The sequence below is a fragment of the Alteromonas sp. WD8-37 genome, assembly GCF_055326825.1.
Window position 1 is genome coordinate 173,014 of sequence record NZ_JBUZOV010000004.1, and the last position, 57,671, is coordinate 230,684.

The window sequence follows — 57,671 nt, forward strand, 5'->3', positions numbered from 1 at the left end:
GTCTTTGGCGCGGTGCGCCCACTGCGAAAACTGCTCGGCGCGCTGTTGCCAGGCTTGCAGATCCGACAAGGTTTGCTCATCGGCCATAGCCACTTCATTGGGTGCAACTGTTGCGCCTGGGCGTACCCGCTGTAGACCATTGACCACCACAGTATCACCGGCGCTCAGGCCCGATTTTACAATGCGCAATGGCCCAACCTTGTCACCCATGGTGATGGCACGATATTCCACTTTATTGTCCTGATTGAGGACCAGTACAAATTTATTGTTCAGGTCGGTACCGATGGCTTTTTCTGCCACCAGAATGCCGTCTTGCGGCTGGCCGCCGGCCAGTTTCAGGTGGGCAAACAGACCGGGCAATAGCTCGCCGTCTTTATTATCAAATACCGCTCGAACCCGCAGCGTACCCGTGTTGGCATTAACCTGATTATCCACAAAGTTCATTTTGCCCCAGTGCTGATAATCCTGCTCGTTGGCCAGGCGCATAGCCACCGGCTGCGTAGCCATCGATGCATTGCCCTGTAGCGCCTGCTGATAATCCAGCCAGGTGCTTTCATCAATATCAAAATAGGCATACAGACGGTCGGTGGCGACAATGGATGTCAGCTCGGTCTGACCGGCTGTGACATAGTTACCTTCAGTAATATTGGCCCGCGAAACTCGCCCGGCGATAGGCGCTTCGACCCGTGCAAATCCCCGGTTAAGACGAGCAACATCCAATGCCGCTTCGGTTTGCGCTACGGCGGCTTTGGCCTGATCCACCTCAGACGCCCGGCGATCCAGCACTTCCTGCGACACCGACTGGCTCTGGCGCAGGCGTTCGGCACGGCTCAAGTCCTGACGGGCCAGCTGTAAGCGGCTTTTGCCTTCATCCAGCTGCGCTTCTAAGCGCGACACTTCGGCCTTAAACATTCGGTTATCAATCAAAAACAGGGTATCGCCCTGCTCGACATATTCACCTTCTTCAAAGGCCACCATGTCAATATAGCCGGACACCCTTGGCCGCAGCGATACTGATTGTGGCGCTTCCAAACGTCCGGTAAAGCTGTCCCACTCGGTGATGCGCTGCGCCACAACATCGGCCACGTCTACCGGCACCCCGGCGGCGGCCTGTTTGGCAGGCGCTTGCGCGCTAATATCACTGCAGGCGCCTAACGCCAACAGGCCCATTAGGCTTAGTACAACAAGGCTGAAACGGGATATAACAGACATGTGCATCTCTCTTCTAAAATTTTGATGGCGGGATTATGCAGAAGGGCAAACAATAAATATAATTATCATTTTGTATGCAATGCATCACAGAATGTAATATATTAGGTGAGGCCAATACATACATCACCCGCGGGGGCAGCATGCGACCACAAGAACTGACGTTATTGATGATATTTGATGCGATTATGACCGAAGGGGCTATTACCCGGGCAGCCGATCGTCTGTCGATGACCCAGCCGGCGGTGTCCAACGCCCTGTCGCGCATGCGTACCGCCTGGAATGATGAGCTGTTTGTCAAAGATGGCCGGGGGATCCAGCCCACCGCGTTTGCGCGTAATCTGTGGAGTCAGATCCAAACACCGCTGAGCAGTTTGTCCGAAGCAGTGAACCCCAGTGAGTTTAATCCGGCCACCGCCCAGCGCACATTTCGGATCGCCGCCACCGATACCTTTGTGGATATGGTGTGGGGCCCATTACGGCAAATCATTGAGCGTGAAGCACCGGGTATCAATGTGTATGCGATCCCGAATCCGTCTATTGATACTGCGGATATTCTAAAAGATGCTGAGGCCGAACTGGCTATCAGTAAATATGTGCACCCTGACGGGGTAATCCATACTGAGCATCTACTGGACCCGCGCTATGTAGTGGTAATGCGCCCGGGTCACCCGCTGGCCCAGGAAAATCTGACGCTGGAACAGTTTGCCAATGCCGATCATTTGCTGGTCTCAGTCACCGGTGATGTGGCCGGGCCCACCGATCAGGCACTGCAAAGCATTGGCATGCAGCGCCGGGTGGCCATGTCGGTCAACAATTTTTATACCGTGCCGAGCCTACTTAAACAGTCCGACCTGATTTGTGTGGCGCCCTCGATGGTGCTGGAAAAAGCGATATTTTCCAAAGAGCTGGCGGTGTTTGAAACCCCGCTGGAAATTCCGCAGACACCGTTATCGCTGTTATGGCACAAGCGCCAGGATCAGGATGCCGGATTACGCTGGCTGCGCCGGCACATTGTGCGCATTATTCATGAACGGGTACAGCAACATGAAACCCTGCTGTCGCAATGCTGCCGGAAAGGCTATTGCGAAGATGCGCTCCGTCAGGCTCGTGCGCAACATCATGAAGCCTGCATCCAGGCGACCCAGCTGCCAGTCTCTGAGCGGGTCAGCGAACCCGCGCTAGCCCGGCCGCTGTCTAAATAGCTTTTTTACCCATCGTCAGACATAAAAAAAGCGAGGTCATGACCTCGCTTTTTTGTGCGTATAGTTAACGCTTACTTCTTTTTGGCTTTCGGGTTAGGCATATCGGTGATGCTGCCTTCCTGAATCTCTGCCGCCAGGCCGATAGACTCGTTCAGCGTGGGGTGAGCGTGGATAGTCAGCGCCACATCTTCAGCATCTGCACCCATCTCGATGGCCAGGCCAATTTCACCCAGCATTTCACCGGCGTTGGTACCCACCATGGCACCACCGATGATGCGACCGGAGTCTTTGTCGAAGATCAACTTGGTCATGCCGTCGGTGGCATCAGAAGCAATCGCTCGGCCAGAAGCTGACCACGGGAAGGTGGTGGTTTCGTAGCTTACGTTTTGCTCTTTGGCTTCTTTTTCAGTCAGGCCAACCCAGGCAACTTCTGGCTCAGTGTAGGCAACAGAAGGGATGCAGCGCGGGTCGAAGTAGTGCTTCTTACCGGCAATCACTTCGGCAGCTACGTGGCCTTCATGCACAGCTTTGTGCGCCAGCATAGGCTGGCCTACCAGGTCGCCAATGGCGAAGATATTGTCGACGTTGGTCTTCATCTGCTTATCAACATTGATAAAGCCACGATCATCAACTTTAACGCCAGCTTTGTCAGCGCCTACTTTTTTACCGTTTGGTGTACGACCTACAGAGACCAGTACCTTGTCGTAGCGAACTTTTTCAGATGGCGCATTTTTGCCTTCAAAAGTTACATACAGGCCATCATCTTTAGCTTCTACGTCTGTTACCTTGGTTTCCAGCATGACGTTGAAACGGTCTTTATAAGATTTCATGAATGACTTCATGATGTCTTTGTCGGCCGCCGGGATCAGCTGGTCTAAAAACTCGACCACGTCGATCTTAGAACCCAGTGCCTGATAGACCGTGCCCATTTCCAGACCGATAATACCACCGCCTAATACCAGCATTTTTTCTGGAATATCTTTTAATTCCAGGGCGCCGGTTGAATCGACTACGCGCTCATCTTCTGGAATGAACGGCAGCTTTACCGGCTCAGAACCGGCTGCAATGATGGCGTTGTCAAACGTAATGGTCGTTTTGCCGTCTTCACCTTCCACTTCCAGGGTATTTGCCCCGGTAAAGGTACCGGTGCCGCGCACATGCTTCACTTTGCGCATCTTAGACATGCCCGACAAGCCTTTGGTCAACTGGCCAACTACCGAATCTTTGTAGCTGCGCAGTTTATCCAGATCGATTTCCGGCTCACCAAAGCTCACACCGTGGCTGGCCATAGCTTTGGCTTCTTTCATTACTTTGGCCACGTGTAACAGGGCTTTTGAAGGAATACATCCAACATTCAGGCAAACCCCACCCAGAGTTTCCCTGGCATCAACAATAACGGTTTCTACGCCCATATCGGCAGCACGGAACGCGGCTGAATAACCGCCCGGCCCTGCGCCTAATACAACTAGCTGAGTTTTTATATCGCTCATCGTGACCTCAAAAATTTGTCAAATATCTGAAAAATATGCGTTAAGAATTTTAACTAGGCCGAGTCTGTCATGTAAAGCAAAGCCGCCTAATTGCTTCTTAAAAAGCGTAAAGGGGCAGATGGTGTCTGCCCCTTATCATGGTGTTACAGCAAAATCTCGCGCAGGTCTTCCAACACGGATTTTAAGTGGACAGCAAACCGGGCTGCCACAGCGCCGTCGATCACGCGGTGATCGTAAGATAGCGACAATGGCAGCATCAGACGTGGTTCGAACTCTTTGCCGTTCCACTTCGGCTTCATTTCGCTCTTCGACACCCCTAAGATGGCGACATCTGGCGAATTTACAATAGGTGTAAAGGCTGTTCCGCCGATTCCGCCTAAGCTTGAGATAGTAAATGAGCTGCCCTGCATATCGGCAGACTTCAGCTTACCATCGCGTGCCTTGGCGCTGATTTCCAGCAGCTCTTGCGACAGCTCGTGGACACCTTTTTGGTCCACGTCACGCACTACCGGAACCACCAGGCCGTTTGGCGTATCGACTGCAATACCGATGTGGTAATACTTTTTCTGGATCAGCGATTCACCATCCTGCGACAACGAAGTGTTGAAGATAGGATATTCTTTCAACGCATCGGCCACGGCTTTCATCATGAATACCAGTGGGGTGATCTTAAAGCCCAGTTTACGCTTCTCGGCTTTCTGGTTTTGTTCCTTACGGAATGCTTCCATACCGGTGATATCAGCTTCTTCAAACTGCGTCACGTGCGGAATGGTCACCCAGTTGCGGTGCAGGTTCGGTCCAGACAGTTTCTGGATCCGAGTCAACGGCACTTCTTCAACTTCACCAAACTTCGAAAAGTCTACCTTCGGCGGTGCAATCACCTGCAGGCCGCCACCGCCGCCCTGGCTAACTGCACCAGCACTGGCTTTAGGCCGTGACAGCTCGTATTTCACATACGACTGCACATCTTCTTTCAAAATGCGGTTTTTGCGGCCAGAACCTGATACCTGAGTCAGATCGACACCAAATTCGCGGGCTAAGCGACGTACCGATGGTGACGCATGTACTTTACCGGTTTTTTGCTTTTCACCGGCAGACGGATGATGCGGCACTGGTGGTGGCTTAGGCCGGCCACTGTCTTGCTGGTCGCTGCTTTGCTGTTTGGAAGTATCCTGCTTGGGTGCTTCCTTAGGCGCTTCTTGCTTGGCTGGCGCAGTACCGCTGTCACCACTGCCTTTGACTTTCAGCATCAGTACCGGCGAACCTTTGGATACCTTGTCACCCTGTTTCACCAACATCTTGGCCACAGTCCCTGCCTGCGGAGCCGGCACATCCATGGTAGCTTTGTCGGTTTCTAAGGTGATCAGGCCATCTTCGGCCTCTATGCTGTCGCCTTCGGCCACCAGCACGTCGATGATTTCCACATCTTCGGCATCACCGATATCCGGCACGGTGACTTCGATTTCTTCTTCCGCGCCTTCAGCGCTTTCTGTATCAGCACTGGCTTGTTCAGCCTGGCCGGCTGATTCTGACTGGGCAGACGCGCTGTCTTGCTGGCTATCGTCAGCACTTTCAGAGCCGCCAGCTTCACCGTCGCTGACTTCTAAGATCAGCACCAATGAGCCTTCAGAAACCTTGTCGCCTTCTTTCACTTTCAGGCTTTTGATTTTACCGGCCTGCGGTGAAGGTACATCCATGGTGGCTTTGTCGGTTTCCAGCGTGATCAGGCCATCTTCGGCTTCCACAGTGTCACCTTCGGCCACCAGGATTTCAATGATATCGACTTCTTCGGCATCACCGATATCCGGTACCTTCACTTCAATTTCTTTGCTGCCGCCCTGGCCTGAATTACCAGACTGCTTGGCCGGCTCTTCTGCTTTAGACTCTTGCTTAGGCGCCTCTTTGCTTTGTGCTTTGGCGTCATCCTGGCTGTTGTCGGCAGCCGGTGCATCCGCACCGCCTGCTTCTTCAATTTTGGCCAACAGGTCGCCCTGCGAAATTTTGTCGCCTACGCTTACGCACAGCTCTTTGACCTTACCGGCAAACGGGGCCGGTACGTCCATGCTGGCTTTATCACTTTCAACAGTGACCAGCGCACCCTCGGCTTCAACGTCGTCACCCTCTGCTACACACAGTTCAATGACTTCAACATCGTCTTCACCTAAATCTGGTACGAGTACGTCTTTAATATCTGCCATGTTGCTGTCTCTCCTGTGCTTACGCGTACAGTGGGTTTACTTTGTCGGCGTCGATGTTCAGATCGTCCATCGCTTTGGACAGTGTCTTGGCATCTACTTCGCCTGCTTTGTATAACTCATACAGCGCGCTGTATGCCACATGCGCAGCGTCCACTTCAAAGTGGCGGCGCAGGTTTGCGCGGCTGTCAGAGCGGCCAAAGCCGTCTGTGCCCAGTACACGGTAGCTGCCCGGTACAAAGTTACGTACCTGGTCGGCATAGTTTTTAATGTAATCGGTCGCGGCGATAGTCGGGCCGTTGTTGCCTTGCTCCAGCACCTCAGTGATAAACGGGGTCTTAGCGTCAGCATCCGGGTGCAGCATGTTGTGACGGTCACAATTAATGCCATCGCGGGTCAGCTCGTTAAACGAGGTCACACTGTACACTTCAGACTCAATACCGTAGTTATCGGCCAGCAGCTTGGCGGCTTCGCGCACCTGCTCTAAGATAGTGCCTGAGCCCATCAGCTTCACTTTCTTGTCGCTTTCGCCCACGGTATCCAGCAGATAAATACCTTTTACAATGCCTTCTTCCACGCCTTTTGGCATTTCCGGTTGCTTGTAGTTTTCGTTCATCACGGTCAGGTAATAGAACACATCTTCCTGCTCTTCGAACATGCGGCGCAGGCCGTCCTGCACGATGACAGCCACTTCGTAGCCGTAGGTCGGATCGTAGCTGATACAGTTAGGGATCAGCGCTGCCTGAGTATGGCTGTGGCCATCCTGGTGCTGCAAGCCTTCACCGTTAAGCGTGGTGCGTCCGGCGGTACCACCGACTAAGAAGCCGCGGGTACGTGAATCACCGGCCGCCCAGGCCAGATCGCCAACCCGTTGGAAACCAAACATAGAGTAGTAAATGTAGAACGGTACCATCGGCAGGTCGTTTAAGCTGTACGACGTACCGGCAGCCACCCAGGATGCCATGGCACCCAGCTCGTTAATACCTTCCTGCAGTACCTGGCCTTTTTGGTCTTCACGGTAGTAGGCGACCTGGTCAGAATCCTGCGGCTCATATTTTTGGCCCTGAGACGAGTAGATACCCACCTGACGGAATAAGCCTTCCATACCAAAGGTACGGGCTTCATCCGGAATAATCGGCACGATACGCTTACCGATTTGCTTGTCTTTAAGCAATGCAGTCAGTACCCGCACAAACGCCATGGTGGTGGAGATTTCACGATCCCCAGAACCTTTGGTAACTGCTTCGAAGGCTTTCATTGGCGGTGCCGGTAGATCTTCTGATGCTTTGGCACGACGCACTGGCATGTAGCCACCTAAGGCTTCACGACGCTCGCGCAGATACTTCATCTCATCGCTGTCATCGTCAAACTTGTAGTACGGCAGGTTTTCCAGGTCACTGTCTTTAACCGGAATATTGAAACGGTCGCGATAGGCTTTCACCGCTTCCATGTCCATCTTCTTAACCTGGTGGGCAATGTTCTTACCTTCACCGGCTGCGCCCATGCCATAACCTTTAACGGTTTTAGCCAAGATCACCTGAGGACGGCCTTTGGTTTTCACGGCACGGTCGTATGCAGCATACACTTTCACCGGATCGTGACCACCCCGGTTCAGACGCCAGATGTCTTCATCTGACATGTTGGCAACCATTTCTTTTAGCTCTGGATATTTGCCAAAGAATTTTTCACGCGTATACGCGCCGCCTTTGGCTTTAAAGTTCTGATACTCACCGTCAACGGTTTCGTTCATCAGATCCAGCAGCTTGCCAGAGGTGTCGCGGGCCAGCAGCGGATCCCAGTAACGACCCCAGATAACCTTGATCACTTCCCAGCCAGCGCCGCGGAAGTTACCTTCCAGCTCCTGGATGATTTTGGCGTTACCGCGGACCGGGCCATCCAGACGCTGCAGGTTACAGTTAATAACAAATGTCAGGTTATCCAGGCCTTCGCGCGAGGCCAGGCCAATGGCACCCAATGATTCTGGCTCGTCACACTCACCGTCACCTAAATAGCACCATACGCGCTGTTCAGAGCAGTCTTTAATTCCGCGGTCGGTCAGGTATTTTAAGAAGCGGGCCAGATAAATTGCCTGCATCGGGCCTAAGCCCATGGATACCGTCGGGAACTGCCAGAAGTCAGGCATCAGTTTAGGGTGCGGGTATGACGATAAGCCTTTACCGTCTACTTCCTGGCGGAAACCGTCCAGTTGTTCTTCGGTCAGGCGGCCTTCGATAAAGGCACGAGAGTAAATACCCGGTGATACGTGGCCCTGGAAGAATACATAGTCGCCACCGTCTTTTTCATTTGGCGCACGGTAAAAATGGTTGAAACCTACATCATACAACATGGCGGAGGAGGCAAAACTGGAAATATGGCCACCCAGTTCAAGATTTTTCTTAGAGGCCCGCAACACCATCATCAATGCATTCCAGCGTAGCGCATTGCGAATTTTGCCTTCCAGCGTCTGGTCGCCCGGCATGGTGGGTTCCTGACCTGGCGGAATCGTGTTGATATACGCCGTGGTTGCATCATAGGGCAAGTGGGCACCATTTCTGCGTGCTTTCTCGATCAATGATTCTAATAAGAAGTGGGCCCTTTCTGTACCTTCTTCTTCTAAAACTGACTCTAACGACTCCAGCCATTCTTGTGTTTCTTGGGGATCCACATCTTGGTGCATCATTTCAGTCATGGTGCCATCCTATTGTTGCTGATATAGAAAACCATCCTATTCAGCCACACCGGTTGAAGGATGGTATACCTAGATTACGTTGTACTTGCAGTGAACCCTAACGGCTCACCTTAAGAGTGCGCTGCGGCCAGGCCTGCCAGCGCGGCTTTAAAACGGGCATTACGCCACTAAATCTCCAGACGACGAAGCGCACGTTGTACACGACTATCGCGCTGATTGATCGTCAAAAGGGTTTTTTCAATAAAGGCCAGGTGGCTGTTACACGCCTGCCGGGCACTTTCTGGATCACGCTGGCCAATCGCGGCGACGATTTCGGCCCGCTGGCGCGATAAATCGCCACTGACATCGGCATGTTGTGCCAGCATTTCCAAATTTCGTTCAATATTGTCCACCAGCATGGCCTGCATGGTGCTCATCACATGGAGTAACACCATATTGTGTGAGGCGCGCGCCATGATGATGTAAAACTGCCCCAGCGCTTCGGCTAACGGGCGCTGGCTGTCTTGCCTGGCCGGATTGGGCAAGGCACAAAGCGCGGTATCCAGCGCAGTATAATCTTCAGGCTGGCCACGCAACGCCGCATAGTAAGCTGCCATACCTTCCAGCGCGTGCCGAAACTCCAGTAAATCAAACTGGGTTTCCGGGCGCCGGCTAATCAGTGCCATTAAGGGGTCACGCATGGTGGCATTTAAATCCTTGCTGACGTACGTACCGCCGCCCTGCTTACGCTCCACCAGGCCCCGAGCCTGCAGATTACCAATGGCTTCACGCAGCGACGGGCGCGACACATCAAATCGGGTCGCCAGCTCACGCTCGGGCGGTAATTTTTCACCTGCCAGCAACGAGCCATCCAAAATCATAGATTCCAGTTGCTCGGTGATCACGTCTGACAGTTTTTTACGCCCTGTGTGCATGGTGTCCCTTGTCCACTCGCCTGCGCTGCATTTGTAAACAAATTGCGTCGCTCAAACCAATTGGTAATACCAATTTACCTATATAGTGTATGAGAGTTTAAATGCAAGGTAAATGTAAATGCAAATGCTGGCCATTACAGTTTTGCAATGGTCAGCATTAAACTACTGAATTAAATGATTATTACTGAATTTAGGCACTGGTCTGATGTGCTCAAACTGTCACCAGTTTTGGGCTAATTATCCGCCATGGACGCATAACCATTAAGCGATCATGCCCATCAGGGTGAGTACCGCAGCCGCAGCCAGCAGACACCAACTGGTGCGCCGGGCCAAGCGAATAGCGCCCTGGGTACATAAGGTATTGCGCGCAGAGTCGAGCTCTTCAGCGCGCTGGCCCACCGCCTGAATATAATGCTGGGCTGACATGCGCCCTGCCCCCAGCCACTTGAGCCAGGCCGGCAGTGCCCGGGCAAAATCCCCGACCAGCAAATAACACAACGTGGTTACCCGTACGGGCAGCCAGTCTGCCCAGTGCAGACATTTCCCGGCGGGGGTGCTGCCACAGGCATCGTTGGGTGCAGCCCAGCGCAGGCTGGCATAGGCAAGCACGCCAGGCGCCCCCAATACCACAAAAATAATGATCACCGCGGCATAATAGCGGTAGTTCAGCCAGAGCTGGCATTTAGCCATCGCCGTGTCCAGCGTGTCCTGGTCGGCCCGCCGCTGAGTTAGCATCCCCAGATACAAACTCATGGCTTCGCTGTCGTCGCGCTGGCCGGCAGCCACAAACCGATGATATATCCGCGCCAGGTCGGCTTTGCCCAGCGCCAGGGTAAGCACGAGGGTTTGTACCACAAAGGTCAGCAGAGCACTGTCCAGCCAGCTCAACAGCAGAGCCAGCACCAGCGCCGTAATAAACAACCAACGGGTGGCCGGGCGTTCACCCAGCCAGCGGCTGAGCCAGGCATCGATATAACCGTGCCGGCTGCGGGTCATATAGCGATCCACGGCCAGCGCAATCAACAGGCTTATCAGAATCATGGTTTACTCGGTTTATGGTTAGAGGATGCGGGTGTAAACACCGCCTGGCGTAACCGGCCCCACTCAAAAGCCGGGCCGGGGTCGGTTTTGCGCCCCGGCGCAATATCATTATGCCCCACTATGCGGCCACAAGTGATCCGAGGATAGGCAGCAGTAAGATAACGGGTCAGGGCAATCAGACTGGTATATTGGGCGTCGGTAAAGGGCAAAGTGTCGGTGCCTTCCAACTCAATACCTATAGCAAAATCGTTACAGCGCGTATGGCCCTGAAACACCGACACCCCGGCATGCCAGGCCCGAGCATCAAAGGGCACAAACTGCACTACCTCGCCACTGCGGTATATCACACAGTGCGCGGAGACTTTCAGCCCGGCAATTTGAGCATAGAACGGATGTTCGGCAGCATTCAGGTGGCCGGTGAACAACTGCTCGATGCCCTTTGTGTTAAACTGCCCGGGAGGCAATGACATATTATGAATAACCAATAAGGAAATGTCGCTGCCTGCCGGGCGGGCATCGTAAAACGGTGATGGTAACTGGCGGGCTTGTGGGTAGATATGCACCGGCATCTCTCTGGTTGTTTGTCGTGAATACCAGTTATTGTGGCACGGGCATACCGCAGCAACAAGCTGGCTATCTGATGCAAAGAAGGTTTCATGAGCAGTGAAAAATCAACCGCAAAATGGATGTTTATCCTGGCCTGGATCTGCGGGCTGGGCTTACTGACGCTAATTTTTGGCGATGTGCTGGAAAAACAGCACAATCCCAACCAGGCGCCGCAATCACAACGCATCAACGGCCAGACTGAGGTGCGCCTGAAACAAAACCGCCAGGGCCATTATGTGACTAATGGCACCATCAATGGCCAACCGGTGACTTTTTTGATCGATACCGGCGCCACCAATGTGGCGGTCCCGGCCAGCATGCAGCAACACCTGGGCCTGACCGCCGGGCGCTCTGGCATGGCGCAAACCGCCAATGGCGTGGTGCGGGTGGCCCAGACCACCATCGACCAGCTGACTATCGGGGATATTGAGCTTAACAATGTGCAAGCGCACCTGAATCCCGGGCTGGGTGATGGCCAGATTTTGCTGGGCATGAGTGTTTTACGCCAGCTGGAGTTTACTCAGCGTCAGGATTGGTTAATATTGCGCACCCTTGATTAATAACAGCTGACCATGCCGATTATGTCTGACTTACATTTATTCCTGCCGCCCGCCGAGGCTATCCGCTATCAGGTACATGCTGCCCTAGCAGAAGATCTGGGTGGCGAGCTGGCCCCCGAGCGCGACATCACCGCGAATTTAATTGCGGCCGACACCCAGGCCAGGGCCACCATTGTTACCCGCGAGGCCGCCACCATTTGTGGTACTGCCTGGGTTGATGCTGCATTTGCCCTGGTAGACGACACCGTGGAGCTGACCTGGCACGTGCGCGATGGCGATGTGGTGCAGGCCAATACCGCGCTGGTTACTATCAGCGGCAGTGCCCGCAGTATCTTAACTGCCGAGCGCACCGCACTGAATTTTTTGCAGACCTTGTCTGGCACCGCAACAGTGACCGCTTATTACGCTGGCATTCTGGCTGGTTCACCCACCAAGGTCTTGGATACGCGCAAAACATTGCCGGGCCTGCGCATGGCGCAAAAATATGCAGTCAAATGTGGCGGCGGTGAGAATCATCGTATCGGCCTGTTTGATGCGTATCTAATTAAAGAAAACCATATCTTTGCCTGCGGCTCCATTGCCGCGGCAGTGGCCACCGCCAAAGACACCCATGCCGATAAACCGGTGGAAGTGGAAGTGGAATCCCTTGAGGAATTAGAACAGGCCTTAGCGGCTGGTGCCGACATCATCATGCTGGACAATTTTGACAACAAACAGATCCAGCGGGCAGTAGCCATGACCCAGGGGAAAAGTAAACTGGAAGTGTCTGGAAATATTACCGATGCGCGCCTGCAATCACTGGCTACAATCGGGGTTGACTTTATATCTTCCGGGGCGCTGACTAAACATGTTCAGGCTATCGACCTGTCGCTGCGCGTGACCATGGATAATGCGTAACCACCTGATTTAAAGCTACAAAAGATGCGTGCTTAACGATACCCCGCACGCATCCTCCCCACCCAGCCTAGCGGTTAAAAGCTACACATATGTATGGTTTCCAATACTTGTCACAGGGGGCTTCCCCCCTATACTGAGCCTCAAGTACCGGGGGCGTTGACAAGGACGACTCAGGTATAAAACGTAAACTTAAATCAACATTTTTGAACAAGCGTATTATACGCATCCCGGAGAAAGACCATGAAACAAGTTAACGCTTCTAACCAAAAAGGTTTCACCCTGATCGAACTGATGATCGTTGTTGCGATTATCGGTATTCTGGCTGCCGTGGCCCTGCCGGCTTATCAAGATTACACTAAGAAAGCCCGTTTTTCTGAGCTGATGAGCGCTTCAAGCGGTGCCAAATCAGCTGTAGAAGTTTGCTTCCAAACGGAAGGTGCAGTTACAGACTGTGATGCTGGCGTGAATGGAGTTCCAGCTGATATTACTGCTACCGATACAGTGGCTGGTGTAGCAACGGCTAATGGTGTAGTTACTGTGACTACGACAGCAGGTCACTCTTTAGCAAGTGCGACTATGCAAATGACCCCGACAGCCGCCGACGGCCGTTTAACTTGGGCTGTTGCCTGTAGCGACATGAACCTGTCTAATTCTTGTACTTCAACTTATACCGCTGCTCCTTAATAGACATTATTGAAGTGTGATATACGAAAGGCTTTACATTATGTAAAGCCTTTTTCGTAATCCCCATTCAGGAAAGTATTCATGACTAAAGCTGCTGTTGTTTTTGATTACCAGGGAAAAGATCGTCAGGGCAGCCATCGCAAAGGTGAAATTTCCGCCCACTCCCTCAATGAAGCCCGCAACTTACTGCGCCGACAAGGCATTTCCGCCCAGAGAGTAAAAAAACAACCCAAATCCCTATTTGGCGGCAATGGTAAAAAAATAGATGCGGCCGATATTTCGGTAGTATCCCGTCAAATCGCTACCATGCTGGGCGCCGGTGTGACTTTGCTTCAGTCACTCGAGATGATTGGCAAAGGCCATAGCAAACCGGCTATGCGCAAACTGCTGTCGGCGGTAGCCGATGATGTACGCGCCGGGACCCCGCTGTCCATTTCCCTACGTAAGCACCCGCTGCACTTTGATGATTTATATTGCGACTTGGTGGAAGTGGGCGAGCAGTCCGGCTCGCTGGAAACCATCTATGATCGTATCGCTACCTACAAAGAAAAAGCCGAAGCCTTAAAATCCAAAGTCAAAAAAGCCATGTTTTACCCCATCGCGGTATTGGTGGTGGCTTTTATTGTAACGACGGTGTTGCTGATTTTTGTGGTGCCGCAGTTTGAAGAAATCTTTAGTAGCTTTGGCGCTGAATTACCTGCGTTTACTCAATTGGTGTTGGGGATCTCACGCTTTGTGCAGGATTACGGCATTTTTATTGCGCTGGGCATCGCCGGTGGCATGTTTGCCTTTGCCCGGGCGCATCGTAACTCCAAAAAGTTGCGCGATAACGTCGACAAATACACCCTTAAAATACCTGCAGTGGGTGAAATTTTGCAAAAAGCCGCGGTGGCGCGCTTTACCCGCACGCTGTCCACCACCTTTTCTGCCGGGGTGCCCTTAATCGGCGCGCTGGACTCCTCGGCTGGCGCTTCCGGCAACGCCGTGTATCGCGATGCCATTTTATTTATGAAAAAAGAAGTGGCCGGCGGCCAGCAAATGAATACCGCCATGCGTGCCACCAATGTGTTTCCTGATATGGTGACCCAGATGGTCGCCATTGGTGAAGAATCCGGCGCGGTGGATGATATGCTAAGTAAAGTGGCCAGTATTTACGAAGCTGAAGTGGACGATATGGTCGATGGCCTCACCAGCCTGATAGAGCCCATGATCATGGCCGTGTTGGGCGTGGTCATCGGTGGCCTGATTGTGGCCATGTACCTGCCTATCTTCCAGATGGGTAATGTTGTCTAGCGAGCAGAGCTAATAGCCGGTTGAGCCCGGCCCTGCCCTCTGGCACACTCTTTTTATTTAATGATGTAGCAGCATGAATGCGATAATTGAACTTTGCCAGGCCAACCCCTTGTTTTACCTGGGCCTGATAGGCGTGGTCAGCCTGATGGTGGGCAGTTTTTTAAATGTGGTGATTTACCGCCTGCCCATAATGATGCAGCGCGACTTTGAAGCCGAGTATGCTGCTTATTCGCAATCCTCCTTAAGCTTATCGACAGATACCTTTAATCTGGTTAAACCCGACAGCACCTGCCCGTCTTGCCACAGCCCTATTCGTGCCTGGCAAAATATTCCTCTGCTCAGTTATCTGTTTTTACGCGGCAAATGCGCCAACTGTCAGGCCCGGATTTCGTTACGCTATCCCCTGGTGGAGTTAGCTACCGCGTTGGTCAGTGTCTATGCAGCCTGGCATTTTGGCGCCACCGCTCAGGGTCTGGCCGCCGTCGCGGTGGTATGGACCCTGGTGCCGCTGGTGATGATCGATTTAGATAAGATGTTACTGCCCGATCAGCTGACCCTGCCCCTGCTATGGTTTGGCTTGCTGCTGGGTGTGGGCGAGGTGTTTGTGGATGCCACCACCGCGATTATCGGCGCGGCAGCCGGCTATTTGAGTTTATGGTCGGTGTACTGGCTGTTTAAGTTAGTCACCGGCAAGGAAGGCATGGGCTATGGCGATTTTAAATTACTGGCGGCGCTGGGCGCGCTAACCGGCTGGCAGGGTTTACCGGTGATCATCATTTTATCTTCGGTAGTGGGCGCCGCGGTAGGCTTTGCCTTGATGCTGCGCCAGCCCCGCGAGCAGGATATGGCGATTCCGTTTGGGCCATATCTGGCGGTGGCCGGGTTACTGACCTTATTTTACAAACAGCCCATCATTGATGCCTACCTGAATTGGGTACTGTCATGAGCCGCGCGGTAGTAGTAGGCCTTACCGGTGGGATTGGCAGCGGTAAAAGCGCCGCCAGTGAAGCCTTTGCTGCGTTAGGCGTACCGGTCATCGATGCCGATGTGGTAGCCCGCGAGGTAGTGGCTCCCGGCACACCGGCACTGGCAGAGATCGAAGCTTATTTTGGCCCGGCGGTGATTTCGACTGATGGAAGCTTAAACCGCGCTGCTCTGCGTCAGCTGGTATTTAACGATGATGATAAAAAACAATGGCTGAACAAGCTGTTGCATCCGGCCATTCGGCAACAAATGCAGGCAAAAATTGCGCAGGTCCACTATGCTTACTGCATTCTGGCAGTACCCTTGCTGGTAGAAAATAATCTGATTGGCATGACCGACCGGGTGGTGGTGGTGGATTGCCCACCACAGATGCAGATCGACCGTGCCAGTGCCCGGGATAACAGCGATGCCGACACCATCAAAAAAATTATGGCGGCCCAGGCCGACCGGCAAACCCGCCTGGCCGCTGCGGATGATGTGATTGATAACAGTGGCAGTCTGGCCCAATTACAGCAACAGGTAGCCACCCTGCATGCGCAGTATCTGCGCATGCAGCCTGCTCCATAGTGCCTTTTACTTGAAATTTTCGTAATTTTACGTTTAAGTGCTCTGAATAAGCATAGGCGAGGAATTACATGGCTGACACCGTTTACGAATTTCCACTCAAAGAAAAAGTGCGAAATTATCTGCGCATAGAGCAACTGATGGCGCAGCTAAAAAGCGGCGCGGCGGTGTCTTCCCCGCAATTGCAGCTGTATTTTTTTGACCAGCTGTTTACCCTGCTGGATCTCTTTGAGCGCATTGATATTCGTACCGATATCATCAAAGATCTCGATGCCCACGAAAAAAATCTGCAGCACTGGGCCCAACATCCTAATATTGATGCCGGTGCATTGCAGCAAACCCTGGATAGCATTGTCTCGTTACGTGACCAGCTCAAACTGGGCAAAAAATTTGGTACTGATCTTAAAGAAGATAAATTCTTAGCTTCTATTCGTCAGCGCTTTGCTATCCCCGGTGGTGCCCTCAGTTTTGATTTGCCCAACTTGCATTTTTGGCTGCATCAGCCCGTGGAGGCACGCCAGGATATTATGAAACAATGGCTGTTGACCCTGGTAAACGTGGATGAAACCATCGCCTTGTGCCTGTCATTTTTACGTGAACGTGGCCAGTTTAAGCCCTATACCGCCACCAATGGTTTTTATCAGGGTGTGGCCGAAGATAAAAATGAATTGATTCGAGTGCGCTGCGCTATCGATGAAGGCTTTTACCCAACACTGAGCGGAAACAAGTACCGGTTTGCCCTACGTTTTATGTGGCTAAATCCGGAAGCCGGCCAGTCAGCTTCGGTGGATGAAGATATCCGTTTTGCTCTGGCATCGTGTTAAACTAGCCGCCCAATCCAACTTCTGCTTAAGTGTGTGCCATGAATGTGAAATGCCCCATTTGTGCAAAAGCGGTGCAATGGTCTGCCGACAGTCCATACCGGCCTTTTTGCAGCAAAAAATGCCAACTGATTGATTTGGGCGAATGGGCCAGCGAGGAACGCAGTATTCCTGCAGCCAAGCAAACGCCCGACGACCAGCCTTCGCCTGCCGATATCGAAGACATTGAAGCGATGTTGAGCGAACAGCCGGATGACTTTTTTAAACATTAAGGACGCGGCATGCTTAATTCCATTGCTTTGATCGCCGGTACCCACGGTAACGAAACCAGCGGCATTGCGTTACTGCGCCAGTGGCAGCAACATGGCGTACCAGACCGCTTTGCCTCGCTTAATCCCATTTTGCAGCTGGCTAATGTGCCGGCGATGCAGGCTAATGTGCGGTTTGTGGAAGAAGACCTGAACCGTTTATTTACCCCGGCAGCGTTGGCAGGTCCCCCACAAAGCAGTGAAGGGCATTTGGCAGCCTGGCTTAATCAGCAACTGGGGCCGAAGGGTGACAGTCAGACCGATCTGGTGATTGATATCCATAATACCACCAGTGCCATGGGCGCTACGCTCATCCTGTTAAGCGCAGATGAGTTCTCAGTGGGCCTGGCGCGTTATGTCAAACACCATATGCCAGAGGCAAATATTCTGTTGGAAGATGAAGTGGCGTATGCCGAGCACCCGTATCTGTGTACCACCGGCAAACGCGGCCTGATGATTGAGGTGGGCGGTCAGCCGCAGGGTGTGCTGCGTGAGGATGTTTATCAGCTAACTGTATTGTTGACTGAAACCGTGCTGGATTATTGTCTGGCAGTGAACTCCAGCAGCGTGCCTGAATTGCCGGCCTGCGATGTGTACCGCTTAGGCCACAATGTCAGCTTTCCGCTGGATGAGAATCTGCAGCGCCTGGCCATGATCCATCACAGCCTGCAGGATGCTGACTTTCAGCCGCTATTACCCGGTGCACCAGTGTTTAAATACTTTGATGGCAGCGAAACCGTGTGGCACGGCGATGAGGTGACCTACCCGCATTTTATTAATGAGGCGGCCTACGCACGTAGTCATGTGGCCTTTGCCACTGCCACGCTGATCAAACTCTGATCCAGGATAAGCTTTAAAAGCGAGCCATAAATAATAAAAGCCCCGCGCAGGTTAGCCTGGCGGGGCTTTTTTTAATTAAAACAATTATTGCTGTAAGCGCTCAATGATCACCGCATTGGCCGCCGGAAAATCCGCCGGATTGAGTGCGTTTATCGCTACCCAACGTCCGGATTGTTGTTCCCGGCCAAAAGGTTCACCGTCAAAGTCGTCTACCAGGTGTACATCCAGGTGTACCTGTTTGTCACCATAGTCATGGTGGATGTCTATCAGCGGCGTACTGCGCTGAACCTGAATACCGACTTCCTCGGCCAGTTCACGGCGCAGCGCTGCAGTCACGGTTTCACCGTCTTCTACCTTGCCACCCGGAAACTCCCACTTACCACCCTGATGCTGATCAGCATGGCGCAAGGTGACAAAGGTTTGCTGCTGACGGCGGATGACACCCACCGCCACATGCACTTTTTTCATCAGCTCAGTTTACCGTGGCACTGTTTGTATTTTTTGCCCGAGCCACAGGGGCACGGATCGTTACGACCCACTTTGGGGCCGTCCCGCAGGGCAGTTTGAACCCGACCATTTTGTGGCTGCGGTTTTTGCCCGGCATCTTCGTGCTGGAAGTTTTTCGGCACATCGTCGGCCTGGCGACGCTGTTCTTCGACCTTTTCCACATCGGACTCGGCTTTCACCTGCACCCGGCTTAGCACCGTGATCACTTCGTGTTTCAGGGTTTCCAGCATCTGAGCAAACAGCTCAAAGGACTCGCGCTTATATTCCTGCTTGGGGTTTTTCTGCGCATAACCGCGCAAGTGAATCCCCTGACGCAGATGGTCCATGGCTGCCAAATGTTCTTTCCAGTGGCTGTCCAGATTTTGCAGCATTACCGCTTTTTCAAACTGGCGCAGTACTTTTTCGCCAACGATTTCTTCTTTGGCTTTATAAGCAGCTTCAACTTCTTCTAAGATGCGCTCTCGCAGCTTTTCTTCGAACAGCTTGTCGTCGCTGTCCAGCCATTCCTGCAGCGGCAAATCTACAGCAAAGTCGGCTTTCAGGCGTTCTTGTAAGCCCGGGATATCCCACATCTCTTCCAGTGATTGCGGCGGGATGTACTGATTCATCACATCGTCCAGCACATCTTTGCGGATCGCCTGAATGGTTTCGCTGATATCGCCTTCATCCAGCAGCTCGTTGCGCTGCTCGTAGATTACCTTACGCTGGTCATTGGCCACATCATCGTATTCCAGCAACTGCTTACGAATATCGAAGTTACGCCCTTCGACCTTACGCTGAGCATTTTCAATCGCCCGGGTTACCCAGGGGTGTTCAATCGCTTCACCGCGCTCCATGCCCAGGCGTTTCATCATACCGGCCATTTTTTCAGAGGCGAAAATCCGCATCAGCGCATCATCCAGCGACAGATAGAAACGGCTTGAACCGGCATCGCCCTGACGGCCTGAACGGCCACGTAGCTGGTTATCGATACGGCGTGATTCATGACGCTCAGTACCAATGATATGCAGACCGCCAGACTCTAAGACAGCATCGTGGCGTTTTTTCCACTCAGCTTTAATCGCTTCAATCTGCTCGTCGGTGGGGTCGGTCAGCTTTTCCACTTCATTTTGCCATGCGCCACCCAGTACGATATCGGTACCCCGACCTGCCATGTTGGTGGCAATGGTCACTGCTGCCGGGCGGCCGGCTTCGGCAATGATGTCGGCTTCCTGGGCGTGGAACTTGGCATTTAGCACTTTATGCTTGATATTGGCTTTTTTCAAAACCCGTGACAGTAGCTCTGAGTTTTCGATGGAAATGGTTCCCACCAACACGGGCTGACCGCGCTTCACACAGCCTTGAATATCTTCCACTATGGCTTCGTATTTTTCTTCCGCCGTCATGTAAATCAAATCCGCCATATCTTTACGGATCATGGGCTTATTGGTGGGAATTACCACAGTTTCTAAGTTGTAGATAGTATTAAATTCGAATGCTTCGGTATCGGCTGTCCCGGTCATACCGGACAGCTTATTGAATAAGCGGAAATAATTCTGGAAGGTGATCGAGGCCAGGGTTTGGTTCTCGTTTTGAATTTTTACGCCTTCTTTGGCTTCTATCGCCTGGTGCAGGCCTTCTGACCAGCGACGGCCTTCCATGGTGCGGCCAGTGTGCTCGTCAACAATGACAATCTGGTCGTCTTTAACAATGTAATCCACATCTTTTTGGAATAAGCGGTGAGCGCGCAGCGCTGCGTTGATGTGATGCAGCAGCGAAATATTAGCCGCATCAAACAGCGATTCACCTTCGGGCAGGATGCCGGCTTTGTGCAGGATCTCTTCCACATGCAGCTGACCATTTTCAGTCAGGTGGATTTGCTTACCCTTTTCATCCACGGTGTAGTCGCCATCGCCCACTTCACCTTCAGCATCTTCTTTTTCCTGCTGCACCAGCTCAGGAATCACTTCGTTAATCCGGCGATACAGCTCTGAGCTGTCTTCGGCGGCGCCAGAGATAATCAGCGGCGTACGCGCTTCGTCAATCAGGATTGAATCCACTTCATCCACTACAGCAAAGTTCAGCTCGCGCTGTACCCGCTCCTGCGGACTGAAGGCCATATTATCGCGCAGATAATCAAAGCCAAATTCGTTGTTGGTGCCATAGGTGATATCGGCCTGATAGGCATCGCGTTTGGCTTCCGGCGGAATGCCCGGGATATTACAGCCTACTGTCATGCCCAGGTATTCAAATAATTCACGGCTCCAGTCGGCATCCCGTTTGGCCAGGTAATCGTTCACAGTAACGATGTGCACGCCTTTGCCGGATAAGGCATTAAGATAGGTTGGCAGGGTGGCGGTCAGGGTTTTACCTTCACCGGTACGCATTTCGGCAATTTTGCCCTGGTGCAAGACCTGACCACCGAGCAGCTGCACATCAAAGTGGCGCATGCCGTACACCCGCTTACTGGCTTCACGCACCGTGGCAAAGGCTTCGATCAACAAATCGTCCAGGCTGGTGCCATCGGCCAGGCGCTGTTTAAATTCAGCGGTTTTGGCTTTCAGCTCGTCATCGGAAAGCGCTTCAAATTCCTTTTCCAGACCGTTTATGGCATCGACAGATTTTTGTAATTTTTTTATGAGTCGGTCATTTCGGCTACCGAACACTTTTCTCAGGACGCTTGAAAACATTACCTTGCAAATTCCACTACTGAAGAGGCAGCCACCATAGCTGGTGTGGCCTCGTTGTTTTAGAAAAATGACACCTTACGCGAGTTACGTAAAGCTCGCCACCCTAACTTGTTATTGTCATGCTTTTTTAGCCTACCACACGAGGGTGCAGGCCATTATTGCCGGGTAAACGGGAGGGGATCCACAGGTTGGCCATTTCTTATTACTTCATAATGTACATGCGCGCCAGTTGAGCGGCCGGTATTGCCCATCAGGGCGATGGGCTGGCCTTTTGTGACCAGGTCGCCAACCGCCACCTGAACCACCTGATTATGACCATAGCGGGTCACCAGGCCATTTTTATGCTCAATCTCAACCAGATTGCCATACCCATAGCGCTCGCCCGCCCAGGTCACAATGCCCGCCGCGGTGGCCACTACAGCGTCGCCTTCGCTGCCGGCGTAGTCTAACCCTTTATGCATTGCAGGGTCACCGGTGAAGGGGTCGGCACGCATGCCGTAATAAGAAGATAACCAGCCAGACTCCACCGGTCTGCCCGATAATTGGTTCTGTTGTTGGATATGGTGCCCTTTGACCAGACTTTCAAGCATGGCTATTTGCCGGGCCTTTTCGTCCAGCGTTTGGCGGGCCACGCCAATCTGCGCCAACAACGGATGTTCTTTTAATTGGGGCGCGTGCTGACTGGAAGTAAATGCCGCCAAATCATCGCCCTGCATCCCCAATGATTCTGCCAATTGCTGATTGCGTGCATCCAGCTGTGCCAGTTGCCCGTTAAGCTCAGCCAGCCTGGTAACAAGCACCTGCAATTGCGCCTGGGTCTTTTGCTCCAGGTCATTTAATGTATTGTGATCTTGTTGATTAGCCTGCGCGGCCAGCGCGATGCGGGCCAGATCTTCGTTGACCGAGCTGGTCGAACGGCTCGACACCAACATAAACAGGGATGACAGCACGGTGACACTGACCAGTGTCCGTACGCTGACGCTATAGCGATAGCGGCGCTGTTTGCCGATTAGATTGATGGTTAATTTCATACACTGACTGCTGGCTATTGATCCTGGCTAGTTTACCTGCCTTCGCTGTGTTCAACAAATCAGCAATAAGGCTAATACCTGGTTTGCGCTTCACCTTCTGGCAAACATTTATAAATTTTAGCAAAATGCGCCGTCAAAGCGCTTATCAGAATTGATACCCTGATGCCCATCACAATGCGTGATTGAGCGCCTTTTTGGATATAAAAAAACCGCTGACAGGCAGCGGTTTTGTCTTGCTATACGCACTTAGGCCAATACTGGCTCGGCATAGCGGATCGGCATTTCTTCTGGCGATTCGTAGGTAATAAACTCCCACGCATCCTGAGTGGCCAGCAGCTGATTCAACAGCTTATTATTCAGACCATGGCCAGTTTTAAAGGCACGTAACTCACCGATGATGCTGTGACCGCCTAAATACAGGTCACCTACTGCATCGAGAATTTTATGTTTCAAAAATTCATCGGCGTAACGCAAACCTTCAGGGTTTAATACCCGGAACTCATCCAGCGCTACCGCATTTTCCATGCTCGCACCTAAAGCCAGGTTGTTGGCGTTCATGTATTCCACATCACGCATAAACCCAAAGGTACGGGCACGGCTGACTTCGCTCACATACGAGCAGCTGTCAAAATCCAGCACCATATGCTGACGGGTCTGACTGATCACCGGGTGATCAAAATCGATTTTAAAATCAACCCGGAAACCATCGTGGGGCACTAATTCCGCCCACTTGTCACCGTCTTCAACCCGGACCGGCTTTTTGATACGGATAAACCGCTTAGGTGCATTGAGTTCTTCAATGCCGGCAGACTGCAGCAGGAACACGAACGGGCTGGAGCTACCATCCATGATGGGTAGCTCATGGCTGTTCACCTCAACAATAATGTTGTCGATGCCCAAACCAGCCAGCGCGGATGCCAAATGCTCAACCGTGTGAATTGCCACACCGTCTTCATTGCTTACACACGTACACAACACGGTGTCACCCACAGCGTTTGCACGCGCAGGAATGTCCACAAACGGGTCCAGGTCGATGCGCCGGAACACAATTCCTGTGTTGGCAGGCGCAGGCCGGAGAGTCATGGTGACCTTTTCCCCTTTGTGCAAACCAATTCCGGTTTCCTGAACCGGATGCTTGATTGTACGTTGTCTAATCATCGTTTGCTTTTACCTATTCAAAAAGCGGTCGCGCATTGTACAGGCGCATCCGCCCCATGTCAAAAGTGTGCCACTTTGACAACAACAGGGCAATTTACCCTGATGGGCACTGGCCACAACGCTTAGCGCTGTGGGCGCACCGCTATAGATGTAAACCCAGACCGAGTACTAGTCAGCTTGCTTACGCAGGAATGCCGGAATATCCAGGTATTCCAGGTCATTGTTCGGCTGTGCTTCATCGTCAGCTTTCAATGCCTGATTGCCTTCGGTTCCGCCAACACTGGCGCGGCTTTCGCTATGGCTGCTACCGCCAAACTCACGGTGCGACGACGCCATGCGTGAATTTTCAGAGCTTACCAGAGAGATATCTGGTTTTTTCTCAGCGCCGATGCCTGTGGCAACTACGGTAACCCGCAGTTCGTCTGTCATTTCCATATCAATCACAGTACCCACAACCACAGTGGCGTTTTCAGACGCAAATGCCTTCACAGCATTACCTACGGTTTCAAACTCATCTATTGCAAAATCAGGGCCAGCTGTAATATTCACCAGAATTCCACGGGCACCGGACAGATCGATATCTTCCAGCAGCGGGCTGGCGATGGCCGCTTCTGCTGCTTCTTCGGCGCGATCCGGTCCAGAAGCTGCACCGGAACCCATCATGGCTTTACCCATCTCTGACATCACAGTACGCACGTCAGCAAAGTCCACGTTAATCAGACCAGGGCGTGTAATAAGTTCAGCAATACCCTGTACTGCGCCACGCAAAACATCGTTGGCTGCACTGAATGCCTGCAACAATGGTGTGCCCGGGCCCATCACTTTGAGCAGTTTTTCGTTCGGGATAGTGATCAGTGAGTCAACATTATTGGCCAGCTCCACAATCCCCTGCTCGGCAAAGGTGGTGCGTTTTTTACCTTCAAACGGGAACGGTTTGGTGACCACTGCCACCGTCAGGATCCCCATTTCACGGGCAATCTTGGCCACTTCTGGCGCGGCACCGGTACCAGTACCACCGCCCATACCAGCGGTGATAAAGACCATATCCGCGCCGTCCAGTGACTGGCGAATTGTTTCACGATCTTCTTGTGCAGCATCACGGCCTACATTAGGATCAGCACCGGCCCCTAAGCCTTTGGTGACACTTGATCCAATTTGCAGAGTGATATCAGCGCTAGAGCTACGCAGGACCTGGGCGTCGGTGTTAATAGCAATGAATTCAACACCTTCGATACTTTGTGCCACCATGTGCTCAACAGCGTTACCGCCGCCGCCACCGACACCGATGACTTTAATTACGGCTTCTTCGCCGTGACTATCCATTAATTCAAACATACTTACTCTCCGGTTGTACGTCTTTCAACACTGAGCTAAGGCACAAATGCCGGCCACCTGCTTCCCTGTTGGCCATATCCCTAAGCTCTAGCGCCCCCAAAATTAAAATTTAAAATTCACCTTTGAACCAGCTTTGCACCCGGTGCAACAAATTCTCCACCGGTTTGGGCTTGCTGGTTTTCTTATTCTCTGACTGCATCTTGCCATATTGCAGTAGCCCTACAACGGTGGCAAAGCTGGCATCGTCAGTGTATTCAGATAAGCCTTTTACTTCGATGGGCTTACCTACACGCACAGGCATCTGAAACAACTCTTCGGCAAACTCTACCGCACCTTCCATTTTGGCGGTGCCACCGGTAAGGACTAACCCTGCCGCAATTTGTTCTTCCAGGCCACTGGCCCGAATCTCATCGTGGACCAGTTCAAACAGTTCCTGATAACGAGGTTCGATTACCTCGGCCAGCGTATGCCGGGACATTGCCCGCGCCGGCCGGCCGCCCACACTGGGCACCTCAATGTTATCTTCCATGCTCACCATATCTTTGAGCGCACACGCATAATTGATTTTGATCTCTTCTGCATTGCTGATAGGTGTGCGAAAAATCTTGGCGATATCACTGGTAATCTGATTGCCTGCCACCGGGATCACCGCGGTGTGGCGAATCGCGCCATCAGTGTAAATTACAATATCCATGGTGCCGCCGCCAATGTCGACCACACACACGCCGAGTTCCTTTTCATCGTCGGTGAGTACCGCATAGCTGGAGGCCAGCGCAGAAAAAATCAGCTGGTCGGCATGCAGGTCACAACGTTCGATGCACTTGGTTAAATTTTTGGCCATGTCGTCGGCGCAGGTGATGATGTGCGCATCGGCTTCCATCCGTACCCCCGACATGCCGATAGGGTTTTTGATCCCTTCCTGGACATCGATGGTGAATTCCTGCGGCAACACATGCAGCAAGCGGCGTTCGGCCGCAATCGGCACTGACCGGGCGGCGTGGATTACGTTATCCACATCTTCCTGGGTCACTTCCTGATTGTTGATCGGGACCATGCCATTTTCGTTCTGGCACTTCACGTGACGCCCAGAGATGGACATAAATACCGACGACACCCGGCAATCAGCCATCAGTTCCATTTCACTGACCGCACTTTGCACCGACTTCACCACCAGGTTTAAGTCGTTCACCCCGCCTTTATCCATTCCTTTTGCTGCATGGGTGCCCACGCCAACAATGCTGATCGAGCCGTCGTTGAGCGCTTCACCCACTACCGCTTTGACCTGGCTGGTTCCAATATCCAGCCCGACGATCAGGTTGCGTTCAGCCGTTTTTGACATGGTGTCTTATACTCTCTTGCTAACTTTGTTTATTATCATTGTCATCGTGCCAGCCTACAGCCAGCCCGGTGTCATAGCGCAAATCAACATAACTGACCGCCCGCGGCTGCTTAAGTAACAGCGGAAACACATCAATAAACCGCTGCAGTCGGTCGATAAATTTTTGGCGCCCCAAATTCAAGGTGATGCCATTACTCAACTGCACCTGCCAGGCAAACCGTTCGCTGAGCGATAACTCGGCAATGCCCATGGAAGAAGTCGCTAATAACGACTTCATCGCGTTGTACCCTTCCAGCGCAGTTTTTTCGCTGCCGCCGGGGCCAAACAAGTGCGGCAAAGACACTGTCTTGCCGTTCAACTCAAAGGTGTCGCCATAAGGATTCAACAGCATGTCGTCATTCCAGCGCGCCACCGGCTGTTGTTCCACCAAATAAATCTTTAAGGTGTTGGGCCATTGTTTGCGCACCGAGGCGCGATAGACCCACGGCTGCGCTTCAACTAGCTCAAACACCTCGTTCACATCCAGCTCAAAAAAGCTGCCCGGCTGTGAACGGCGAATCTTGCGCTCCAGCGCGGCTAAATCAATCTGGGTAAAATCCCCGGAAAAATGCACCACCTGTACCGGCATGCGTTGCTCATCTTTGAGCCAGTCGCGCACCGCCAGCGCTGCGTACACCAGGCTGGCCACCACCATCAGCAAAAAGGCCACCCCGGCCCAAAACCGAACTTGTTCGCGGCTAAGGGTACGCACCAATACTTACTCCTGCTTTGCCAGGCTGGTGTTGAGGATTTCTCGGCACAGCTGGTCAAAATCCAGCCCGGCCGCGCGGGCCGCTTTTGGCACCAGGCTTTTTTGTGTCATACCCGGTACGGTATTGGATTCCAGCAAGAAAAATGCCCCGTTTGTATCCTGCATCACATCAACCCGGCCCCAACCCTGACCCGATAAGGCGACAAATGCCTCTTTGGCCAGCGCAGCCAAGGCAGCTTCATCGCTTGCGCTTAAGCCGCTGGGGCAAAAATACTGCGTTGTATCGTCTTGATACTTGGCGGCATAATCATAAAACGTATGGGGAGTAGACATGCGAATGGACGGCAACGCGCGGCCTGCAAGAAAGGCAACGGTATACTCAGCCCCGTCAATGAACTGTTCCAGCAGGACCTGGTTATCATAATTAAAGGCGTCCTGAATGGCAGTATCGAGTTGTTTAGCGCTTGTCACTTTGGCCATGCCGATGCTCGAGCCTTCGCGCGCCGGTTTGACCATGACTTTATTCCCCAATCGTTGCATTATAGCGCTGCACGATCCAGCTTCAAAGTCTGTTTTATCAGCAATTTGGTATTTCGCCGTAGGTAATCCGCGGCTTTCCCAAATTTGCTTACTGCGAATTTTGTCCATGGCCAGTGCCGAGCCTAATACACCGCTGCCGGTATAAGGGATCCCCAACCATTCCAGGGCGCCCTGTACAGTGCCATCTTCACCGCCGCGACCATGCAGCATTATCACCGCACGGTCAACATTTTCTTTTATTAAATCAGTAATTTGTCGTTCTGCAGGGTCAAAGCCAAAGGCATCAACTCCCTGCTGCTGCAAACTGTTGATCACCGCCTGCCCAGAGCGCAAAGAAACCTCGCGCTCGGCAGAGTGACCGCCCAGCAATACCGCTACCCGGCCATACTTATCAGATTGCCCTGCACTATGCATTATTTTTTCTCATCCAAAAAATTTTTGGGTTCCAGCTTGCACGCCGCCAGATGTTGGGCGATTTGGCCAATATTCCCCGCCCCCTGGGTCATGACAATGTCGTTTTCCTGCAACACATTGGCCAGAATGCCAGGTAAGTTTTCCTTATCACCCACATAAATTGGCTCACGCGGACCGCGCAACCGCATCGACCGGCATAACGCTTTACTGTCAGCGCCTTCAATGGGCTGTTCGCTTGCGGCATACACATCCAGCATCAGCAGCACATCTACCTCAGAGAGCACTTCCACAAAATCTTCATATAAATCGCGGGTGCGGGTGAATCGATGAGGCTGATAAATCATCACCAGACGCTGTTCTGGCCAGTTGGCCCGCGCCGCCGCGATGGTGGCCGCCACTTCTGTGGGATGATGGCCATAATCATCCACCAAAGTAACCGGGCCCACCGAGGTGGCAAATTCACCTAACAGTTCAAAACGCCGGCCAATACCGCCAAACTGAGCCAGCGCACGGCTGATAGCCGCATCCGGTACGCCTTCATCGCTGGCTACCGCGATAGCCGCCAACGCATTGAGCACATTATGATTGCCGCTTAAGTTTAAGGTCACATCCATGGGGGCCGCATCGCGGCGCAACACGGTAAAGCGCGCTTGATTGAAACCTAAAATGACATCCACCGCCTGCACATCATTGTGTTCGCCAAAACCATAGGTCAGGATACTGCGGCCAACGCGCGGCCGGATGGCCTGAATGTTGGCATCATCGCCACACATGATGGCCTGGCCGTAAAATGGCAGGTTATGTAAAAAGTCCACATAGGTGTCTTTCATGCGATTAAAATCGCCTTCGTACGTGTCCATGTGGTCCGGTTCGATATTGGTCACCACCGCGACCATGGGTTGTAAGTGCAAAAACGATGCATCGCTTTCATCGGCCTCGGCAATCAGATAGCGGCTTTTGCCCAGCCGCGCATTGGTGCCAGCACTGTTGAGCAGCCCGCCGATGACAAAGGTCGGGTCCAGATCGGCTTCGGCAAAAATGGTAGCAATTAAACTGGTGGTGGTGGTTTTACCGTGCGTGCCGGCAATGGCCACCCCATGGCGAAAGCGCATCAGCTCGGCCAGCATCTCGGCGCGCCGGATAATCGGAATGCGATGCTCGCGGGCATACTGCACTTCCGGGTTGGCTTCGTTGATGGCACTGGAGACCACCACCACATCGGCGCCGGCCACATTATCGGCAGCATGGCCGATATGTACCGTGGCACCCAGCCGGGTTAAGCGTTCGGTCATGCTGCCCGACTGAATGTCCGAGCCAACAATATGGTAGCCTTCGTTGGCCAGCACTTCGGCGATGCCGCCCATGCCGGCACCACCAATGCCAATAAAAAATATGGTGTTCACTTTCCGCATTTGCGGGCTTTGAAACGGCGTTTCTAAAACCATCAGGCCGTATCTCCTACCAGTGTACTGCACTGGGTTACTACATGTTGTGTTGCGTCTGTCATCGCCTGTTGGCGTGCGTGTTGGCCCTTTTCAAGCAGGCTGTGCGGCTGTGCCAGCCAGCCCTGAACGATGGCCGGTAATTGTCGTTCCAGCTGCGTCTGCGGCACCAGCCAGGCTGCATCGGCTGCTACCAGCGTCTGGGCATTTTTGGTTTGATGATCATCCACCGCATGAGGCAGCGGCACGAACACCGCGGCCAAGCCTGCCGCAGCCACTTCAGCCACGGTCAAGGCCCCGGCGCGGCAAATGATCACATCGGCCCAGGCATACGCCTCGGCCATATCCTCTATAAACTCGCTCACCTGCCAGCTGGCCTGGCTGTGCGCATAGGCCTGCTCAACCTGCGCCGCATTGTCACGGCCGGCCTGGTGCCATACGCTTAAGCCGGCATGGTCTCCCAGTAATGGTGGCAATCGGGCGTTAAGCGGCTGTGAGCCTAAGCTGCCGCCGACAATCAATACCCGAAGCGGATCATGCACATCGGTTTTAGCCGGCAGGGCCACAATGGGCGGGCGCACCGGATTGCCTACGGTAACACAGCGGCCCTGGGCGCGGCCAAATTGACTGGCGGCCTGGCCAAACCCCAGTAAGATCCGCTGAGCCAGGCGACCTAAAAATTTGTTGGTCAGGCCGATGGCTGCGTTTTGCTCGTGGATCACCAGTGGGATCCCTGCCAGCCGCGCCGCCAGCCCGCCCGGGCCACTGGCATAGCCACCAAAGCCGAGGACTAAATCCGGTTTAAAGGATTTCATCAACCGGCGCGCCAGCACCACACTGCGGGCCAGCCCGCTTAAGCTGCGCAGGCGGGCCGATAAGCCTTTGCCGCGTAACCCGGATACCGGTAAAAAATGCAACGGAAAATCATAGGCGGGCACCACCCGGGCTTCCATACGCTCGGCAGTGCCCAGCCATTCAATGTGCCAGCCCTGCTCGCGCAATGCACTGGCCACCGCCAGCGCCGGAAACACATGCCCGCCGGTGCCACCAGCCATAATCAGACACCGTTTACTCATGCCGGTGTCTCCTGGATCTCTGGTTCGCTGCTTTCTTCCGTCTTACCCGCCTGCTTTTGCGCCTTGGCAGCCGGTTTGTTCAGCCGCGGGCGCCGAGAGTTTTTGGTCAGCGCCTGCACCCCGGCTACCCGCAGTTCAAAATCAATGCGCAGCAGCAAGGCGATAGACACCATCATGACAATCAAGCTGGTGCCGCCGTAACTGACCAGCGGCAGCGTCAGGCCTTTGGTAGGCAATATGCCCACACTGGCGCCCACATTCACCGCGGTCTGAAAGCTTAGCCAAATGCCAATGCCGTAGGCCAGATAGCCTTCAAACGGTCGCGAGGCCTGCAAAGCCAGATTGCCGATTCGTAAGGCGCGCATTACCAGATAAAAAATCAGCCCCAGGATCACCAGCACACCGGCAAAGCCCAGCTCTTCGGCTAAAATGGCCATAATAAAATCGGAATGGGCCTGGGTTAAAAATTCCAGCTTTTGATAACTGTTGCCCAGGCCCTGCCCAAACCAGCTGCCGCGGCCATACGCCATCAATGACTGGGTCAGCTGATAGCCGCTGCCAAATGGGTCCGCCCAGGGATCTAAGAACGACGTCACCCGGCGCAGCCGGTATTCTTCAAACACAATCAGCGAGACCACCGCAGCCAGGCCCACAAAGACCACCGAAAAAAATTGCCACAAACGAGCACCGGCTAAAAACAGCAGGCCCATGGTGGTGGTAAGCATCACCACCACGGTGCCAAAGTCCGGTTGCATCAACAACAAGGTGGCCACAATAAACAACACCACCAGCGGCTTCACAAAGCCTTTAAGATTTTCGGTGACCTCTTCATAGCGGCGCACCAGGTAGCCGGCCAGATAGGCAAAAAAGAACAGTTTGGCGGGCTCGGCCGGTTGCAGGGTCATCGGCCCCAGCACAATCCAGCGGGTACTGCCGTTGATGTTCTTGCCAATCAGCAACACCGCCAGGAGTAGCCCGATGGCGATGAGCAACAAGTAGGGATTAAAGATCCGCCAGTAGCGCATGGGGATCTGCAGCACAATGCCGCCGGCGATGAGCGCCATCACCAGATAAATGCCATGGCGCATGGAGAAGAAAAACGGATTGCCGTATTCGCGTTCGGCCACCGGCATGGAGGCCGAGGTTACGATGATCAGGCCCAGCGTCATCAGCGCCAGGGTCACCAGAATCAGGGGTAAATCATACGGCAAGCGACTCTCCGCCGGCGCATCGTGGCGGGCTTTGAATAACTCACTGAGCGAGATCTGCATCTGTCTAATCATTGGCTGCCCTCGCCAATCGCTGTGATGAAAGCTTCTGCCCGCGCCACATAGCTGGTAAACATATCCAGGCTAGCACAAGCCGGGGCTAATAATACGGTGTCGCCAGGGCGAGCCAATTCGCGCGCCTGCGCGACCGCCTCGGCCATGCTGGCAGTTTGCATGGCAGCTGGCATCAGCGCTGCGATGGCCGGGCCATCTTTACCCAGGGTAATGAGCTCATCAATGTGTTGCTCGAGCACCGGTTGCAGCTGCGTCAGGTCAGCGCCTTTGGCATCGCCACCGGCAATCAGCAGCAAGCGGCCAGTTTTTTGCTGGCCAAAACTTTCGATGGCTGCCACTGCAGCGCCAATATTGGTGGCTTTAGAATCATCAATCCAGATGATGCCATCATTGCTGGGCACCCGCTCGCAGCGATGCGCCACCGGCGTAAAGCTATATACCGCCTCGGCAGCTACAGCCGGCTCCACCCCGGCGAGGATCGCCAGCGCCACTGCCGCCTGAATATTGAGCCAGTTATGCCGCCCCATCAGCGGTACCCGGGAAAGATCCACTAATGGCTCGCCCTGCCAGGTTAGCCAGTTGTCCTGCTCGCCGCAGTCCTCGTCACTGGGACCAAAGCCAAATTCGGTGGTGGTGACAGCCAGTGGCAACGGATAGGTCATTTGCTGGGCGCGCCAGCACACAGCATGTTCGGTGTGCTGATAGATGCGTTGTTTGGCTTCGCTGTACGCGGCCAGAGTACCGTGGCGATCTAGATGATCATCACTGATATTTAAAATGGTGGCAGCATGCAGCGCCAGACTGTGGGTGGTTTCCAGCTGAAAACTGGACAGCTCCAGTACCACCCAATCAGCCGCCTGCTCCAGGGTCGATACCGCCGGTATTCCCACATTGCCCGCAGCGATCGCGGTAAGCCCGGCCTGCTGCAAAATATGCGTGACCAGCATGGTCACAGTGGTTTTGCCATTTGAACCGGTAATGCCCAGCACCGGGGTGCGGTTAAACCACGCAAACAGCTCAATCTCGCCGATAATTTTGACGCCGGCGGCATAGGCTGCTTGAACCGCCGGATGGCTCAGCGCCATGCCCGGGGATAACACCAGATAGTCAGTGCCGGCCCAAAAATCCGGGCCAATTTCGCCACGGGTGACTGGCGCACTAACCCACTCTGGCACCACGGCAGTGGCCCGCGAGTCCCACACCCGAAGCTGGCAAGGTTGCTGCTGCAAAAAGCGGATACTGGCCTGGCCACTCAAGCCCAGGCCGCCCACCACAATTTGAAGATTTTCCACCGTTGCTGCCATGGGCCTACCTTAACTTCAGGGTGGCCAGGCCCACCAGGACCAGAATCAGCGAAATGATCCAAAAGCGCACAATGACCCGCGGTTCGGGCCAGCCTTTAAGCTCGTAATGGTGGTGAATGGGCGCCATACGAAAAATTCGCTGGCCGCGCAATTTGTACGAGCCCACCTGCAAGATCACCGATAGGGTCTCGGCCACAAATACCCCCCCCATGATGATCAGCACAATTTCCTGACGCACCAGTACCGCTAAAATCCCCAGGGTACCGCCTAATGCCAGCGAGCCCACATCGCCCATAAATACCTGTGCTGGATAGGTGTTAAACCATAAAAAGCCCAGGCCGGCCCCCACAATCGCGGTGCACACAATCACCAGTTCGCCGGTGAGCGGAATATACGGAATGTTCAGGTACTGGGCAAAATTGGTATTGCCGGTAACATAGGCGAAAATGGCCAGCGCGCCGGCCACTAAAATTGTGGGCACAATGGCCAGCCCGTCGAGACCGTCGGTCAGGTTCACCGCGTTGCTGGTGCCCACCAGAGCAAAATACACGATGGCAATAAAAAACAGCCCCAGTTGCGGGAAGACTTCTTTGAAAAAGGGCACCAGCAGGCCGGTTTCCGCTGGCGTCACCGCGGTGTTATACAGGTAAAACGCCACGCCCAGCGCAATTACCGACTGCCAGAAATATTTCCAGCGGGCAATCAGGCCTTTGGAGTCTTTGCGAATCACTTTACGGTAATCGTCCACAAAGCCTATCAGGCCATAGCCGACCACCACGGTCAGAGTGACCAGCACATAACGGTTGGTCAAATCAGCCCACAGCAACACACTGGTTACGATGGCCGCCAGGATCAGCAGGCCGCCCATGGTGGGCGTCCCGGCTTTGGACAGATGCGACTGGGGACCGTCATCGCGCACAGTCTGACCAATCTGCATTCTTTGCAGGCCACGAATCATCTTTGGCCCGATAAAAATCGCGATAAGCAGCGCCGTCAGGGTACTTAAAATTGCACGCATCGTCAGATACGAAAAAACATTGAATCCTGTTTCGAACTGGGTCAACCACTCAGCCAGCCAAATTAACATGCAATACGCTCCCGACGGCGATCAAGCTTTCCCAGCGGGGATGCCTCGATGGCCGCGACTACTTTTTCCATTTTGGAACTGCGCGATCCTTTGACCAGAATCGAAATATTGCGCTGCTCCGACAAACAATTGGCCTCAATGCCGGCCAGTAAATCATCGATGTTGTTGTAATGTGCGCCTAACGGCCCGTATACCCCACTGGCATGCTGGCTTAGCACACCCAGTGAAAACACATGATCAATGCCTTTATGCTGGGCATAATGGCCTACCTGCTCATGGTAATAACGGGCTTTTTCGCCCAGCTCGGCCATATCGCCCAGCACCAGCACTTTTAACCCACTAAAGGTAGCCAGGGTATCGATGGCGGCATTGACCGAGGCCACATTGGCGTTATAGGTATCATCCAGCAGGCGCACCTGCGACGATAAGGTTTTTACATTGAGGCGGCCTTTGACTTGTTGCATCAGACGCAGCCCTTCGCTGACATCTTCCAGCGAAGCGCCTACCTGCATCGATAGCGCCGCCGCCAGTAACGCATTGCCCACATTGTGCAGGCCCGGCACGGTAAGCTGAACCGCAGCCACGCCTTGCGGGGTCACCATTTGAAACTCGGCGCAGCCATCCAGACCTAAGCTAATATCTTCGGCGTAAAAATCGGCTTCGTTTTTCTGATCTGGCGCAAAAGTAAGCACTTGCTTATTTTTGATTTTGCCAAGCCAAAACTCCGCAAACTGGCTGTCCACATTAATAATCGCCACACCCTTATCACCCAGCCCCTTAAAAATTTCGCTTTTGGCCCGGGCCACGCCCAGCAGGCTGCCAAAGCCTTCCAAATGGGAGGCTGCGGCATTGACGATGGTCGCTACATCGGGCTTGGCCAGCGCGGTGGTGTAGGCAATCTCACCCAGGTGATTGGCGCCCAGCTCCAGCACGGCAAAATCATGCTCAGGGGTCAACCGCAGCAAAGTCAGGGGCACACCGATGTCGTTATTAAAATTACCGGCGGTGGCCAGCACATTGCCACGACGCGATAAAATGGCCGAGGTCATCTCTTTAACCGTGGTTTTGCCACTGCTGCCGGTGATGGCTACCGTTTTTAACGGCAAACTGGCGCGCACCGCGCCACCAAGCTGGCCTAGCGCCTGCTTGGTATTGTCAACATAGATAACCGGCACCGCGGCACTGACCGGCTCACTGGCAATCACCGCCCGGGCGCCCAGCTCGATGGCTTTGTCCACAAAACGGTGGCCGTTAAAATTCGGCCCGGTCAGAGCGATGAATAAATCGTTGGGTTGCAAGGTGCGGGTATCCGTGCTGACACCACTAATCTGGCAATCGTCACCGTCTAAGCGCCCGCTTACTTGTTGTGCAATCCAGGACAGCGTTGTTGTTATCATTGGCTGTACTCCTTTTGCAGCCGCGCAATTACGGCACGTTCGTTATAATCTGTTTTTTGATCACCGATTATCTGGTAATCCTCATGGCCCTTTCCGGCCACAATGATCAAATCCTGCGGCTGGGCCTTGGCCAGGCAATAGCGGATAGCCTGTTCGCGGTCCGGCTCACTGATGGCCGACGCGGGGTTGACCAACCCGGCCCGAATATCTTCCGCAATGGCTTCCGGCGCTTCTGAGCGGCTGTTATCCGTGGTGATCACCAGATGATCAGCATGCTGTTCAGCCGCCTCGCCCATCAGTGGGCGCTTACCCCGGTCGCGATCACCACCGCAGCCAAACACACACCACAGCTGGCCGTTGGTATGGGCACGGGCACTGGTCAGTACCTGGGATAGCGCATCCGGGGTGTGGGCATAATCCACCACCACATTGGCCTGCTGGCCAAATTCAAATACTTCCATGCGCCCGGCCACCGGTTGCACCATAGGCAACACATTAACCACATCATCAAACCGCTCGCCCTGCACCAGCAATACCGCAATAGCACTAAGCAGGTTACGCACATTAAACTCGCCTAACAGCGGCGCGCGCACCACCGTAGTGCCCCAGCTGGTCTGCAGCCGAAACTGAATACCCGACTGATGATATTGCACGTTTGTGGCCAAACAATGGCGATGTGCTGACAAATCGATGCCAGCACTGAGACCGGTCATGACCGGCTCGACAGGCTGCGGACAGGCTTTGAGCCAATTTTGACTTTCTTTATCATCGGCATTGAGCACCACTGCTTGCAGCCCGGGCTGACGCAATAACGCCCGCTTGGCGGCGGCGTAATTTGCCATGGTGTGATGATAATCAAGATGGTCGCGGGATAAGTTGGTAAATACCGCTATGTCTGTATTGACCTGGCTCAGACGCCCCTGCACGATGGCGTGGGACGAGGCTTCAAAGGCCACCTGACGCACCTTCTGAAGCACAAAGTCTGCCAATACGTTTTGCATATAGATCGCATCGGGCGTGGTGTTATCTGCCGGCGACGGCACCCACTGGGTGGAGGTACCATCATAAACGCCGCTGCCCAGTGTACCAATGGCTGCACTGCGGCTGCCCAGCAGCGACTTTAGCTGGCTAAGCAACTGAACTACCGATGTTTTTCCGTTGGTGCCTGTGACGGCCACGGTACTTAGCTTGGTCGCCGGGTAATCATAAAACGCCGCCGCCAGTGAGGAAACCATGGCCGGTAAATCAAACAGGTGCACGATCACAGTGCCGCCACGCATTTCCAGCGCGCCGTGGGCCTGACTGTCGTCAGTTTGCGTCAGGATCACCCGCGCGCCCAGGCTGATGGCCTGCGGAATAAAGTCCCGGCCATCCAGCTGATGGCCCTGCACTGCCACAAAGGCCACCCGCGGGGATACCATGCGGCTGTCCAGGGTCAGCCCTTCGATGCGGATATCCGGCGCTTCGATACCAAATTTCGCCAGCAACGGGCGAATACTCTGGGTAAATGCATTAACTGCCATGCTGGCCTCCTGGAAGTAACTGGGTGGAGGTGACCTGTTTGTCATCCGGGGGAATATTCAATAATTGCAGCGCACCGCCCATGATGGCCGAAAAGGTCGGCGCGGCGGTGTCGCCGGCATGATACAAATCACCGCCGGGCTCGTTAATCAGTACCACGGTGACCAGCTTAGGATCGCTCAGCGGCGCCATGCCGGCAAAGATGTTCACATATTCTTCGCCATAGCCACCCGCTACCGCTTTGCGGCTGGTACCGGTTTTGCCACCCACCCGGTAACCGGGTATGGCGGCTTTTATGGCGGTGCCGCCACGCTGCACCACGCTTTCAAGCATATTTTTGACCGCGTCGGCATTCTGCTCACTGACCACCCGCTCGGCCTGCGGCTTCCAGCTGCTGGACTCCGGGCTTTTCACGATAGACAGTGGACGCTTTACCCCGCCATTAGCAATGGTGGCGTACATGCGGGCCAGCTGAGCAGTGGTGACCGAAATGCCATAGCCGAATGACAAGGTAGCCAGTTCAAACTGCGACCAGCGATTGCGCTCATGAAAAATGCCATTACTTTCGCCGGGCATATTGGTGCCGGTATCGGTCATCAGGCCCATGTTGAAATAGGTATCCAACAAAAAGTTTTTCGGTACACCCAGGGCCAGGCGTGAGGTGCCCATGTTGCTCGAATGCTGGATGATTTCTTCTAAGGTCAGTTCGCCGTAGTTACGATGATCTTTGACCAGGCTGCCGCCTAAGCGCATCCAGCCTGGGTGGGTGTCTACCGAGTCGTCGATGTCCACCGAACCAAATTCCAGCGCGCTGAGCACCGCCAGTGGTTTCATCGACGAACCCGGCTCAAAGGCATCAGTGATCACCCGGTTACGCATACGCCGTGGGCTGACATCCGAGCGATCATTAGGATTAAACGACGGCGCATTGACCATGGCCAGAATATCGCCGCTGTCCACATCCACCACAATGGCCGAGGCCGAGGTGGCCTGGTAGTACAGCATGGCTTCTTTAATTTCACGGTAAGCCAGCGCCTGAATGCGCTGGTCAATGGTCAGCACCAGATTGCCAGCGGCTTCGCCATCTTTGGTTTTTAAAATCTCCACCTGGCGCCCTTTGGCATCGCGGCGGATCACCTTAGAGCCAGGCGTACCGGTCAGCCAGTCATTGTATAAGCGTTCCAGCCCTTCAATGCCGGTGTCATCCACATTGGTGATGCCGATCAGCTGTGCGGTAACCTCACCATTGGGGTAGTAACGGCGGCTTTCGCGACGCAGATAAATGCCCGGAATATCCAGCTGGCTGACATAGTCGGCCATGGCCGGCGACACCTGGCGCTGCAAATACACAAAGCGGCGGCTGGGGTTGCTAACTTTTTCTTTCAGATCATCCACATCGCGGCCCAGCACATCGGCCAGTGCTTCCCAGCGGCGCTGTTTGCTCAGGCCGTTTTGCTGATGCACAATTTTAGGGTCGGCGTAGATAGCACGCACCGGCACACTGACCGCCAGCTCCACGCCATTGCGGTCGCTGATCAGGCCCCGATAGGTGGGCATATTGCGGGTGCGCAGAGTCCGGCTGTCCCCCTGCTCAATTAGGTTGTCCGGTGAAATGACCTGGATGTAGGCTGCGCGCACCGCGATGGCCACAAACACCAGCGCCACAGCGGCAATGACCGTGACAAACCGCCAATGCACCAGGCTGGGTTTGACATTCTGGCGCGCTCCGCGGCTGGTTTTTTTGGCCGGGCTGGAAGACTGACTCATTTTATCCGTACCACAACTTCTTCTTTGGCGCTGGGCCGCTCCATATTCAACTGCTTTTGCACCATGGCTTCGATCCGATTGTGCTCGGTCAGCGCACGCTGCTCTAACACCAGGTTGCGCCATTGTACATCCAGCTCATCACGCTGCTGCATCAGGCTTTCTAAGCTCATAGTTTGCTGGCGGTTATAATGGCTGGACAGGATGACCGCAAAGGCCGAGGCGATAACCGCTAAATACAACAAAACCCGCAGTTTGTTGCGGGTCAGATCGGCGAGTAAAATAAGCGCTAAGTTGAAGTGGGTATCGGCGTCAGCCTGCCAGGACTTACTCATAATTTTTCAGCCACCCGGAGTACTGAACTGCGACTGCGGACATTCTGGCGAATTTCTTCATCGCCAGGCTTAATGGCTTTGCCGATGGGCCGCAACACTTTATCAGCATCAATCTCGGCCTGGGTCACCGGCAGATTATGGGGCACATTTTTGCCTTTACTCTGCTCCTTGATAAAGCGTTTGACCAGCCGGTCCTCCAGCGAGTGAAACGAAATCACGGCCAGCCGGCCAGCCGGTTTTAATACTGCTACTGCACATTTTAATCCAATGCGCAGCTGGTCCAGCTCAGCATTGATATAAATGCGAATCCCCTGAAACGCCCGGGTAGCCGGGTGTTTGTATTTGTCTTTGACCGGCACGGCTTCATCAATCAACGCCGCCAGTTCGGCGGTGCGTGACAGTGGCTGGGTCTGGCGACGATTGACGATGGCATGGGCGATACGCTTGCCAAATTTTTCTTCGCCAAATTCTTTGATCACCTGGGCGATGTCTTGCTCTTCAGCTTCATTAAGCCAGTCTGCGGCGCTTACCCCTCGGGTGGTGTCCATGCGCATGTCCAGTGGCCCGTCGCGTAAAAAGCTAAAGCCGCGACTGGCATCATCCAACTGCGGCGAGGACACACCCAAATCCATCAAAACACCGTTGACCTGGCCGGCCAGACCGCGGGCGGTCAGTTCATTTTCCAACTCAGAAAAGGGTTGATGGATAATGCTAAAACGCGGATCGTCGGCAAAACGCTCGGCTGCAGCGATGGCCTGCGGGTCGCGGTCAAATGCGATCAGGCGGCCGTGCTCAGACAACTGCTCTAAAATGCGCCCAGAGTGGCCGCCACGGCCAAAGGTGGCATCCACATACAAACCATCGGGATCGATGGCCAGTCCGTCCATGCATTCTTCCAGCAAAACGGAAATGTGGGCATCACGGGTGCTCATAGAGAAAAGTCCTGTAGTCGTTCTGTCAGTTCGAAGGTGCCTTCGCGTTCAGTCTGCATATCAGCGTCAATCTGGCCGGCCCAAATATCGGCATCCCAGATTTCAAATTTATTCAGCTGACCGACCAGCATCACCTCTTTATTAAGTTTAGCGTGCTGGCGTAAAGGTGAGGAAAGAAGAAAACGGCCGCTTTTGTCCATCTCCCCTTCCGTGGCGTATCCAAGCAGCAGGCGTTGCATTCGCCGCTCGGCTGGAACCATGCTGGAGAACTTACTCAGCTTAAGCTCAATTTCTTCCCATTCGGGAAGTGGGTAAAGCAGCAAACAACTTTGTTGTGTATCAATTGTGCAGACGAGCTGTCCGTTACAATCATCCTGTAAAGGTTGACGGTATTTTGTTGGTATAGCCAATCTTCCCTTTGCATCCAGATTGATTGCATTAGCGCCGCGGAACATTCCCCTAGCCTTTTTATATTTGTTGTATTTTTCTTGTTTTATTGAGTGCTAATCTGCAACAACGTGATGGGCGATCCACAATTTGCCACTTTTACCCACTGAGAGACAGTTTAGGTAGTCATTGTTCCCACTGTCAAGCAAAAAACCCGGCTGAATGCCGCGTGGGGACTGGGTTTGTGCCTGTTCATTTATACAGTGGCAAGGTGAAGCGATTGATAAGGCAACAGAAAAGCGGGTGCAATTTGACGCGGCCGGAAAAAAATAAGTGAAAAAGAATAAAAAAACGGGCCGAGCGGCCCGTTTTAACTATTGCATCATGCAGTAGGCTTATTGTGCAGTGGCTTCTGCCTGGCCTTCGGCCTGAGCCTGCGCCTGTGCATTGCTCAGTTGCATAGACTGGATTGGGTTGTCGGTATCTTTAGACAGCTCTACCAGACGGTTCAGCTGGCCTAATGACATCATCACCGCATACATGGCACCTAAGAAACCAGACTTGTGCAGCTCAACCACTTTTTCTTCTGGCAGCTCCAGCAGTTTTTTCTCGTTGATGCTCATCATGCCGGTGACATTGCGCTGTTTGCCGTCTTTATACGCCAGACGGATCTGGATATCTTCCAGCAGTTCCAGCTCAGTTACCTGCTTGATAAAACGCTGAGTCAGCATTTCGCTGTTGGCCAGGTCAGCCAAAAACTGCTGACGGTTTTTCAAAAACTCGGTTGGCTCGCCGGCGTCAGTAAACAGCGCCTGGCCGTCTTCGCTGATCATGTCGCTATTTTCGTCGATGTATACACCTAGTTTTTCACCATCAGGGCGTACGTCGAACGGGTAACGCATAATGTTCATTGGAACATGCGGCGCTTTCCAGCGATCTGAGGCCAGATACAGGTTTTGATTTTGTTCCATACCCAGCATCGCCACTACGTGATGACGTTCGGTATTAGGATCTTTGATAAACACAATCGGCATAGACGATGCCAGTTGCGCAAACTCACGGATAGAGGCTGCGGCCAGGTGAGTTTTCTTTGCATACGCAAAGCTGTTGTTCACCGCTACTTTTGTGTCTTTATGTTTTTCTTTATCGAGCGGGATATAATTAATCGCCATAATCTTTTCTCGTAACAGTTAAGAGTGGTAATTGTTATTGGAGGCGGCTTCCTGCGCCATTTTTCACATTCCCTGCTTGGCCTGCTGTGTATCACAGCCGGTGAGAATCGATGAGAAAAATTACCACATATATTTACTTCAACAATCGCTCTGCCGGGCCGTCGCCAGCATATTGGACAGAGACGGGCAGTATCCCGTATCTACGGGTGTAAGTCACGCCTGCCAGACCATAGCAAGTTTTAAGTTTTTATGACAAGCAATTAACAGCATTTTTTCGCAGCAAGCCCGCTTACTGGCTGGTTTGTGAACAATATTGAATGGGCCGCCCCACCGTGGCACTATCTGCTCACTGGCAATGCGGCAGCTTACAGCCGGCAAATAAAGCTGGCTGGCTAGTTCAGCGCCGCGCTACCCATCAACAATAACAAATAAGGATTCTACTGTATGACAGGACATCGCGGGCTTATCAGCAGCGCCGTGGCTGCGGCACTTTGCCTTTCCAGCAGCCTGGCCCAGGCCATTGAAGTAAGTGATAAAGCAAAGCAGCTGGCCACCCAGAATATTATCGTGGATGGCCACATTGATGTGCCTTACCGAATTTTTGACGAATGGGCCGATGTGACATCGGCCACCAGCGATGGCGATTTTGATTATCCGCGGGCCAAACACGGCGGCCTGAATGCGCCGTTTATGTCTATTTATGTGCCTGCCTCGCTGGATAACTCCAGCCAGTCTACCCAGTTGGCTAACCAGCTAATTGATTCTGTAGAAGCCATGGTCTACCGCGCGCCGGACAAATTTGCCATTGCCCGCAGCACCAACGACGTGCGTGAGCATTTTAAGCAAGGCCTGATTTCGCTGCCCATGGGAATGGAAAATGGCTCGCCAATCCAGGGCGAACTAGCTAATTTAGAGCATTTTTACGCGCGCGGAATTCGCTATATTACCCTGGCTCATAGCCAGTCTAACCATATCAGTGATTCGTCCTACGACCTGCGCCGCCAGTGGAAAGGCTTAAGTCCCTTTGGCAAAAAGCTGATCACCGCGATGAATGATATTGGCATGCTGGTGGATATTTCTCATGTTTCAGACGATGCCTTTTATCAGGTAATGGAGCTTTCAGCGGTGCCGGTAATCGCCTCGCATTCCTCGTTACGCAAATTTACCCCCGGGTTTGAGCGCAATATGAGTGACGATATGATCAAGGCGTTGGGGGAGAACAACGGCATTGTGATGATCAACTTTGGCTCTGGTTTTGTCAGCAAAGAAGCACGTAAATGGCGCGATGGCCTGGCCAAGGCCAGTAACGCCTACGCCAAAGAACACGGTAAAGATGCCGAAGGGCTGGCCGACTTTGAACAACAGTATCGCGAGCAAAATCCGTATCCCTATTCATCCCTTGATGATGTGCTCGACCATATCGACCATGTGGTGTCACTGATTGGTATCGAGCATGTGGGCATTGGCTCTGACTATGACGGTGTGGGCGACTCGCTGCCAACCGACCTCAAAGATGTAGCCGCCTACCCTAACCTGGTGCAGGGCCTGCTGGACCGCGGCTATAGCGATAAGGACATCCGTGGCTTGCTGGGTGAAAATTTCCTGCGGGTATGGCAAACCGTAGAAGAGTACGCGGCACAACAACAGGGCGCTTAATCGCCCTGCTCTACCTGCCTTACTAGATGCGCTATTGACCCGCGACCTTGGCGGCTTTCTGGTCGCGCATAAACTCTTCAAACGGCTTAGGCCGATTCCCATCAAATTGTTGCGGGCCAGCCTCGGTGTTGGCCTGCACAAATGCCCGTAACATAAACAGCATCTGTCGGTACAACGGGTTCGCCTTGGGCACCGCGCAGCGCTCACGCGGATTCACCAGCTGAGTTTTAAAATGCATGTCCGCCACCAGGCGGCTGTTTAGCGGCACATCGGCATGGCACAGGTCATAGGCTTCATCCACCTGAAAAAAGGTGTTGGTTTGAGTGCTGTGGCTGAGTAACTGCTCCACCCCGCGGATCGGGGTAGTCGCATCCGCCTGCGAATGCGCCACAAACAACGGCACATCGATGGATTTTCCCGCCTCCAGGTGGCCGCGAATAGACGCTATTATGTCCATCAGCTCCAGCCCGGCATAGCCGGCCACAGTGGGATACTTATACGGATTCGGGCCGTGGCTGTCATAGTCTCCATCAATGATCCGTGCCAGCCATTTTATGCCCCAGATTTTCCACATCAGCTCGGCATTTTCGGATAATGCCAGCGCGCCGGAAAACAGCATCAGTGCACTGATATCGCCCGGCTCGGTCAGATATTGTTCCACCGCCAATGCTGCGCCGGTGGAAAAGCCGCCGATAAATTGCTGCTGACCAAATTGCCCGGCCAGCTTCATCACAGCATCCACATGTTCTTGCCAGCGCTCGGCCAGCTGGCTGTCCTGCATATCCGCATCAGCATCGCGCAAACCATGCCCGGGCAGCAGGGGCACAATCACGGTAAAGCCCTGCTCATACAAGCTGCCGGCGATACCGCGCATAAAATAGGGAGAATCGCTTAAGCCATGAAACAGCACCGCCACTTTGTCAGTAGGTGCGTCGTGATGCATTATAAACGGTGCATTACCTTCGTTACGCAGCACATTGGCGCATACCGTATAGCGATTGGCCTGTGGTTCACGGCAGCGGGTGGTGCCGCCCAGTTCCTGCTCGTACAAGGCGGTAAACTCAGCCAGCGCCTGTGATACCGAGGCGGTAGCGGGTGTCGCGATAGCCGCCAGCATGATGCTGGTCAGGCCCAGAAATCCCCATCGCAAGATCCTGTCTCCTAAAATAAGCTGCATGTGTATGGCGCGCAGCATAGCACGCCCAGCCGGGCTTGTATTGAGGTAGGCTTAGCGGTATTACCTGGTCTGTGCGCGGGTCATGGGCCGGGGCGGGTATAGGTATATGATTTAATATGCGGCTATCACCGCTCATGCCTGCTAGCAAAAAAAACTTAGCTAGTATGGACTTATACCACACTATCAAGTGAGAGGTGGTATGGGGTGCCACCCAGTAGGGATGCCCTGGCGACGCTGAGAAAAAGGCAAAACGGTGCGAAAGCCCGTGACGCAAAGCCACCGGTCTTCACTGTATGATGCAGTATGACAGCGGGGTTGCCCAATCGTCGGTGCTGGCCTAACCGCCAGCCGGATCGCTTTTTTCAGTCAGTGCCAATGTAGTTAAACCATTGAGGACTGTCATTATGATTATTTTAGTGGGCGGCGAAAAAGGAGGCAGCGGAAAAAGCTGTCTTGCCCAAAATATTGCGGTGTATCTACGCTTAGAAAAAAAAGCCAATGTGCTGATTGTGGATTGCGACCCCCAACGCACCACATCTGACTGGATCCAGGAACGTGCCAGCAATCCGGATCTGGCAGCCATCAACTGTGTACAGCTGTATGGCAAAATTCGCAACGACCTGCTCAGCCTGCGTAATCATTACGATTATGTGGTGATTGACTGTGGCGGCCAGGATAATCTGGCATTACGCTCGTCTATGGCGGTTGCCGACCATATTCTGATTCCACTACGACCCAAGCGACGGGATTTAAAAACCGTGCCGCATATGGAAGATGTGCTCTCCACCTGCAAGATGGTCAATCCGCGCATGAACGCGGCGTTTGTTATCACCCAGTGCCCGTCCCTGCCCTCGCTGGCCAGCCGGATACTGGAAGCCAAAGATGTGTGCCGCTCGTTTGAAGTGCCAGTGCTTGACGCTGTGACCTTTAGCCGCAATCTCTACGACGACTCGGAAGAGTCTGGGCGGTCAGTGATGGAAAGCGAACCTGACGGCAAAGCTGCCGGCGAGGTACGGGCCATTTTAGATGAATTGTTAAGCCGGGCTACAGGAGCATCGCATGAGTTTGTGCAGTCTCAAAAAATCCACGCCATCGGCTAAACCGGCCGCTGTGTCGGTAGATGACTTTATTGCCGGGGCCGATCTGTATGCCCACGGCGGCCAGCTTGCAGCGGCCAACCAGTCAGAACCGCCTGGCCCGATGCGCCGGGCCACCTTCACGCTCACCGAAAGTACCATTGAGCGATTATCCGTACTGAGCGAGCAAAGTGGTATGGCCCGTTCACGCCTGGTTCGATTGTGGGTGGATCGTGCGTTTCAGTGCAAAGATTTTTGGTAGTATTGTCAGACTGTTGCGAAAAAACACCAGGCAATTGAAGAATCTTCGAACTGTTCAATTGATAAGCTGGTAGGCTCCTTATATAGTGGATTACGAATAGTTAACAATCAGTCAGAAGGTTAATGACTCAGGTCATGTATTCATCCGGTTTCCTAGTTGCTTTACTGTTGTGCATTTGCTTCAGCGCACAGGCGAGCCTGCTGGATGAATGCCAGGATGCCAGCTGCCAGGCGCTCGTCGACGTGGTGGATGAATTTGAGCAGCGCGACCCCATCCAGGCCACCAGCCAACTGGAGCAGCTGATCGCTAAACTAGACTCCACCTCGCCTTCCTATGTGCTGGCCAGTGCCTATTTTTACCAGGGTCGCTTTGCACGGTTGCAAAGTGCCTATGATGAGGCTGCCACCGCCTACCAGCAATCCCTCACTCTGTTTGGTCAGCTACAACAACCGGCGGCCGTGGCCCATGTGTTCAGCGAACTGGCCCGGCTGCACCAGGCCCGCTATGAATTTACCGAGGCGCTAGGCCTGGCCTACAAAGCCTTCAACAGTTTTTACCAGGTGCATCAACGCAGCGCCCAGGCTGAACAAAAAGTGGTGGTGGGCAGCATCTTATTAAACCAGGGCCGCATCGATGCGGCCCTGTCGTTATTGCAACATGTGCTGCAGGACGAGCCCGTGGCAGAAACCCCGCAAATCAGTGGTCGTGCTTTATTTTACATCGGCACCGCCTATTTGCAGATGAAACAGTACAATCTGGCCAGTCAATATCTCAACGATGCCCATTACACCTTGCAAACCGTGCCTGATAGGTTCTTTTTAGGCCGTACTCTGGTAGCTAAAGGCCATTTACGATTGCACCAGGAGCGCCACGATGAAGCCCGGCGCTGGTTTGGTGAGGCCCTGGCCTTGTTTAGCCAGATCAATGCTGCTTCTGAGCTGCATCTTACCCACGGCTTACTGGGCTTACTGGAAGTAGAAGCCGGCCAGGCCGAGAAAGGCTTTGCCGCCCTGGCCACCGCTATGGACTTTGCCAAAGAACGTAATCTGATGCCTCTGGAGCTGGCGCTGCATCGCTTGTATGCGCTGGGGTTGCAGGCCACCGCCCAGCCCGACGAAGCTCTGGCGCATTTGACCGCCGGGATTGAACAAGCCGAAACAGTGGGGCTGGTCAGTGTGCAGGCAGACCTGCTGGCGCAAAAAGCCGACTTACTGGTTAGCCTGGGGCGCTATCAGCAGGCTTATCATGCTCAGGAGCAAGGCCAGGCATTGGCGGTGTCAATGATTGACGAAGGCCGCCTGCAATTACTGATGCAACAAAGTGCGCAGCTACAACTGGAGCGCCAGGCGCAGTCCATCACTCTGCTTAAAAAAGACCAGGCCATGCAACTGGCCCAGGCCGAGCAGCGCAATTTACGCAATATGCTGATCTTAGGCTTGGTTATATCACTGATGATGTTTTTGTTTTTACTGTATGGGCGGCTCTCCCATCAGCGTCAAAATCGCTTACTCAAATCCCAGGTCAAACTGCGTACTCAGGAGCTGGAGCAAAAAAATCTGCAGCTGGAAAATGCCTACAAAATACTGGAAGAAGCCAGCCTGCGTGACCCGCTTACCGGCCTTTACAACCGCTATTATCTAAAAAGCCGCCTGCCCGGCGAAATCAAACGTGCTCAGCATGCCTACTCCACCGCCGAAGCCAATAGCCACCCAAGCCAGGCGGATCTGCTGTGTTTTTTGATTGATATTGACCACTTCAAAGGCATCAATGATGAATACGGGCATCTCAACGGTGACCGCTTTTTGGTTCAATTTGCCGATATCATCAATGAAGTCTTTCGTGATACTGACCTACGCATCCGATGGGGTGGCGAGGAGTTTTTAGTGATTTGCCGGCAATCCTGCCGCACCACGCTGACCACACTGGTTGAGCGGTTTCGCCAGGCGGTACGCCAGCACCGCTTTGTGTTAATTGATGATAGCACCATTCAGGCGACCTGCAGCATAGGCTTTTGCGCGCTGCCGGTGTCGACCCACGCACCACTGTGGCTCAAATGGGAGCAGGCGTTTGCCATGGTGGATGATTGCTTGTATGCGGCCAAGTTGTCCGGCCGTGATTGCTGGGTAGGGGTGATTAATGCGGCACCGCAGGAAGATGACAGCAGATCAGTGGCACCACTGCTGGCCAAAAAATACACCCTGAGCGGGATCCAGGTCGCCACGTCGTTAAATAACAGCGCGGCGATTATGTGGCCCACCGCCCACCCTGGCAGCTAGGCGCCAGGCTGGGTGGACAGGCGGCCGGCTCAGGCGCCGGTTTTGATATCTTCCAGGTGGTACTTATCAATCAGCGAGTACAGGGTTGGCCGTGTCACGCCCAACAGCTCCGCAGTTTTTGACATATTCTTGTCAGCAGTTTGATAAGCCCGGCGAATCGCCCGGCTTTCTGCCAGTTCACGCACTTCCCGTAAATTCAGGGTTTCCGGCTCAGCACTGCCGCTCGCCGCCATCAGGCCTAAATCTTCAGCATGGATAAGGCTGCCTTCAGCCATGATCACCGCCGATTTCAGCTTATTTTGCAGCTCCCGAATATTACCTGGCCAGCGGTGCGCCAGCATGGCGTTGATGGCACCATCCGAAAAGCTCTTGGCCTTGGCGTTAAATTCTTCGCGGTATTGATTTAAAAAGGTACGGGCTAGCAAAATGATATCCTGATCCCGTTCCCGCAGCGGTGGGATCATGATGGGGATTTCGCCAATCCGGTAATACAAATCTTCACGGAAGGTTTCTTCGGCCACCATGTGTTGCAAATCCCGGTGCGTTGCGCAAATAACCCGGATATCCACCGCAATCTCGATGCGCCCGCCAACCCGCTCTATCACGCGTTCTTGCAAAAAGCGCAGCATTTTGGCTTGCAGGCCCAGCGGCATATCGCCGATTTCATCTAAAAACAGGGTGCCGCCCTGCGCGCTTTCAATCTTGCCCGGGGTGGTTTTGTTAGCGCCGGTAAAGGCGCCTTTTTCATAACCGAACAGCTCACTTTCCAGCAGATTTTCCGGGATTGAAGCACAGTTGATGGCCACAAACGCATTGTCTTTGCGTGGGCTATGGTCGTGGATACTGCGGGCAAACACTTCTTTACCGGTACCACTTTCCCCTAGCAGCAAGGTGCTGATATCAGTATTGGCAATTTTTTCAGCGCGACGAACCACCGCCTGAATGGCTTCGCTGTTACCGATGATCCGCCCCATGCCCGGCCGGGTTTTGGCCAGAATACGGTTTTCATCTTCCAGTTTGGCCAGATTTTGCGCGCGATTGACCAGCAGTTTTATGGTGTCGGAATCAATCGGTTTTTGATAAAAATCGTAAGCGCCCAATTCGATGGCTTTTAAGGCATTTTCTTTATCGTTATTGCCGGTGACCACGATAACCTTAGTGCGCGGAGCCAGTGCGATAATTTCCTCTAGGGTTTTTAAGCCCTCCGACGCATTGGCCGGATCAGGAGGCAGGCCTAAATCCAGGGTCACCACCTTGGGTTCATGGCGGCGCAGTTGCGCAATCGCTGAAGCCCGGTCATCGGCAAACACCACGGTGTAGTCGGTAAAACTCCACTTCAGCTGTTTTTGGATGCCCATATCGTCATCCACAACAAGTATTGTATCCGTCATGTACCTATCTTCCTGTTCTTAAAGTTGGGGGTCAGTGCAGCGGAAACTCTAGCCTGAAGCAGCTTCCCTCACCCTCCGTGCTGGTCACAAGCAAACGCCCGCCCAGCGATTCCATATAATTTTTTGCATCATACGCGCCAATTCCCATGCCGGCATTACCCTTAGTGGTGTCAAATGGCTTGAATAGGCGTTGTTCAATAAACTCGGCGCTCATGCCGCTACCGGTATCGGTAATGCTAACCCACTGTACCTGTTCGTCGTGATCAATGCCCAGCCGGACATCGACCTGCCCATCATCTTCGGTGGCTTGTTGCGCGTTACTTACTAGATGATAGATAACATTGGCAAATTTATCGGCATCCACCACCACACTTTGTTCTTCTTCTACCGTTAATTGTGGCAGAGGCAGTATGGACTGGCAGCGGTTATCGATCACCTGGGCAACAATACCGGATAGGGTTTCGGCCGAATCGATGCCTTTTTCCACCACCTTTTTTTCGGTCAGCTGGCGCAGCATTTTATCCATGCGAGCCTTGGTATAATGCAGGGTTTCAAAGGTGTCGTCGATAAATTCCGGGTTATCTTTGTGTTGCTCAGCGTTGCACAATATCAGGTCAATCTGGGCCAGCACATTTTTCAGATCGTGCAGTACAAAAGCCGACATCCGGCTAAACGCGGCAAACTGGGCATTTTCGGCCACTGCCTTGGCTGCCTCACTGTGTAGGATATAGGTGGTGACCTGCTCACTGACCGCATGCAGATAATCGCGCACCTCCCAGTTGAGCGAGACTTTTTCATCGGCGGTTTGCAGCAGTGCAAAGCCCCAGATGGCTTCCTGGTTGAACAGCGGTACCACCAGATGAAAATCACTGGCCGCGGCAATATCGCGGTCCAGGGTCAGGCCTTCGTAATTAAACGGGTTGACCTGATACTCCTGCAAATCAATTAGCCAGCTGGTGCTGGCACAAAACGGAATGAGATGGCGCAGTACCGTGCGATCATCCTCGCTTAAATCGGCATGGCCGAGCCGGCCGACCTGTTCCACATTGTTGCCGGCAACCACTTTGACCAGCACCCCGCTTTCATAATTAATTGCCCCGCAGGTGCCTACCAGGGCGTTGGCGTAGACCTCATGAATGCCGCTGGTTTGTGAGGTAAGCGACTTGGTCAGCTTGACCCACTCCACCCGATAGTCAAACTGGTTGGCAAAAAAGTGCTTGGCAATAAACACCTTGGCCCGGTTACGCAGACTGTTGGACATGATCACGGCGCCCAGCAGCGTTAATGACAGCGCAAAAAACAAAATCTGAATGGTGGTGCCCCAGTTGCCGCCAAAATAGTTCACCGCATAGCCGGCCAGCGCCACAATAAACAAAAACGCCCCGGCTACCATCAACAGCGAGCTGTGCAGCACTACCTGGCGGGAGATAAAGATATCCACCCCCCAGTGGCGGATGCGCCGGATGGCCATGATAAGCAGCGGCAGCAGCAGTAAATAGACATAGCCGCGTGCGGCGATATAGCCTAAGCCAATCTGGTTGACCATGGTGGCATTCATGTAGGTGAAAAACTCAAACAGATGGGTGGCGCCCAGGTATATCACCAACGGTTTATACGCCCACCGGTCTTTGCCGGCCTGGCGGTAGATGACCTCCAACAGGATCAATACTTCCAGCGCCAGCACGGTCATCAGCAAAAAGTGGGTCGATGGAGCGATGGGCAGCAATGCCGGCCCTACCAGGGTGAGGATGGGCGGCGTGAGAATGACCGCGGTGGCCGGGCGCTGCAGTACCGCCCACAGATTGGGAAAGTCATCGCGCAAGCAGCTGGCCAAAAACAACAGCCACACCAGCATCTTAAACGCATCGGCATTGAGCAAAAACGGCATGCTGATAGGGCCAAAGAGTATGGTGACCAGCCCCAGTGACCAGCTCAAGGTCACTAACGTGGCCAACACCAGTAAATCTTTGGCCAACCCGGCTTTGCGCACGGTGAATAACAACAGCAACAGCCCCAGATAACCCAGGGCATTAATGCCATATCCAATATCTGCAATCATAACTGTCCCTGCGCGTCGCTGGTTTTATTTTTTGCGTAGCACCAGGCTGCCGATGGAATAACCTGCCCCGAAAGAGCACAACACGCCCACATCGCCTTTTTGCAGGTCGGTGTGGTGCAAGCCAAACGCAATGATCGAGCCAGCCGAGGCTGTGTTGGCATATTCATCCAACACAATCGGCGCTTCGTCAGCGCTGGCTTCACGGCCTAGCAGACGTTTGCAAATCAGGGTGTTCATATTGATATTCGCCTGGTGCAGCCACCAGCGTTTTACATCAGCCGGGCCCATCTCGTAGCGGGCCAGATGCTCTTCTAAGTGCGCCGCCGCCAGCGGGCAGACCTCTTTAAACACTTTGCGCCCCGCCTGGTGGAATAGCTTATCCGCGCCGTACGGGTCTACATCGTTAGCCCGCGACATATAGCTAAAGTTAGAACGGATATTGCTGGAATACTGAGTCAGCGCCTGGGTGCCCAAAATTTCATACACATGCTCGGCCTGGGCGGTCTCGGCGGATTCCAGTACGGTGGCAGTGGCCACGTCGCCAAAGATAAAGTGGCTGTCGCGGTCAGTGTAATTAATTTGCGGGGAGACCAGCTCAGGATTGATGACCAACACGCATTTGGCATTACCGGCCGCAATCATCTCATAGGCGCGATGCATACCGAAGGTGGCGGCCGAGCAGGCCACCAGCATGTCAAAACCAAAACCTTTGATACCCAGTTCGTGCTGAACTTCGATGGCAATCGCCGGATAAGCGCGCTGGGTGTAAGCGCACGAGACAATCACCGCATCCACCTCACTGGCAGATTTATTGGCTGCCGCCAGCGCTTTTTTGGCTGCTTCTAATGCGATCTGAGCCTGATCAGACAATTCATCTTCAGCCCGCTCAGGGATGCTGGGGCGCATCCGGTTAATATCCAGCGCGCCGTCTTTTTGATAAATATAACGCTGTTTGATGCCTGAGGCTTTTTCAATAAACTCGGCACTGGAGTGCGGTTTGGCGCTTAAACTGCCGGCGTCGATTTCGGCGCTGTGCTGGGCATTGTATTGATCTGCCCAGGCATTATAACTGGCGACTAACTCGTCATTGGTGATGGTATGCTCAGGGTTCCACACCCCGACGCCGCTTACTACAATTTGTGCTGCCATATGTTTCTCTTTATGCTGCGGTCACGTTAAGGCCGGCACCCGGCCAGCCTGGCGCTCTGCCAGGAACGCCAAAGGGCAGTGCCCACGGGGGCTGGCGCAACAAATGCCCAGCGGTCAGCGAACCTGGTATCAATAGCCGCTAGCTTAGCGCGTTGCAGCATAAATGTCATGAATCATTCGTATTAGCCCGCCCCGGGTTACCCATACCAGCACCGCGTCGCACATCAAGTAATCTCTCTGCCCGGCCGCCTCATATAAAGAGCAATCACAGACACCACTGTGCGCCTGCAAAATACTGGTCTCCGAACCGCGATACCAGTACACTGCAAGCAACAGGAATACTTTTTAAGCCTATAAAATGTAAGGAATAATTTATGACTGGATGGTTCAAATCCTGCGTGGTGGCCGGCCTGACCTGCCTGACCATGAGCTGCGCCACCTCGCCTACTGGCCGTAATCAGGTGCTGCTGTTTTCATCAGATCAGCTGGCGCAGATGGGCCAGCAAGCGTTTACTGACATGAAGCAAAAACAGGATGTGTCGCGCCAGCCTGTGCAAAACCAGTATGTTGAATGTATTTCTCAGGCCCTGACTCCGCATGTACCGCAAAGTGTCTACAGCGGCCAGTGGGAAGTGGTGGTGTTTGATGAAGACCAGGTCAATGCCTTTGCCTTGCCCGGCGGCAAAATCGGCGTATACACCGGCCTGATGAAAGTGGCCGAAAACCAGCACCAGTTGGCAGCGGTCATTGGCCACGAGATTGGCCACGTAATCGCTGAACACGGCAATGAGCGGATGTCGCAGGGCGCGCTGATTAACATGGGGACCCAGGCTGTGGGTCAGATCCTGGCAGCAAACGAAGTGGCCCAGACCGGTCCCATCATGGCCGCCATTGGCCTGGGTGTGCAGGTAGGTGTGCAACTGCCCTATAGCCGCGCCCATGAATCAGAAGCCGATTTGATTGGCCTGCAACTGATGGCCCAGGCTGGGTTTAACCCACGTCAGGCGGTCGATTTGTGGAAAAACATGGAAGCAGCCAGCGGCGGCCAACGCCCACCAGAGCTGATGTCGACTCACCCTGCCCCTTCGACCCGTATCGATGATCTTCAGGCCAATATGTCACAAGCTTTAGCCGTTTACGAAAACACACAAAATCGGCCAACCTGCCAGCGCTAACCAGCCTGCAGTTAATTATCCCCGGACATAAAAAAACCGATGCCTGTGCATCGGTTTTTTTGTTCAGCGATTCAATTAGCTATGGGCCGGGCCGCTGTTGATTTTAGCGTTGGCTGACTGTTCTGGTTTAGCCTGCACATTGTCGGCTTCTTTGTAAAAATGCACATCCATTTGAGGATACGGGATGGTTATGCCTTCTTCGTCAAAGCGCAGTTTTACATTTTCGGTAAATTCCCAACGGAATTTCAGTAAATCTGACGCCTTTACCCAGGGACGCACAGTGAAGTTCACACTGCTGTCGCCCAGCTCCATCACACCCACTGCTGGGGCCGGGTCTTCCAGTACCCGTTCATCGGCTTCCAGCATTTCTTCTAAGATGCGCTTGGCTTTGCGGAGGTCGTCGTCATAACCGATACCAAACACCATGTCGGCGCGACGGGTGTCTTTGGCTGAATAGTTAGTGATGTTGTTGTCATAAATCTTGGAATTGGGCACCGTGATCTCTTTGTTATCCAGCGAGGTCATGGTGGTGTGAAAAATCCCGATTTTTTGCACAACCCCGGTTACCCCGGCCGCTTCAACAAAATTACCGGCTTTAAATGGTTTGAATACCAGCAACATCACGCCGGCGGCAAAGTTTTTCAGCGAGTCCTGCAGCGATAAACCGATGGCTAAACCGGCGGCACCCACAATGGCTACCAGAGATGTGGTGTCGACCCCCAACTCATTAAGCGAGGCAACAATCACAAACAGCATCAGGATGGCGCCTAAGATCGACTCAATAAAGTTGATCAGCATTTCATCGTATTTGGATTTAGCCATCAACCGGCGGAACATGGACATTAGTAAGCTCACGGCGATGCGACCAATGATGAAAATCAGGATCGCCATGGCAATATTGATACCCCATGGAATGGCATATTCGTTGACGTACATCTCGATGTCGTCAGCGGTAAATAACTGCAAATTCTCATCCATACATGTGAGTCCTCTGGTAACTGGAAGAATATAGTGCCTAACCTAGCAGGCTTGTTGGCTGTTGCGCAATTGCACAGGTGCCTGATTGTACGGTTTTTATACCTGAGTATTGACCAATCAATCGACACCTTACGAATTTTTCATTTTAATGTGCACCGTCGTTTGGTGCAGTACGTATTCATGGTACGCCTTTATTAAGAATAAATCTGCAACGTACTGTTTTTCAATCAGATACAAAATTTGTCTGTATTTGTCATGCGGTAGCGCTGGATTCTTAGGGTGTGAGTTACTAATATGGGGCCGTTGTGGTGCTTAAGCCAAGGGATGCGCTGTTATAGCACGGCAATATCTTCAGGCAGACTGTCGAAGGTGGATTCGATCCGTTCTGGTCTGGGTAAAGCTTCGTTTTACAACGAAAAACAAAGGATTACGATAATGTTATTTCTTACAGTGCTTTTTGTCATTGTATCCCTACTGCTGGCATATGCATTGTCAGCTGACAAAGGCAAAAACTCCATCCACGCAAGACGTCATGCTACTCATACTTCTTCTGCCACTATCACCGCTTTGCCAAAAAAAGCGGGCTCTAAACCGGTTTCGGTTAACTAGCAGCCAACTTTGAGTAGACTTCCCTAAGGCCCCGAAAACATTGCGTAATCGGGGCCTTAGTCGTTATGATTGCGCCTCTTTATTCAAATGACCAAGTATTATGCGCATACCCCGCTTTTATTACCCTGATAGCATTCCGCTGGATACCGAATTTGCTCTGGACAAAGAGGCTGCTCACCATGCTGCCACTGTGTTGCGCGTAAAAGCCAATCAGCCTATCGTGCTGTTTAATGGCGATGGCAATGAGTACAGCGGTCAGGTGATCAGTGTGGCACGGCGCGAAGTGACGGTAGAAATGGATGCCTGTTTGTCATTGTCAGTGGAATCTCCGTTGCCACTGCACTTAGGCCAGGGGATCTCCAAAGGCGACCGCATGGATACCGTACTGCAAAAAAGCGTTGAGCTGGGCGTGACCGAAATCACGCCGCTGATAACCGAACGCTGCACGGTCAAACTGGATGATAAGCGCTGGGAGAAAAAAGTTGCTCAGTGGCAGAAAATTTTGATTGGCGCCTGTGAGCAAAGTGGCCGTAACACCCTGACCACCCTACATCCTGTACAAACCTTAAGCCAGTTTTTGGCCCAGCCCACTCGCCAGCAACGCCTGGTACTGGCACCCGGCGCCACCCACAGCTTAAGCAAAACCCTCTACCACACCAACGGCTACCGGCTGTTAATTGGTCCGGAGGGCGGTTTGAGCGACAGTGAAGTTCACCAGGCTCAGGAATGTGGCTTTGGGTCGGTCTCAATGGGCCCGCGTATTTTGCGCACCGAAACCGCTGCCATCGCCAGTTTAAGTGTACTGCAAAGCCTGCATGGCGATCTCTGAGCGGCCCGCAGGCAGACTTGAAAAGCGGTCAGTGTAGTGCCATATCCACAGCAAGCAAAACAACGAGAACTTATTATGAGCTATTCGGTTGGCGTGGTCATGGACCCCATCGCCCATATTACTCCGCACAAAGACACCAGCTTCGCCATGATGCTGGAAGCCCAGCGTCGCGGCGCCACTGTGCTGTATTTTGAGCTGGGCAGTCTGTATTTAGACAACGGCCAACCGATGGCCACCGCCCGCACCGTGACGGTAACCGACCGTGCTGACGATTTTTACGCACTGGGTGAGCCGTACACTGTTCACTTAGGTGAGGTGGATGTGCTGCTGATGCGCAAAGATCCACCGTTTGACAGTGAATTTTTATACGCCACACAGATTTTGTCGCTGGCCGAGCGTGCCGGCGCATTGGTGGTCAATAATCCGCAGGCCCTGCGCGATTACAATGAAAAACTCTACACCGCCTGGTTTGGAGATGATATTCCGCCCACCCTGGTCAGCAGTGACGCCAGCCGTATCAAGGCCTTTCATGCCGAGCATGGCGATATTATCTGCAAGCCGCTGGATGGCATGGGTGGCACATCCATTTTTCGCATCAAAGATGATGGCAATAACCTGGGCGTGGTGATTGAAACCCTGACCGCCAAGGGTAAACGTTACATGATGGCGCAACGTTACTTGCCGCAAATCAAAGATGGCGATAAACGCATCTTGCTGGTAGATGGCGAGGTGGTGCCTTATGCACTGGCGCGCTTGCCAGGTAAGGGCGAAACCCGCGGCAACCTGGCCGCCGGCGGCACCGGCCGGCCGCAGCCATTAAGTGAGTCAGATTTGGCGCTGGCGCAAAAGATTGCGCCGGTGGTGCGTGACCAGGGCTTGTTGTTTGTGGGCCTGGACGTGATTGGCGATAAGGTCACAGAAATAAACGTAACCAGCCCCACTTGCGTAAGAGAGATAGAAGCCAGTTTTGACGTTAATATCATGGCCATGCTCTTTGATGCTATTGAGCGTCGCCTGCCACGCACAAAGTGAGGACTTGCATGACCGAGTTGAAAAGCCTTCAAAATCATCTGCTAATTGCCATGCCCTCGCTGGATGATCCCTACTTTGAGCGCTCGCTGACCTATATCTGTGAGCATAATCAGGATGGCGCGATGGGCATTGTGATCAACCAGCCTTCCACCATGAACCTGGCCGATTTGCTGGAGCAAACCGACAAAGATCTTACCGTGGCGGAGGATAAACGCGAACAGATTGTGCTGGCCGGTGGCCCGGTCAGCCAGGAACGCG

50 protein-coding genes and 1 riboswitch (2 of these 51 only partly in view) are annotated in these 57,671 nt (G+C 53.4%); of the genes, 18 read left to right on the forward strand and 32 right to left on the reverse strand.

Annotation, left to right across the window (positions count from 1 at the left end; genetic code table 11):
- Nucleotides 1-1,212, reverse strand: partial view of an efflux RND transporter periplasmic adaptor subunit gene (locus ACTUJZ_RS11450; RefSeq protein ID WP_463636447.1) — the 5' portion only. 45 nt of this gene lie to the left of the window's left edge; only the first 1,212 of its 1,257 coding nucleotides appear in the window; the start codon lies at nucleotides 1,210-1,212; its stop codon lies off the left edge, out of view.
- Nucleotides 1,213-1,352: 140 nt separating this feature from the next.
- Between ACTUJZ_RS11450 and ACTUJZ_RS11455 the strand changes: the two genes are divergently transcribed.
- Nucleotides 1,353-2,414, forward strand: a complete 1,062-nt coding sequence (locus ACTUJZ_RS11455; protein WP_463636448.1) for a LysR family transcriptional regulator — start codon at nucleotides 1,353-1,355, stop codon at nucleotides 2,412-2,414.
- 71 nt (nucleotides 2,415-2,485) lie between these two features.
- Here the strand turns inward: ACTUJZ_RS11455 and lpdA are convergent, their stop codons facing one another.
- The 6 genes from lpdA to ampD all read right to left on the reverse strand — a co-directional run bounded on the left by lpdA (nucleotide 2,486) and on the right by ampD (nucleotide 11,306).
- On the reverse strand, nucleotides 2,486-3,904 hold the full coding sequence (gene lpdA / locus ACTUJZ_RS11460; RefSeq protein WP_463636449.1) for a dihydrolipoyl dehydrogenase: 1,419 nt from the start codon (nucleotides 3,902-3,904) through the stop codon (nucleotides 2,486-2,488).
- Nucleotides 3,905-4,047: 143 nt separating this feature from the next.
- Complete coding sequence (aceF, locus tag ACTUJZ_RS11465) at nucleotides 4,048-6,102, reverse strand: dihydrolipoyllysine-residue acetyltransferase (protein WP_463636450.1); 2,055 nt, start codon at nucleotides 6,100-6,102, stop codon at nucleotides 4,048-4,050.
- Nucleotides 6,103-6,121: 19 nt separating this feature from the next.
- On the reverse strand, nucleotides 6,122-8,788 hold the full coding sequence (gene aceE / locus ACTUJZ_RS11470; RefSeq protein ID WP_463636451.1) for a pyruvate dehydrogenase (acetyl-transferring), homodimeric type: 2,667 nt from the start codon (nucleotides 8,786-8,788) through the stop codon (nucleotides 6,122-6,124).
- 167 nt (nucleotides 8,789-8,955) lie between these two features.
- Nucleotides 8,956-9,702, reverse strand: coding sequence for a GntR family transcriptional regulator (locus ACTUJZ_RS11475; protein WP_463636452.1), 747 nt, complete (start codon nucleotides 9,700-9,702; stop codon nucleotides 8,956-8,958).
- Nucleotides 9,703-9,963: 261 nt separating this feature from the next.
- The gene (ampE, locus tag ACTUJZ_RS11480) at nucleotides 9,964-10,743 is read right to left on the reverse strand and encodes a regulatory signaling modulator protein AmpE (protein WP_463636453.1); all 780 of its coding nucleotides are present in this window, start codon (nucleotides 10,741-10,743) and stop codon (nucleotides 9,964-9,966) included.
- Nucleotides 10,740-11,306 carry a 1,6-anhydro-N-acetylmuramyl-L-alanine amidase AmpD gene (ampD, locus tag ACTUJZ_RS11485; RefSeq protein WP_463636454.1) on the reverse strand — a complete coding sequence of 189 codons (567 nt, stop codon included), beginning with the start codon at nucleotides 11,304-11,306 and terminating at the stop codon, nucleotides 10,740-10,742. Before ampD ends, ampE begins: the two co-directional genes overlap by 4 nt.
- 93 nt (nucleotides 11,307-11,399) lie before the next feature.
- Here ampD and ACTUJZ_RS11490 point away from each other — a divergent pair, with 93 nt between their 5' ends.
- From ACTUJZ_RS11490 to ACTUJZ_RS11530, 9 genes are all read left to right on the forward strand, one after another.
- Complete coding sequence (locus ACTUJZ_RS11490; protein WP_463636455.1) at nucleotides 11,400-11,909, forward strand: retropepsin-like aspartic protease family protein; 510 nt, start codon at nucleotides 11,400-11,402, stop codon at nucleotides 11,907-11,909.
- A gap of 21 nt (nucleotides 11,910-11,930) precedes the next feature.
- Entirely contained in the window at nucleotides 11,931-12,806 is an 876-nt protein-coding gene (gene nadC, locus ACTUJZ_RS11495; protein ID WP_463636456.1) for a carboxylating nicotinate-nucleotide diphosphorylase, read from the forward strand.
- A 240-nt stretch (nucleotides 12,807-13,046) separates the two neighbouring features.
- On the forward strand, nucleotides 13,047-13,490 hold the full coding sequence (locus ACTUJZ_RS11500; protein ID WP_463636457.1) for a pilin: 444 nt from the start codon (nucleotides 13,047-13,049) through the stop codon (nucleotides 13,488-13,490).
- An 81-nt stretch (nucleotides 13,491-13,571) separates the two neighbouring features.
- Nucleotides 13,572-14,783, forward strand: coding sequence for a type II secretion system F family protein (locus ACTUJZ_RS11505; protein WP_463636458.1), 1,212 nt, complete (start codon nucleotides 13,572-13,574; stop codon nucleotides 14,781-14,783).
- Between the two features lie 73 nt (nucleotides 14,784-14,856).
- Nucleotides 14,857-15,729, forward strand: a complete 873-nt coding sequence (locus ACTUJZ_RS11510; protein ID WP_463636459.1) for a prepilin peptidase — start codon at nucleotides 14,857-14,859, stop codon at nucleotides 15,727-15,729.
- On the forward strand, nucleotides 15,726-16,334 hold the full coding sequence (gene coaE / locus ACTUJZ_RS11515; RefSeq protein WP_463636460.1) for a dephospho-CoA kinase: 609 nt from the start codon (nucleotides 15,726-15,728) through the stop codon (nucleotides 16,332-16,334). The genes ACTUJZ_RS11510 and coaE overlap by 4 nt, the downstream gene beginning before the upstream one ends.
- A 68-nt stretch (nucleotides 16,335-16,402) precedes the next feature.
- A complete protein-coding gene (gene zapD, locus ACTUJZ_RS11520; RefSeq protein ID WP_463636461.1) occupies nucleotides 16,403-17,155 on the forward strand; it encodes a cell division protein ZapD in 753 nt (250 codons plus the stop codon).
- 38 nt (nucleotides 17,156-17,193) lie between these two features.
- Nucleotides 17,194-17,424 carry a DNA gyrase inhibitor YacG gene (gene yacG, locus ACTUJZ_RS11525; protein ID WP_463636462.1) on the forward strand — a complete coding sequence of 77 codons (231 nt, stop codon included), beginning with the start codon at nucleotides 17,194-17,196 and terminating at the stop codon, nucleotides 17,422-17,424.
- Between the two features lie 9 nt (nucleotides 17,425-17,433).
- A complete protein-coding gene (locus ACTUJZ_RS11530; RefSeq protein WP_463636463.1) occupies nucleotides 17,434-18,300 on the forward strand; it encodes an aspartoacylase in 867 nt (288 codons plus the stop codon).
- An 84-nt stretch (nucleotides 18,301-18,384) separates the two neighbouring features.
- On the opposite strand, the gene mutT is transcribed toward ACTUJZ_RS11530, so the two are convergent.
- The 20 genes from mutT to ACTUJZ_RS11630 all read right to left on the reverse strand — a co-directional run bounded on the left by mutT (nucleotide 18,385) and on the right by ACTUJZ_RS11630 (nucleotide 41,744).
- Complete coding sequence (gene mutT, locus ACTUJZ_RS11535) at nucleotides 18,385-18,768, reverse strand: 8-oxo-dGTP diphosphatase MutT (RefSeq protein ID WP_463636464.1); 384 nt, start codon at nucleotides 18,766-18,768, stop codon at nucleotides 18,385-18,387.
- Nucleotides 18,768-21,476 carry a preprotein translocase subunit SecA gene (gene secA / locus ACTUJZ_RS11540; RefSeq protein WP_463636465.1) on the reverse strand — a complete coding sequence of 903 codons (2,709 nt, stop codon included), beginning with the start codon at nucleotides 21,474-21,476 and terminating at the stop codon, nucleotides 18,768-18,770. The genes mutT and secA overlap by 1 nt, the downstream gene beginning before the upstream one ends.
- A 155-nt stretch (nucleotides 21,477-21,631) precedes the next feature.
- A complete protein-coding gene (locus ACTUJZ_RS11545) occupies nucleotides 21,632-22,507 on the reverse strand; it encodes a peptidoglycan DD-metalloendopeptidase family protein (RefSeq protein ID WP_463636466.1) in 876 nt (291 codons plus the stop codon).
- A gap of 246 nt (nucleotides 22,508-22,753) precedes the next feature.
- Nucleotides 22,754-23,665, reverse strand: a complete 912-nt coding sequence (gene lpxC / locus ACTUJZ_RS11550) for a UDP-3-O-acyl-N-acetylglucosamine deacetylase (protein WP_463636467.1) — start codon at nucleotides 23,663-23,665, stop codon at nucleotides 22,754-22,756.
- Between the two features lie 168 nt (nucleotides 23,666-23,833).
- Entirely contained in the window at nucleotides 23,834-25,000 is a 1,167-nt protein-coding gene (gene ftsZ / locus ACTUJZ_RS11555) for a cell division protein FtsZ (protein WP_463636468.1), read from the reverse strand.
- Between the two features lie 109 nt (nucleotides 25,001-25,109).
- On the reverse strand, nucleotides 25,110-26,339 hold the full coding sequence (gene ftsA / locus ACTUJZ_RS11560) for a cell division protein FtsA (protein WP_463636469.1): 1,230 nt from the start codon (nucleotides 26,337-26,339) through the stop codon (nucleotides 25,110-25,112).
- A gap of 19 nt (nucleotides 26,340-26,358) precedes the next feature.
- Entirely contained in the window at nucleotides 26,359-27,033 is a 675-nt protein-coding gene (locus ACTUJZ_RS11565) for a cell division protein FtsQ/DivIB (protein ID WP_463636577.1), read from the reverse strand.
- A gap of 63 nt (nucleotides 27,034-27,096) precedes the next feature.
- Nucleotides 27,097-28,044 carry a D-alanine--D-alanine ligase gene (locus tag ACTUJZ_RS11570; protein WP_463636470.1) on the reverse strand — a complete coding sequence of 316 codons (948 nt, stop codon included), beginning with the start codon at nucleotides 28,042-28,044 and terminating at the stop codon, nucleotides 27,097-27,099.
- A complete protein-coding gene (gene murC, locus ACTUJZ_RS11575; protein WP_463636471.1) occupies nucleotides 28,044-29,489 on the reverse strand; it encodes a UDP-N-acetylmuramate--L-alanine ligase in 1,446 nt (481 codons plus the stop codon). The genes ACTUJZ_RS11570 and murC overlap by 1 nt, the downstream gene beginning before the upstream one ends.
- On the reverse strand, nucleotides 29,489-30,562 hold the full coding sequence (gene murG / locus ACTUJZ_RS11580; RefSeq protein ID WP_463636472.1) for an undecaprenyldiphospho-muramoylpentapeptide beta-N-acetylglucosaminyltransferase: 1,074 nt from the start codon (nucleotides 30,560-30,562) through the stop codon (nucleotides 29,489-29,491). Before murG ends, murC begins: the two co-directional genes overlap by 1 nt.
- Nucleotides 30,559-31,845, reverse strand: a complete 1,287-nt coding sequence (ftsW, locus tag ACTUJZ_RS11585) for a cell division protein FtsW (RefSeq protein WP_463636473.1) — start codon at nucleotides 31,843-31,845, stop codon at nucleotides 30,559-30,561. The genes murG and ftsW overlap by 4 nt, the downstream gene beginning before the upstream one ends.
- The gene (gene murD, locus ACTUJZ_RS11590) at nucleotides 31,842-33,149 is read right to left on the reverse strand and encodes a UDP-N-acetylmuramoyl-L-alanine--D-glutamate ligase (protein ID WP_463636474.1); all 1,308 of its coding nucleotides are present in this window, start codon (nucleotides 33,147-33,149) and stop codon (nucleotides 31,842-31,844) included. Before murD ends, ftsW begins: the two co-directional genes overlap by 4 nt.
- A gap of 4 nt (nucleotides 33,150-33,153) precedes the next feature.
- Entirely contained in the window at nucleotides 33,154-34,236 is a 1,083-nt protein-coding gene (gene mraY, locus ACTUJZ_RS11595) for a phospho-N-acetylmuramoyl-pentapeptide-transferase (protein ID WP_463636475.1), read from the reverse strand.
- Entirely contained in the window at nucleotides 34,230-35,633 is a 1,404-nt protein-coding gene (locus tag ACTUJZ_RS11600; RefSeq protein WP_463636476.1) for a UDP-N-acetylmuramoyl-tripeptide--D-alanyl-D-alanine ligase, read from the reverse strand. The genes mraY and ACTUJZ_RS11600 overlap by 7 nt, the downstream gene beginning before the upstream one ends.
- Nucleotides 35,630-37,156: a UDP-N-acetylmuramoyl-L-alanyl-D-glutamate--2,6-diaminopimelate ligase gene (gene murE / locus ACTUJZ_RS11605; RefSeq protein ID WP_463636477.1), complete on the reverse strand. Its 1,527-nt coding sequence runs from the start codon at nucleotides 37,154-37,156 to the stop codon at nucleotides 35,630-35,632. The genes ACTUJZ_RS11600 and murE overlap by 4 nt, the downstream gene beginning before the upstream one ends.
- On the reverse strand, nucleotides 37,146-38,921 hold the full coding sequence (locus tag ACTUJZ_RS11610) for a peptidoglycan D,D-transpeptidase FtsI family protein (protein WP_463636478.1): 1,776 nt from the start codon (nucleotides 38,919-38,921) through the stop codon (nucleotides 37,146-37,148). The genes murE and ACTUJZ_RS11610 overlap by 11 nt, the downstream gene beginning before the upstream one ends.
- Complete coding sequence (gene ftsL / locus ACTUJZ_RS11615; protein ID WP_463636479.1) at nucleotides 38,918-39,253, reverse strand: cell division protein FtsL; 336 nt, start codon at nucleotides 39,251-39,253, stop codon at nucleotides 38,918-38,920. The genes ACTUJZ_RS11610 and ftsL overlap by 4 nt, the downstream gene beginning before the upstream one ends.
- Nucleotides 39,250-40,185 carry a 16S rRNA (cytosine(1402)-N(4))-methyltransferase RsmH gene (gene rsmH / locus ACTUJZ_RS11620; protein ID WP_463636480.1) on the reverse strand — a complete coding sequence of 312 codons (936 nt, stop codon included), beginning with the start codon at nucleotides 40,183-40,185 and terminating at the stop codon, nucleotides 39,250-39,252. The genes ftsL and rsmH overlap by 4 nt, the downstream gene beginning before the upstream one ends.
- Nucleotides 40,182-40,640, reverse strand: coding sequence for a division/cell wall cluster transcriptional repressor MraZ (gene mraZ, locus ACTUJZ_RS11625; protein WP_463636481.1), 459 nt, complete (start codon nucleotides 40,638-40,640; stop codon nucleotides 40,182-40,184). Before mraZ ends, rsmH begins: the two co-directional genes overlap by 4 nt.
- Before the next feature lie 327 nt (nucleotides 40,641-40,967).
- On the reverse strand, nucleotides 40,968-41,744 hold the full coding sequence (locus ACTUJZ_RS11630; protein ID WP_463636482.1) for a SapC family protein: 777 nt from the start codon (nucleotides 41,742-41,744) through the stop codon (nucleotides 40,968-40,970).
- Nucleotides 41,745-42,188: 444 nt separating this feature from the next.
- Between ACTUJZ_RS11630 and ACTUJZ_RS11635 the strand changes: the two genes are divergently transcribed.
- On the forward strand, nucleotides 42,189-43,400 hold the full coding sequence (locus ACTUJZ_RS11635; protein ID WP_463636483.1) for a dipeptidase: 1,212 nt from the start codon (nucleotides 42,189-42,191) through the stop codon (nucleotides 43,398-43,400).
- A gap of 31 nt (nucleotides 43,401-43,431) precedes the next feature.
- Here ACTUJZ_RS11635 and ACTUJZ_RS11640 read toward each other — a convergent pair whose 3' ends face one another.
- Nucleotides 43,432-44,550: an alpha/beta hydrolase gene (locus ACTUJZ_RS11640; RefSeq protein ID WP_463636484.1), complete on the reverse strand. Its 1,119-nt coding sequence runs from the start codon at nucleotides 44,548-44,550 to the stop codon at nucleotides 43,432-43,434.
- Between the two features lie 261 nt (nucleotides 44,551-44,811).
- Nucleotides 44,812-44,900: riboswitch (cyclic di-GMP riboswitch) on the forward strand.
- Nucleotides 44,901-44,981: 81 nt separating this feature from the next.
- On the opposite strand from ACTUJZ_RS11640, the gene ACTUJZ_RS11645 reads away from it, so the two are divergent.
- The 3 genes from ACTUJZ_RS11645 to ACTUJZ_RS11655 all read left to right on the forward strand — a co-directional run bounded on the left by ACTUJZ_RS11645 (nucleotide 44,982) and on the right by ACTUJZ_RS11655 (nucleotide 48,191).
- A complete protein-coding gene (locus ACTUJZ_RS11645; RefSeq protein ID WP_463636485.1) occupies nucleotides 44,982-45,677 on the forward strand; it encodes an AAA family ATPase in 696 nt (231 codons plus the stop codon).
- Nucleotides 45,637-45,915, forward strand: a complete 279-nt coding sequence (locus ACTUJZ_RS11650) for a replication protein RepA (protein WP_463636486.1) — start codon at nucleotides 45,637-45,639, stop codon at nucleotides 45,913-45,915. Before ACTUJZ_RS11645 ends, ACTUJZ_RS11650 begins: the two co-directional genes overlap by 41 nt.
- A 122-nt stretch (nucleotides 45,916-46,037) precedes the next feature.
- Nucleotides 46,038-48,191, forward strand: coding sequence for a diguanylate cyclase (locus ACTUJZ_RS11655; protein WP_463636487.1), 2,154 nt, complete (start codon nucleotides 46,038-46,040; stop codon nucleotides 48,189-48,191).
- 29 nt (nucleotides 48,192-48,220) lie between these two features.
- Here the strand turns inward: ACTUJZ_RS11655 and prsR are convergent, their stop codons facing one another.
- From prsR to ACTUJZ_RS11670, 3 genes are read right to left on the reverse strand one after another with little or no spacing between them, the layout of a single operon-like run.
- Nucleotides 48,221-49,582 carry a PEP-CTERM-box response regulator transcription factor gene (gene prsR / locus ACTUJZ_RS11660; RefSeq protein WP_463636488.1) on the reverse strand — a complete coding sequence of 454 codons (1,362 nt, stop codon included), beginning with the start codon at nucleotides 49,580-49,582 and terminating at the stop codon, nucleotides 48,221-48,223.
- A gap of 31 nt (nucleotides 49,583-49,613) precedes the next feature.
- Complete coding sequence (prsK, locus tag ACTUJZ_RS11665; protein ID WP_463636489.1) at nucleotides 49,614-51,641, reverse strand: XrtA/PEP-CTERM system histidine kinase PrsK; 2,028 nt, start codon at nucleotides 51,639-51,641, stop codon at nucleotides 49,614-49,616.
- 24 nt (nucleotides 51,642-51,665) lie between these two features.
- Complete coding sequence (locus ACTUJZ_RS11670) at nucleotides 51,666-52,790, reverse strand: beta-ketoacyl-ACP synthase III (RefSeq protein WP_463636490.1); 1,125 nt, start codon at nucleotides 52,788-52,790, stop codon at nucleotides 51,666-51,668.
- A 374-nt stretch (nucleotides 52,791-53,164) separates the two neighbouring features.
- Between ACTUJZ_RS11670 and ACTUJZ_RS11675 the strand changes: the two genes are divergently transcribed.
- Nucleotides 53,165-53,965, forward strand: a complete 801-nt coding sequence (locus ACTUJZ_RS11675; RefSeq protein WP_463636491.1) for a M48 family metallopeptidase — start codon at nucleotides 53,165-53,167, stop codon at nucleotides 53,963-53,965.
- A gap of 75 nt (nucleotides 53,966-54,040) precedes the next feature.
- On the opposite strand, the gene ACTUJZ_RS11680 is transcribed toward ACTUJZ_RS11675, so the two are convergent.
- Nucleotides 54,041-54,943 (reverse strand): mechanosensitive ion channel family protein, encoded by a 903-nt coding sequence (locus ACTUJZ_RS11680; RefSeq protein WP_463636492.1) that lies wholly within the window; start codon nucleotides 54,941-54,943, stop codon nucleotides 54,041-54,043.
- Between the two features lie 709 nt (nucleotides 54,944-55,652).
- Between ACTUJZ_RS11680 and ACTUJZ_RS11685 the strand changes: the two genes are divergently transcribed.
- From ACTUJZ_RS11685 to ACTUJZ_RS11695, 3 genes are all read left to right on the forward strand, one after another.
- Complete coding sequence (locus ACTUJZ_RS11685; RefSeq protein WP_463636493.1) at nucleotides 55,653-56,381, forward strand: 16S rRNA (uracil(1498)-N(3))-methyltransferase; 729 nt, start codon at nucleotides 55,653-55,655, stop codon at nucleotides 56,379-56,381.
- A 75-nt stretch (nucleotides 56,382-56,456) separates the two neighbouring features.
- Nucleotides 56,457-57,413 carry a glutathione synthase gene (gene gshB, locus ACTUJZ_RS11690; RefSeq protein ID WP_463636494.1) on the forward strand — a complete coding sequence of 319 codons (957 nt, stop codon included), beginning with the start codon at nucleotides 56,457-56,459 and terminating at the stop codon, nucleotides 57,411-57,413.
- Between the two features lie 8 nt (nucleotides 57,414-57,421).
- On the forward strand, nucleotides 57,422-57,671 hold the start of the coding sequence (locus ACTUJZ_RS11695; RefSeq protein WP_463636495.1) for a YqgE/AlgH family protein. 317 nt of this gene lie beyond the right edge of the window; only the first 250 of its 567 coding nucleotides appear in the window; it begins with the start codon at nucleotides 57,422-57,424; the stop codon falls past the right edge of the window.

What these genes read in the sequence shown, in the direction of transcription:
- ACTUJZ_RS11455 (WP_463636448.1), top strand. Translation starts at nt 1,353, where the DNA reads ATGCGACCACAAGAACTGACGTTATTGATGATATTTGATGCGATTATG.
- lpdA (WP_463636449.1), bottom strand. Translation starts at nt 3,904, where the DNA reads ATGAGCGATATAAAAACTCAGCTAGTTGTATTAGGCGCAGGGCCGGGC.
- aceF (WP_463636450.1), bottom strand. Translation starts at nt 6,102, where the DNA reads ATGGCAGATATTAAAGACGTACTCGTACCAGATTTAGGTGAAGACGAT.
- aceE (WP_463636451.1), bottom strand. Translation starts at nt 8,788, where the DNA reads ATGACTGAAATGATGCACCAAGATGTGGATCCCCAAGAAACACAAGAA.
- ACTUJZ_RS11475 (WP_463636452.1), bottom strand. Translation starts at nt 9,702, where the DNA reads ATGCACACAGGGCGTAAAAAACTGTCAGACGTGATCACCGAGCAACTG.
- ampE (WP_463636453.1), bottom strand. Translation starts at nt 10,743, where the DNA reads ATGATTCTGATAAGCCTGTTGATTGCGCTGGCCGTGGATCGCTATATG.
- ACTUJZ_RS11490 (WP_463636455.1), top strand. Translation starts at nt 11,400, where the DNA reads ATGAGCAGTGAAAAATCAACCGCAAAATGGATGTTTATCCTGGCCTGG.
- nadC (WP_463636456.1), top strand. Translation starts at nt 11,931, where the DNA reads ATGTCTGACTTACATTTATTCCTGCCGCCCGCCGAGGCTATCCGCTAT.
- ACTUJZ_RS11500 (WP_463636457.1), top strand. Translation starts at nt 13,047, where the DNA reads ATGAAACAAGTTAACGCTTCTAACCAAAAAGGTTTCACCCTGATCGAA.
- ACTUJZ_RS11505 (WP_463636458.1), top strand. Translation starts at nt 13,572, where the DNA reads ATGACTAAAGCTGCTGTTGTTTTTGATTACCAGGGAAAAGATCGTCAG.
- ACTUJZ_RS11510 (WP_463636459.1), top strand. Translation starts at nt 14,857, where the DNA reads ATGAATGCGATAATTGAACTTTGCCAGGCCAACCCCTTGTTTTACCTG.
- coaE (WP_463636460.1), top strand. Translation starts at nt 15,726, where the DNA reads ATGAGCCGCGCGGTAGTAGTAGGCCTTACCGGTGGGATTGGCAGCGGT.
- zapD (WP_463636461.1), top strand. Translation starts at nt 16,403, where the DNA reads ATGGCTGACACCGTTTACGAATTTCCACTCAAAGAAAAAGTGCGAAAT.
- yacG (WP_463636462.1), top strand. Translation starts at nt 17,194, where the DNA reads ATGAATGTGAAATGCCCCATTTGTGCAAAAGCGGTGCAATGGTCTGCC.
- ACTUJZ_RS11530 (WP_463636463.1), top strand. Translation starts at nt 17,434, where the DNA reads ATGCTTAATTCCATTGCTTTGATCGCCGGTACCCACGGTAACGAAACC.
- mutT (WP_463636464.1), bottom strand. Translation starts at nt 18,768, where the DNA reads ATGAAAAAAGTGCATGTGGCGGTGGGTGTCATCCGCCGTCAGCAGCAA.
- secA (WP_463636465.1), bottom strand. Translation starts at nt 21,476, where the DNA reads ATGTTTTCAAGCGTCCTGAGAAAAGTGTTCGGTAGCCGAAATGACCGA.
- ACTUJZ_RS11545 (WP_463636466.1), bottom strand. Translation starts at nt 22,507, where the DNA reads ATGAAATTAACCATCAATCTAATCGGCAAACAGCGCCGCTATCGCTAT.
- lpxC (WP_463636467.1), bottom strand. Translation starts at nt 23,665, where the DNA reads ATGATTAGACAACGTACAATCAAGCATCCGGTTCAGGAAACCGGAATT.
- ftsZ (WP_463636468.1), bottom strand. Translation starts at nt 25,000, where the DNA reads ATGTTTGAATTAATGGATAGTCACGGCGAAGAAGCCGTAATTAAAGTC.
- ftsA (WP_463636469.1), bottom strand. Translation starts at nt 26,339, where the DNA reads ATGTCAAAAACGGCTGAACGCAACCTGATCGTCGGGCTGGATATTGGA.
- ACTUJZ_RS11565 (WP_463636577.1), bottom strand. Translation starts at nt 27,033, where the DNA reads ATGGTGGTGGCCAGCCTGGTGTACGCAGCGCTGGCGGTGCGCGACTGG.
- ACTUJZ_RS11570 (WP_463636470.1), bottom strand. Translation starts at nt 28,044, where the DNA reads ATGCATAGTGCAGGGCAATCTGATAAGTATGGCCGGGTAGCGGTATTG.
- murC (WP_463636471.1), bottom strand. Translation starts at nt 29,489, where the DNA reads ATGGTTTTAGAAACGCCGTTTCAAAGCCCGCAAATGCGGAAAGTGAAC.
- murG (WP_463636472.1), bottom strand. Translation starts at nt 30,562, where the DNA reads ATGAGTAAACGGTGTCTGATTATGGCTGGTGGCACCGGCGGGCATGTG.
- ftsW (WP_463636473.1), bottom strand. Translation starts at nt 31,845, where the DNA reads ATGATTAGACAGATGCAGATCTCGCTCAGTGAGTTATTCAAAGCCCGC.
- murD (WP_463636474.1), bottom strand. Translation starts at nt 33,149, where the DNA reads ATGGCAGCAACGGTGGAAAATCTTCAAATTGTGGTGGGCGGCCTGGGC.
- mraY (WP_463636475.1), bottom strand. Translation starts at nt 34,236, where the DNA reads ATGTTAATTTGGCTGGCTGAGTGGTTGACCCAGTTCGAAACAGGATTC.
- ACTUJZ_RS11600 (WP_463636476.1), bottom strand. Translation starts at nt 35,633, where the DNA reads ATGATAACAACAACGCTGTCCTGGATTGCACAACAAGTAAGCGGGCGC.
- murE (WP_463636477.1), bottom strand. Translation starts at nt 37,156, where the DNA reads ATGGCAGTTAATGCATTTACCCAGAGTATTCGCCCGTTGCTGGCGAAA.
- ACTUJZ_RS11610 (WP_463636478.1), bottom strand. Translation starts at nt 38,921, where the DNA reads ATGAGTCAGTCTTCCAGCCCGGCCAAAAAAACCAGCCGCGGAGCGCGC.
- ftsL (WP_463636479.1), bottom strand. Translation starts at nt 39,253, where the DNA reads ATGAGTAAGTCCTGGCAGGCTGACGCCGATACCCACTTCAACTTAGCG.
- rsmH (WP_463636480.1), bottom strand. Translation starts at nt 40,185, where the DNA reads ATGAGCACCCGTGATGCCCACATTTCCGTTTTGCTGGAAGAATGCATG.
- mraZ (WP_463636481.1), bottom strand. Translation starts at nt 40,640, where the DNA reads ATGTTCCGCGGCGCTAATGCAATCAATCTGGATGCAAAGGGAAGATTG.
- ACTUJZ_RS11630 (WP_463636482.1), bottom strand. Translation starts at nt 41,744, where the DNA reads ATGGCGATTAATTATATCCCGCTCGATAAAGAAAAACATAAAGACACA.
- ACTUJZ_RS11635 (WP_463636483.1), top strand. Translation starts at nt 42,189, where the DNA reads ATGACAGGACATCGCGGGCTTATCAGCAGCGCCGTGGCTGCGGCACTT.
- ACTUJZ_RS11645 (WP_463636485.1), top strand. Translation starts at nt 44,982, where the DNA reads ATGATTATTTTAGTGGGCGGCGAAAAAGGAGGCAGCGGAAAAAGCTGT.
- ACTUJZ_RS11650 (WP_463636486.1), top strand. Translation starts at nt 45,637, where the DNA reads ATGAGTTTGTGCAGTCTCAAAAAATCCACGCCATCGGCTAAACCGGCC.
- ACTUJZ_RS11655 (WP_463636487.1), top strand. Translation starts at nt 46,038, where the DNA reads ATGACTCAGGTCATGTATTCATCCGGTTTCCTAGTTGCTTTACTGTTG.
- prsR (WP_463636488.1), bottom strand. Translation starts at nt 49,582, where the DNA reads ATGACGGATACAATACTTGTTGTGGATGACGATATGGGCATCCAAAAA.
- prsK (WP_463636489.1), bottom strand. Translation starts at nt 51,641, where the DNA reads ATGATTGCAGATATTGGATATGGCATTAATGCCCTGGGTTATCTGGGG.
- ACTUJZ_RS11670 (WP_463636490.1), bottom strand. Translation starts at nt 52,790, where the DNA reads ATGGCAGCACAAATTGTAGTAAGCGGCGTCGGGGTGTGGAACCCTGAG.
- ACTUJZ_RS11675 (WP_463636491.1), top strand. Translation starts at nt 53,165, where the DNA reads ATGACTGGATGGTTCAAATCCTGCGTGGTGGCCGGCCTGACCTGCCTG.
- ACTUJZ_RS11680 (WP_463636492.1), bottom strand. Translation starts at nt 54,943, where the DNA reads ATGGATGAGAATTTGCAGTTATTTACCGCTGACGACATCGAGATGTAC.
- ACTUJZ_RS11685 (WP_463636493.1), top strand. Translation starts at nt 55,653, where the DNA reads ATGCGCATACCCCGCTTTTATTACCCTGATAGCATTCCGCTGGATACC.
- gshB (WP_463636494.1), top strand. Translation starts at nt 56,457, where the DNA reads ATGAGCTATTCGGTTGGCGTGGTCATGGACCCCATCGCCCATATTACT.